This is a genomic window from Rothia sp. BD8 (assembly GCF_044878465.1).
GTDB classification, from domain to species: Bacteria; Actinomycetota; Actinomycetes; order Actinomycetales; family Micrococcaceae; genus Rothia; species Rothia kristinae.
This window is the reverse complement of the sequence record NZ_JANJES010000007.1, coordinates 1-57,671: the sequence shown is the minus strand read 5'-3', so window position 1 is coordinate 57,671 and position 57,671 is coordinate 1. Positions and strand designations below refer to the sequence as shown.

The window sequence follows — 57,671 nt, the reverse complement described above, 5'->3', positions numbered from 1 at the left end:
CGTATCCGGGTGGTAGGCGTAGGTGCGGCCGGCGGCGACGTCGTAGGCGGCGAGGCTCAGCCGCGCGCCGTCGTACTTCCCGCTGACCTCGTCCAGCACGGCGGTCACGGCGTCCGAGGCCTCATCCCGCGGGGCCTGGGCGGCATCGGACACGGTGCTCTCGGCGGCCTGCCGCTCTGCCGTGGACGCCCCGCAGGCGCTCAGGGCGAGACCAAGCACGGCGGCCGAGCCCATTCCCAGGGCCCGACGCCGCGTGATCGGCCGGGTGCCCGCCGCCGGGGACGTCGCGGAGCGGGTTCTCTTCCCTCGGTTCGGGTCTGAGGTGTACTCCATCCGCTCAGCCTAGGAAAGTCGGTCGGGGTGGGTCCATGCCCCGGGGCGCCGGAATCCCCTCGACGCCGAGACCGCACTGTCTCGCCGAAACCGTACATAGGTGCCGAGACCGCACCCGTCGGGTACGGCTTCGGCACCTTCGTACGGTCTCGGCAGCGATGTACGGTCTCGACGCCGGAGGGCGGCGTCCTCAGCGCAGAGCGGACGCCCGTTCCCCGAGCCCCTGGTCAGGGCCTAGTTTGGAAGCGGAACAGGCGGCGCCGCCCCGCCCGCGGGCCCAGCGAGTCCGGGAGCCGGCGAGCGCCGCACCTCACCGACCACGAGAGGACGTCATGGCTGACCTCACCGGAAAGAAGATCGCCTTCCTGCTCACCGACGGCGTCGAGCAGGTGGAGCTGACCGAGCCCCGCAAGGCCCTGGATGAGGCGGGGGCGCAGACCGTCATCGTCTCCCCCGCCGAAGGCACCCTCACCGCGATGAAGGGGGACTGGGACCACGCGGACACCTTCCCCGTGGACCAGCCGCTGGCCGAGGCGAAGGCCGAGGACTACGACGCCCTCGTGCTGCCCGGCGGCACCATCAACGCGGATACCCTGCGCATCCAGGACGGCGCCACGGACTTCCTCACCGCCTTCCTGGATGCGGATAAGCCCGTGGCCGCGATCTGCCACGCCCCGTGGCTGCTGGCCCAGGCCGACGTCGCCCGCGGCCACCGGCTGACCTCCTTCGAGTCCATCGCCGCGGATCTGAAGAACGCCGGGGCGCAGTGGGAGGACTCCCAGGTGGTCGTGGACGGCAACCTCATCACCAGCCGCAACCCCGGCGACCTCGAGGCCTTCTCCGCCGCGATCATCGACGCCCTCTCCTGATCCGAGGCTGATCCGACGGGACTGAGCGAGGGCAGGGCTGACCGAGGTCGGCCCTGCCCGACTCGCGTCCCGGCCGCCATCCCCGCAGGGCCGACCGAGCCATCCTCGCGGGATCGGCCGAGTCGCCCCGGCGGCCCGGATAGACTGCACGGGTGGCCCTGACCCGTGAGCGCATCCTCGAGACCGCCCGAGATCTGCTGCGCTCCTACGGCCTGGGGGACCTGTCCATGCGTCGGCTCGCGACCGAGCTGGGCGTGGCCCCCGGGGCCCTCTACTACCACGTGCGCAGCAAGCAGGAGCTGCTGAGCCTGCTGGCCACCCGGCTGCTGGCCGACACGACCCGGCCCGAGGAGATCCCGCAGGACCTCCGGGAGATCGCCGAGGAGCTCACCGCCACCGCCCTGAGCGTGCTCGCGGCCCTGACCGAGGTCACCGACGCCCCCGAGGTGGTCTCCGTGGCCCTGGCCCTGCATCCCGACTCCGTACCCCAGCGCGAGCGCGTCCGCCGTCTCCTGCTGGCCGCGGGCCTGACCCCGCGCCGCGCGCAGTGGGGTGCGCACCTGCTGCTGGCGAGCGTGCTGGGGCTGGCCCAGCAGGCCCAGGATCGCGCCCTGATGCTCGACGCCGGCCCCGATGAGTCCTCCCCCGCGGCCCGGGAGGACCGGGCGGCCGAGGAATTCGGGGTGCGCGCCGTCGTGCGCGGGCTGCTGCCGCACCCACCCGGCGGCCCCATGCCGCCGAGCACCTAGAATCGTCGGGGACCGCGGCGTCCCGACGCCGCATCTCCTCGCCCCCACGATCCAGAAATGAGTCCGCTTCGATGCCCCAGTCCCCCCAGCACGTCCTCGCCCGGTGGGCGCAGCTGCCGGACCACGAGCAGCACGTGCGCACGGTGACCCGGGCCTTCCGGGAGCGCTACGGCAAGGACCCGGACGGCGTGTGGTCCGCCCCCGGGCGGCTGAACCTGCTGGGCGAGTATGTGGACTTCAACGGCGGCTGCGCCCTGCCCACCCCCCTGCCGTATCGCACGCTGATCGCCGCCCGGCTGCGCACCGACGGCGTGCTGCACGCCGAGTCCCTGCAGCTGCCCGGGGCCCCGGAATCCCGGGTCGCGGACATCGCCCCGGGCACGGTCTCCGGGTGGTTCACCTACGTCGGCGGCGTCGCCTGGGCCCTGAACCGGGAGGGCGGGGCGGATCTGGCTCTGCCCCCGGACTTCGGGGCGGACCTGCTCATCGACTCCACCGTGCCCGTGGGCGGGGGGCTGTCCTCCTCCGCGGCCCTGCTGGCGGCCACCGCGCTGACCCTGCTGGAGCTGTCCTGCCCGCTGCGGGCCCCCGCCGGCCTGCCGAGTCTGCCGGTGGGCGGGTGCTCCCCGGACGACGACGCCCTGCGCGCCCGCCTGGCCCAGGTCTGCATCACCGCGGAGAACCGGGTGGCCGGGGCCCGCACCGGCGGGCTGGACCAGACCGCCGCCCTGCGCTCGCTGCCCGGTCAGGCCGTGGCCATCGACTTCCGGGACTTCTCCCTCCAGCCGGTGCCGGTGGACGCCGCCGCGGCAGGCCTGGCCTTCCTGGTGATCGACACCAACGCCCCGCATGATCTGGCCGATGGCCAGTACTCGGCGCGCCGGCAGGCCTGCGAGACGGTGGCGCGCGCCGTCGGGGTGGAGCACCTGCGGGATCTGCTGCCGGAGGATCTGGGCTTCCCCGAGCTGGCCGCACCGGAGGCTCACCGGGCCCGGGAGGCCGCGGTGGAGGCGGCCCTGAACCGGTTGCGGGAGATGCCGGGGCTGCGGGATCAGGTGGAGCCGGTGGTGCTCACCGGGTGGATCCGGCACGTGTTCACGGACATGGCGCTGGTGGAGCGGGCCCGGGCCCTGTTCACCCGGCGCTTCCCCGCCGATCCGCAGCGCCATCCCGAGCGGGTCCGGGAGGTCTGGGAGGAGTTCGGGAAGCTGTTCACCACCTCCCACGCCTCGATGCGCGATGATCTGCAGGCCTCCCGGCGGGAGCTGGACGTCGCGGTGGACACCTGCCTGGAGCACGGCGCCCTGGGGGCTCGGCTGGTGGGCGGCGGCTTCGGCGGGGCGGTGCTGGCCCTGGTGGAGGCCGATCGGGTGCAGGCCACGGCGCAGGCCGTCGCACAGGCCTTCGCGGCGCGGGACTTCGCCGCCCCGGTGTTCCTGCCGTTGGCCCCGGGTCGCCCGGCGCATCGGGACCGCTGAACACCGGCCCGACGTCGGAACCGCTCGGATGTGTGTCTGCCGGTCGTGAACACGGGCCCGCTGAGCGCCGCTGAGGTTCACAGCACACCCGCGGTGGCTTAGGGTGAGGAGTCAGCAGGTGGTCCGCACCGCATACCGAGCGGGCCATCGCCTCACGAAAGGAGCCACCATGGGTATCGAGGACAAGGCCGAGAACAAGGGCCAGGACTTCGCCGGCAACGCCAAGGAGAAGGTCGGCGAGGCCGTGGGCAACGACGATCTGAAGAACGAGGGCAAGGCCGACCAGCTCTCCGCCGCCGTCAAGGACGGTGCGGAGAAGGTCAAGGACGCCGCCCGCAACATCGGCGACAAGTTCAAGAAGTGAGCTGACTCCCCGCGTTCGGGAGCGCCGCCGCGGCATCCGCGTCTGCAGACGCCGGGACCGCGACGGTTCCCGCCGAGAAGGCCCGCGATCGAGACCACCGCCGGGTGGTTCCGCTCGCGGGCCTTTCGTCGTCTCCGGGGATCGGGGGCTGTCGCCCACCGCGCGGCGAAGACCCGACGCGGGTCCGGGGCCTGCCGGCGGGAATCACAAGAATCCCGGCTCGGGCCGTCCACCGCTCTCCCCACCCGTGCAGAAAAGTTATCCACAGGGGTGGACAAGTCTGTGGGTTTCCGGCCGGCAGGCGTCCATCCGGCCCGATCTGCCGCGGATCTCGGACATCCACAGGGGTGACTCCGACGGCGGAGTGACACCCGTGTAGTTATTAACAGCTGTGGACAGACCCTGTGGAGAACCCTCCACGCACCCGGGATTCGTGTAATCACAAGAATCCCTGGACGGGCGCGGGGCGGCTACCGCAGCCGACGCCGGGCCCGCAGCCGCGGGGAGGCGACGTCGAACAGCAGGGCCGTCAGCGCCCCCACGACCAGACCGCCCACGTGGGCCTGCCAGGAGATCCCGGGCACCACGAACCCGAAGACCAGGTTCACCGCGATCAGCACCACCAGGCCCCCGCTCTCCCCGCCGCGGAAGCGGGTCCAGGCGAAGAAGGCGCCGAACAGCCCGAAGATCCCCCCGGAGGCGCCCACGACCCAGGTCCCCGGGGAGAGCAGGTACACCGCCGCGGATCCGCCGAGCACGGACAGGGCGAACACGACGGCGTAGCGCCAGGACCCGAGACGCGGCTCGAGTGCCTGCCCCACGATGTAGAGGCTGTACATGTTCAGCAGCAGGTGGGTGAGGGAACCGTGCACGAAGGCGCTGGTGAGCATCCGCCACGGCTGCACCGCGGTCAGTGCGGGGTGGTAGGCCAGCTGCGCGGTGATCCGATCCCCCGTGAGCACCTGGAGCAGATACACCACCACGCAGACCCCGATGATCCCCCACGTCACCGGCAGCACCCCGGCCCGCGGGAACAGTCCTGCCCCGCTCCCGCGCCGGGTGCCCCCGGCGGCCTGCTGAGCCTGGTGCACGCAGTCCACGCACTGCACGCCCACCGGCGCCTGCACCTGGCAGGAGGAGCAGACGGGGCGCCCGCAGCGGGAGCAGCGCACGTAGGCGGGCCGGTCGGGGTGGCGGGGGCAGACGGGCACCTCGCCGGGCTGATCCTCGATGCGCTGCCCGTACCGGGGCGGGTCCTGGTCCATGGGGTCTCCTCGTGGGTCGATGGGTCCCCGCCGGGAAGCGGGGGGGGAGCGTGCGGATACGGCTCAGGCCCACCCGCTAGCACGGATGGGCCTGGAAGCGTGGGGGACGCCGAGCCCCGATGCTCGCGCGGCGCGGCTCCCGGAAAGCGGGAGACGGCGCGCGGCCTCCGGGCGGCGTCGTGCGGGTGCGGGGACCCGGTCTCGGCTAGAGCTGCTGGATGTCGATGGATTCGATGACCACGTCCTCCACCGGCCGGTCCATCATGCCGGTGGCCACGCCCTCGATCTCGTCGACGACCTTCTTGGAGTCCTCGTCCGCGACCTGCCCGAAGATGGTGTGCTTGCCCTGCAGCCAGGTGGTGGGCACGGTGGTGATGAAGAACTGGGAGCCGTTGGTGCCCTTGCCGCCGCGCGTACCGGCGTTGGCCATGGCCAGCATGTACGGCTCGTTGAAGCTCAGCTCCGGGCTGATCTCGTCGTCGAACTGGTACCCGGGACCGCCGATGCCCTGGCCCAGCGGGTCCCCGCCCTGGATCATGAAGTCCGGGATGATGCGGTGGAAGATCACCCCGTCGTACAGCGGAGTGCTCTTCTTCTCCCCGGTCTTGGGATCGGTCCACTCCTGCGAGCCGTCCGAGAGGCCGATGAAGTTCTTGACGGTCTTCGGCGCGTGGTTCCCGAACAGGTCCACCACGATGTCCCCGTGGTTGGTGTGGATGGTCGCTTGCGCGGTGGGGTTAGCAGTCATGCTCGTCATCCTCCCACGCGCGCGCGAGGCCTCCCAAGGCCTTTCCGCCTTGAGTGAAAAGAACGACGGGTCGGTGCCGCGTCCGCGCGACACCGCGGCGTCCCAGCCCATAAGCTGGTGACGGACGACAAGTGACGCGGTGCCGTCCCGCCGGTGTTTCCCGGCGGATACGCGCGACACGTCCGGGGAGAGGCCCCGGTCGCACCGCGTCCGCAAGGAGGGATGACTCGTGGCGTGCCACCAGAAGAAGGCTGAGAAGAAGGCCCAGGAAGCCCGGAAGCAGGCGGCCAAGAAGGCGAAGAAGGCTCAGAAGGTCGTCGGCTCCCGCTTCCAGGATCAGGCGGAGAAGGCCCAGGATCTCGCCCAGGGCCTCGGCGCCAAGCTGCAGGACCAGGCCGGCAAGGCCAACCACTGGGTGCAGAAGGAGGTGACTCCGCGCGTGCAGGATGGTCTGGACAAGGCCTCCCCGGCGGTGGAGAACGCCGTCGCCAAGGGTCGGCTGCAGGCCGGTGCCGCCGCCGCGGCCCTGGCCCAGAAGCTGGACTCCGTGGACGCCGGCGATGACCGCGTGGAGGCCCTGGCCCAGAAGCTCACCGGGGACAAGAAGGCCGTGAAGAAGTACCAGAAGCAGGCCGTGAAGTCCGCGAAGAGCTTCGCCAAGGAGCAGAAGAAGGCGCAGCGCAAGTCCCACAAGGGCTGGCTGGTCTTCGGGCTCCTGGCCGCCGGCACCGCCGCGGCCGTGGCCGCCTGGCGCGCCTCCCGCCCCGTGGAGGATCCATGGAAGACCCCGGCCGACGCCGCCCAGCCGGCCAAGGACCAGTCCTCCCGCCCGGCCGCCCCGGCCAAGCCCGCCGAGGAGACCGCCGCGGACTCCGAGGCCGGCTCGGCCGGGAAGTCCACGCTGAAGGATCAGCAGGTGACCAAGCCGGCCTCCGCGAAGGCGCCCTCCAACCAGGAGGTCTCCGAGCACGTGGATGCCAAGGACACCAGCCACCCCGGTCCGGGCGCGCCCCTGAACAAGGCGGCCACCCCGGACCCCAAGAAGGCGGACGCCACCAAGCCCGCCGAGGTGAAGGACTCGCAGAAGTCCGGCGCGAAGGGCCGCGAGAACGTGGAGGGCAAGGAGGCCTGAGCCTTCTGCCCTGATCCCACGGCCCGCCGGCCGCACCGGAACGCCGCCGCCCCCTCATCTGGACGATGAGGGGGCGGCGGCGTTTCCCCTGGTGCTGGAGCCGCGGCGGCGGAGGGCAGCTGTGTGCTTGCCGCGTCCGGGCGGGGTTCCGCGGCGGTGTACGACGCTCAGGCGCCGTCGTCATCCCCCGGGGAATCCGCCGGGGCGCTCGGGCCCGAGTCCTCCCCCGGCTCCTCCGTCTCCTGATCTTCTGCCCGGCCGAGGGAGCGCAGGTTGTCCTCCACGCGGCGCACGTCGGTGGGGGACGGCATCTCGTCGGTGACCTTGGTGATCTCCACCCCGATGTCCACGGAGTCGGCGGGCACCAGCCCGGCCGCGGCCAGCTGGCGGGTGACGTCCTGGATCTCCTCCTCGCCCAGGCGGCGGCGCAGCACCGCCATGAGCGGGATGTAGTCCTGGGATGGCATCCCGTGCGGGTAGCCGGCACGCAGCCACTGGATCAGCGAGCTCACGAAGTTGGGCACTGGTGTCCCCCGTCCTCCCGCGTGTGGCGGCGGGTTCCGATGTCGACGGCGGGAGCGTCTCCTGATCCCGCGGGCCGCGTCACTTCTTGGCGGCGCCCAGCAGGTCGAACCCGGTGGTGTGGTAGATGAAGTCCTTGGCGATCCACAGGATGCCGAGGAGGATGATCGCCGCGATCAGGACGAAGATCGCCGCGGAGACCGCCCGCAGCACGGGGCTGGCGGGCGCGGTCTGCACCACGGTCCCGTCCGGCCGGGTCTCGGTGCTCCCAGCGGAGATCCGCATCGCGAGGGCGAACAGGGCTGGCATCCCCGCGCCGAGCACGAGTCCGGCGATGGTCACGGGGAGGAGGTTGGCGATGAGGGAGAGCATCTCCATGGGTCAGGCTCCGTGCTTCTGCTGGCGGCGGGACGCGGTGGCGCCCACGGGGGTGAGGTGGTCCTGGTCGAGGATCTCCCCGGCGGCGGCCGAGACCATGGGGCGATCCGGACCATTGTCCACGGACAGGGCGGCCTCGGCCTCCCAATCCGCGTTGACGTTGCCGGAGTCCACCGGGTTCTTCCGGGAGTGGCGCCACATGTACCCGGCCAGGGCGGCCATGATCAGGAAGACGACGCCGGTGCCGACCAGCTGGTTGCTGACCAGGGACACCCCGTGGGCGATCAGCCAGCACACCGCGCCGACCGCGGCGGCCGCGGGCAGCGTGATGACCCAGGCCACCACCATCCGCCCGGCCACGCCCCAGCGCACATCCGCGCCCTTGCGGCCCAGACCGGTGCCGAGGATGGAGCCGGTGGCCACGTGGGTGGTGGACAGGGCCATCCCGAAGTGGGAGGAGGTCAGGATGATCGCGGCCGAGGCGCCCTCGGCGGCCATGCCCTGCGGGGAGTCGATCTCCACCAGGCCCTTGCCCAGGGTGCGGATGATCCGCCAGCCGCCCAGGTAGGTGCCCAGGGCGATGGCCCCGGCGCAGGAGAGCTTGACCCAGAACGGGATGTCGGCGGAGGGATCGATCGCGGAGGAGGCCACCAGGGCCAGGAAGATCACGCCCATGGTCTTCTGGGCGTCGTTGGTGCCGTGGGCCAGGGAGACCAGGGAGGCGGTGCCCACCTGGCCCCAGCGGAAGCCGCGCTCCTTCTGCTGCTCCCCGACCCGGCGGGTGAAGCCGTAGATGAGGGAGGTGCCCACGGTGGAGATGAGGCAGGCGATGACGGGTGCGGCCAGGGCCGGGATGATGACCTTGGCGACGATGCCGGACCACAGCACCCCGGAGACCCCGAGACCGGCGATGGTCGCGCCGATCAGCCCGCCGAACAGGGCGTGGGAGGAGCTGGAGGGCAGCCCCAGCAGCCAGGTGAGCAGGTTCCACACGATGCCGCCGACCAGGCCGGTGAACACGATGAGGATCAGCCCGTCCCCTTCGGCCATCTTGAGGTTCACGACCTCCTTGCCGACGGTCTTGGCGACCTCCACGGACAGGAAGGCGCCCACGAGGTTGAGCACCGCGGACAGGGCGACGGCGACCTTGGGCTTGAGCGCCCCCGTGGCGATGGAGGTGGCCATCGCGTTGCCCGTGTCGTGGAAGCCGTTGGTGAAGTCGAAGACCAGCGCCGTGATGATCACGATCGCGAGGATGATGAGTTCTGGGGTCACGGATCGATTATGCCGCCGCGCGGACCGGACGCGAGGCCCGCCAGGGTGAACTTCAGATGAACTTCGCGGCGCGAAGCTGGACACCGCAGCGAGTCACATGGTCGGCGTCACAGCTGCGGTCACGGGTGCTGCGCGGAGGGGACCGGAGACGCCGCGCGGGCGAAAACACGGGGCGGATGCGGCGAAGCCGCGGCCCCGATGCGGGAGCCGCGGCTTCGTTCCGATGTCCGTGGTGGAGACGAGGGGACTCGAACCCCTAACCCTCTGCTTGCAAAGCAGATGCGCTACCAATTGCGCCACGTCCCCGGGTGGTTCAGTCGACCCGATCCGTGGACGCCTGCCACGTGGACTTGGTCTCCTGGGAATCCCGGTACCTCTTGGCCACGGCGAGTGCCGCGGCACCGGCGGCCAGCGCCGCCAGGATCTTCCGCATGAGCGGACCTCCTCGAGTGAGGGATTCGGTGGGCGTACCAGGAATTGAACCTGGGACCTCTACATTATCAGTGTAGCGCTCTAACCGTCTGAGCTATACGCCCTCACGCGGCCCGTGGGCCACGATGAAACACTACCGGCTGCCCGCGGCGGCGGCCAAATCCGCCCCCGGTGACCTCGCGCACAGGCGGGGCCGCCGGGCGGCGGACCACCGGGTCAGTCGTCCGTCAGGGTCACCCCGATGCCGCCCACCAGCTTGGCCGCGATGTTGTACAGGAACCCGGCGATGATGCCCAGCAGGGTCAGCAGCACCACGTTCAGCACGGACAGGATCGTGGCGTACACGGCCACCTGCCCCAGGGAGAGGTAGTCCGTGAGCTGCACGGCGTTGCCCTGGCTGGAGAGCATGGACAGGATCGAGTTGATGCCGTCGAAGATGCCGGTGACCTCGAAGACCAGCCACAGGATCACGGTGGCCACCACGGTCACGATGCCCACGGCCACGGACAGCAGGAACACCAGCTTGGCGATGGACCACAGGTCGATCTTCGCGACCGTCAGGTGGGCACGACGCACCTTGGAGCGCGGGGCGGGGCGCACCAGCGGGCGGTTGGCCGAGCCGGCGGGCCGCTTGACCCCACCCGCCGAGGAGGTGCGCCCCGAGCCTGCGCGTCCCGCGGAGGAGGCGGAGGACTTGGTGGCCGTGACGGAATCCCGGCCCCGGCTCGGGGCGGGCCGCCGGGCGGAGGTGCCCGACGCCGAGGAGGGCTTGCGCGCCTCGGATCCCGAATTCTTCGTGCTCACTCGTTACCTCCGTGGGACTGCGGACCGGCTGCTGCCGGTGCGTCGGTGCGATCAGTGTCTGCGTCCAACGGTACTTCATGATCCGCCCCCGGGACCCCCACGGCCCCGCCCTCGGCCACGGGCTCCCCGTCGTCCACGCCCTTGTCCTGGTTGCGGGCGATGGACAGGATGCGGTCCTTCTTGCCCGGCTTCGCGAAGATCACGCCCATCGTGTCCCGGCCCTTCGCGGGCACCTCGGCCACGTGGGAGCGCGCCACCTTGCCGGACTCCATGACCACCAGCACCTCGTCGTCCGCGCCGACGATCAGCCCGCCCACCAGGTCCCCGCGGTCCTCCGCGAGCTTGGCGACCTTGATGCCCAGGCCCCCGCGGCCCTGCACCCGGTACTCATCCACCCGGGTGCGCTTGGCCCAGCCGCCCTCGGTGACCACGAAGACGTACGCGTCGTCGGTGACCACGGAGGCGGCCAGCAGCTCGTCGCCGTCGCGGAACTTCATCCCGGTCACCCCGGAGGTGGCCCGGCCCATCGGGCGCAGCGCCTCGTCCGTGGCGGTGAAGCGCAGGGACTGGCCCTTGCGGGAGATGAGCATCAGGTCATCCTCCGCCCCGGCCAGCTGCGCGGAGATCAGCTCGTCCTCCTCGCGCAGGTTGATCGCGATGACCCCGGAGGTGCGGTTGGTGTCGTAGTCGGACAGGCGCGACTTCTTCACCAGCCCGTGCTTGGTCGCCAGGATCAGGTACGGCGCGTCCTCGTAGGAGCGCAGGGCCATGACCCGCGCGATCGTCTCCCCCGGCTGGAAGGCCAGGACGTTGGCCACGTGCTGGCCCTTGGCGTCCCGGCCGGCCTCGATCAGCTCGTACGCCTTGGTCCGGTAGACCCGGCCGAGGTTGGTGAAGAACAGGATCCAGTGGTGCGTGGTGGTGACCACCAGGTGCTCGACGACGTCGTCCCCGCGCAGCTGCGCGCCCCGGATGCCCTTGCCGCCGCGGTGCTGGGAGCGGTACTGGTCGATGCGGGTGCGCTTGACGTAGCCGCCGCGGGTGATCGTGACGACCATGTCCTCCTCGGGGATGAGGTCCTCCACGGACATGTCCCCGTCGTAGCCCATGAGGATCTGGGTGCGCCGCTCGTCCCCGTACCGGCCGACGATCTCCGCCAGCTCCTCGGAGATCAGCTCCCGCTGGCGCTGCTCGGAGGCGATGATCCCCCGGTACTCCTCGATCTGGCGCATCAGCTCGGCATGGCGATCCTGGATCTTCTGCCGCTCCAGGGCCGCCAGGCGGCGCAGCTGCATGTTCAGGATCGCCTGGGCCTGGGCCTCGTCGATGTCCAGCAGCTGCATCAGCCCGGTGCGCGCCTCCTCCACGGTGGGGGAGCTGCGGATCAGCCGGATGACCTCGTCCAGGGCGTCCAGGGCCTTGAGCAGGCCGCGCAGGATGTGCGCCTCCTCCTCGGCCTGGCGCAGCCGGAACCGGGTCCGGCGCACGATGACGTCCATCTGGTGGGTGACCCAGTGGCGGATGAACGCGTCCAGGGAGAGGGTGCGCGGCACGCCGTCGACGATCGCCAGCATGTTCGCGGAGAAGTTCTCCTGCAGCTGGGTGTGCTTGTAGAGGTTGTTCAGCACCACCTTGGCCACGGCGTCGCGCTTGAGCACGATGACCAGGCGCTGCCCGGTGCGCCCGGAGGTCTCGTCGCGGATGTCCGCGACCCCGGAGATCTTCCCGTCCTTGATCAGCTCGGCGATCTTGATGGCCAGGTTGTCCGGGTTGGCCTGGTACGGCAGCTCGGTGACCACCAGGCAGGTGCGCCCGTGGATCTCCTCCACGTTGACCACCGCGCGCATCGTGATGGACCCGCGCCCGGTGCGGTAGGCGTCCTCGATGCCCTTGTGCCCGAGGATCTGCGCGCCGGTCGGGAAGTCCGGGCCCTTGATCCGCTGGATCAGGGCCTCCAGCAGCTGCTCGTCGGAGGCCTCGGGGTTGTCCAGGAACCACTGCACGCCGTCGGCGACCTCGCGCAGGTTGTGCGGCGGGATGTTGGTGGCCATGCCGACGGCGATGCCGGAGGAGCCGTTGACCAGCAGGTTCGGGAAGCGGGCGGGCAGGACCGTGGGCTCCTGGTTCTTCCCGTCGTAGTTGTCCTGGAAGTCCACGGTGTCTTCCTGGATATCCCGGACCATCTCCATGGCCAGCGGCGCCATCTTGCACTCGGTGTACCGGGGTGCGGCCGCGCCGTCGTTGCCCGGGGAGCCGAAGTTCCCCTGGCCCAGGGCCAACGGGTAGCGCATGATCCAGTCCTGGATCAGGCGCACCAGGGTGTCGTAGATCGCGGAGTCGCCGTGCGGGTGGTACTGGCCCATGACGTCGCCGACGACGCGCGCGCACTTGTTGAAGGAGCGGTCCGGGCGGTACCCGCCGTCGTACATCGCGTAGATGACGCGCCGGTGCACGGGCTTCAGGCCGTCGCGCACATCCGGCAGCGCGCGGCCGATGATCACGGCCATCGCGTAGTCCAGGTAGGAGCGCTGCATCTCGGTCTGCAGGTCCACGGCCTCGACCCGATCGGTCAGACGGATCTCCGGACCGGGCACGGCCGGGTCCACGACCTCGCCCTCGTGGACCTCGCGCTCCTCGTTCTCTGCGCCGTTCTCCGGCGTGGCGTTCTCGTCGCTCATGGCTGTGTGCTTTCCGTTCTGGGGTGTGCTCTGCGCTGTCTCGCCGCATCGCCGCCCGGCTCATTCCGCGTGGGGAATATGATCCGGGCGGCATGCGATCAGATGTCGAGGAAGCGGATGTCCTTCGCGTTCTTCTGGATGAACTCGCGGCGGGACTCCACGTCCTCGCCCATCAGCACCGAGAACACCTGGTCCGCCGCGGCGGCGTCATCCATCGTGACCTGCAGCAGGGTGCGGTGCTCGGGGTCCATGGTGGTCTCCCACAGCTCGGTGTAGGACATCTCCCCCAGGCCCTTGTACCGCTGGATCCCGTTCTCCTTGGGCAGGCGCTGGTTGTTGGCCAGGCCCCGGGCCACCACCTCGTCCCGCTCAGCATCCGAGTAGACGTAGTCGTCCGCAGCGTTGGACCACTTGATCCGGTACAGCGGCGGCTGCGCCAGGTACACGTACCCGGCCTCGATCAGCGGGCGCATGAACCGGAACAGCAGGGTCAGCAGCAGGGTGGTGATGTGCTGGCCGTCCACATCGGCGTCGGCCATCAGCACGATCTTGTGGTACCGGGCCTTCTCCACCTTGAACTCCTCGCCGATGCCGGCGCCGAAGGCGGTGATCATGGACTGGACCTCGGCGTTGGACAGCGCCCGATCTAGGCGGGCCCGCTCCACGTTGAGGATCTTCCCCCGCAGCGGCAGGATCGCCTGGCGCTCCGGATCCCGGCCCTGCACGGCCGAGCCGCCCGCGGAGTCGCCCTCCACGATGTAGATCTCCGAGATCGTCGGATCCTTGGAGGAGCAGTCCTTCAGCTTGCCCGGCATCCCGCCGGACTCCAGCAGGCCCTTGCGCCGGGTGGTCTCCCGGGCCTTGCGCGCGGCCACCCGCGCCTGCGCGGCCGTGATGGCCCGGCGCACGATGGCCTTGGCCTCGTTGGGGTTGCGCTCGAACCAGTCGCCCAGCTGATCCGAGACCTCCCGCTGCACGAAGGCCTTGACCTCGGAGTTGCCCAGCTTGGTCTTGGTCTGGCCCTCGAACTGCGGCTCGGCGATCTTCACCGAGATCACCGCGGTCAGGCCCTCGCGGATGTCATCGCCGGTGAGGTTGTCGTCCTTGTCCCGCAGCAGCCGGTTGTCCCGGGCGTAGCGGTTGACCAGCGTGGTCAGGGCCGCGCGGAAGCCCTCCTCGTGGGTGCCGCCCTCGTGGGTGTTGATGGTGTTGGCGTAGGTGTGCACGGACTCCCGGTAGGCCTCCGTCCACTGCATCGCCAGCTCCAGGGAGAGCATCCGCTCGGTGTCCTCGACGTCGAAGGCGATGACGTCCTCGTGGATCACCGGGGACTTCTGGCTGGCGTTGAGGAACTGCACGTAGTCCAGCAGCCCGCGGTCGTACTGGTAGACCACGGTGCGGTGGCCCTCCGCGGTGGTGGTCTCCGTGTTGAGCTTGAGCTCCTTGGGCTTCTTCTCCTCCGCCACATGGTCCTCGAAGTCCACCGCGGTGCGCTCATCCGTGAGCGTGATGCGCAGTCCCTTGTTCAGGAAGGCCATCTGCTGGAAGCGGGCGCGCAGGGTCTCGTAGTCGAACTCCACCGTCTCGAAGATCTCCGGGTCCGGGTGGAAGACCTGGGTGGTGCCGGTCGCGGTGGTCTCCCGGCCCCGGACCAGCTCCCCCTGGGGCACCCCGCCGTCGGCGAAGGCCATGGTCCACTCGTAGCCCTGGCGGCGCACGGTGGTCTCCACGCGGGTGGACAGGGCGTTGACCACGGAGATGCCGACGCCGTGCAGACCGCCGGAGACCGCGTACCCGCCGCCGCCGAACTTGCCGCCGGCGTGCAGCACGGTCATGACCACCTCGACGGTGGGCCGGCCCTCGGTGGGGTGGATGTCCACCGGGATGCCGCGGCCGTTGTCCACGACCTTCACCCCGCCGTCGGCGAGGATCGTGATCTCGATGTGGTCCGCGTACCCGGCCAGGGCCTCGTCCACGGAGTTGTCCACGACCTCGTAGACCAGGTGGTGCAGGCCGCGCTCACCGGTGGAGCCGATGTACATGCCCGGGCGCTTGCGGACCGCCTCCAGCCCTTCCAGGACCGTGATCTCGTTCGCGCCGTATTCGTGCTGCTCTGCGGATGCCACTGGGGGAATCAAGCTCCTTGGGTCCGGGCGTCGCGGGTGCGGACGCCCATCATTCAGTCTTCCCTCGATTCTAGCGGACCGAGCCCCGGGCGCACCGCCGATTCCGCCCACTGAGGAGCTTCCCGAGGTGGCATCTGCCCCGTCATCGGGCACAGAAGGCGGCTGAGTCGTCCTGACCCCGTCTGGCTGGGGGATCCCCCGTGACCGGGGGTTCGGGACGGCAGCGGGCGCTCAGCCGTAGGTGTCCCGCGGGCCCCGACCACCCGGGGCCACTCGACGGCCCTTCCGCCAGGAGGGCGCGGCGGGCCCCCGCACGGTGACCCGGGTGACGATGCCCGGGCCCAGCTCCCGTTCGAAGGTGCTCAGCAGCTGCCCCTGCATGGTGCGCAGGTAGGTCGCGTAGTTGGTGGAGTCGCAGCGGATCGTGACCTCGCTGTTCTCATAGCTCTCCGGGCTGGCGTGCGCGGCGATCGAAGGACCCACCAGCTCCTCCCAGCGGGAGAGCACGCTGCCCACCGCCACCGGCTCCTTCCACCCGCGCGCGGCGATCATGTGCGCCATCACGGGGCCGACCCCCTGCGGGTCCCGCGAGGACTTCCCCGGCCCGGTGTACCCGCCGAGCACGCGCGGATCCCAGCCCTCCTCGCGCCAGCGCCGCCTGCGGGACTGCCCCGGCGCCGCGGAGACGACGGCGCCGAAGTCCTTGATGATCCGGCGCGCGGCACCCCCGGTGACCCTCCCCTCGCCCCGGGCCACGGCCGCCTCGCGCAGGCGCTGCAGCAGGGAGGCCGGGGCGTCGATCTCGTTCCGCTCCAGCTCCCGGCGCACCTCCTCGCCCCGCTCAGGCACCCGGCGCCCCCGGGCCCTCCGGCTCCTCCGGCGCGGCGTCAGGGGCGCCGGCGTCGGAGTCCACCGGGTGCACCTCGCCGGGGCTGACCTGCAGCACCCGACGCCGCCCGGGCAGCTCCCGCGGCAGATCCTCCTCGACCGCACAGGTCACCAGCACCTGCTCCGCCGCGGAGACGATCCGCGCCAGCCGGGAACGGCGCACCGCGTCCAGCTCCGCGAAGACGTCGTCCAGGATGAGGATCGGGGAGGCGCCGGGGGCGTCGTCGTCGGCCCGGTGCACGTACCAGGAGCCCAGGCGCAGGGCCAGGGCGTAGGACCACGTCTCCCCGTGGGAGGCGTAGCCGCGCGCCGGGATCCCGCCGAGCATCAGCTGCACCTCGTCCCGGTGCGGCCCCACCAGGCTCATCCCCCGCTCGATCTCATCCTGGGCCTTCTCCTCCAGCGCGCTGGCCAGCATCTGCCCGAGCCGGGCCGGGCTCAGCGCGGCCAGGGCGGCGACGTCCTCCCGCGGCCGGGCGCCCAGGGTGAGGGACTCGTAGCGGAAGGCCAGCTCCTTGCCGCCGTCGGTCAGCTGCCCGTACGCCCGGTCGGCCTCCGGCAGCAGGGCCGCCAGGACCTGGAAGCGGGCGTGCAGGATCCGGGCGCCGAGGTTGACCAGCTGCCCGTTCCACACCTCCAGCGTGGCCCGCTCCTCCGGTCCGGTGCGTCCCGAGCGGCGCAGGGACTTCAGCAGGGCGTTGCGCTGGCGCAGCACCTTCTCATAGTCCGCCCAGTATCCGGCGACCACCGGGCGCAGGGAGACCGCCAGATCGTCCAGGAAGCGACGACGCAGCGCGGGTTCGCCCTTGATCAGGGCCAGGTCCTCCGGGGAGAACAGGACGGTGCGGCAGATCCCCAGGGCCTCGCGCACCCGCACGGGCGCGGCGCGGTTCAGCCGTACCCGGTTGGCCTTGCCGGGGGTGATTTCCAGCTCCATGACGGTCTGCTGGCCGCCGCGCACCACCCGGGCCCGGATGTAGGCGCGCTCGGCACCCACCCGCACCAGCGGGGCATCGGCGCTGACCCGGTGGGAGGCCAGCTCGGCGCAGTAGTCCACGGCCTCGACGATGTTGGTCTTCCCGACGCCGTTGCGCCCCACCAGCACGGTCAGCCCCGGCGTCAGGGCCAGATCCAGGAACCGGTAGGTGCGGAAGTCCATCAGCGAGAGGTGGTCGATGTGCACCGGGCCGGCTCCTCCTTTCCTGCTCTGATCCGCTGCGCGCGGGCGCTACTGCTGCGGCAGGCGCACCGGCATCAGCAGGTACCGGTAGCGCCGATCCTCCTCCGCCTCCGGGCTCTCCTGCGGGGAGAGCACCGCCGGCTTGGGCGGGGTGGTGAAGGAGAAGCGGACGTAGTCCCCGCCGATCGCGCCCAGCCCCTCGGACAGGTACACGGGGTTGAAGGCCACGGTGATGTCCTCGCCCTCCAGCTGGGCCTCGATGACCTCGTTGGCCTGGGCGTCCTCCCCGGTCCCGGCGTCCAGGGTCAGCTGGCCCTGCACGAACGCCAGGCGCACAGGGGTGTTGCGCTCGGCCACCAGGGAGACGCGCCGCACGGCCTCCACCAGCTCCCCGGTGCGTACGACGGCGTGGATGGGGGTCTGATCAGGGAAGAGCGAACGGATCTTGGGGTACTCCCCGTCCACCAGGAGGCTGGTGGTGCGCCGCCCGCCGGATTCGAAGCCGATGAGCTCGTGGGATCCGGACAGGGCGATGGACAGCTGCCCGGCCCCACCCAGGGTCTTGGCGACCTCGTTGAGGGTGCGGGCCTTGATCAGGGCGGCGGTCTGCAGCCCCTGGTCCGCGGGCTCCCAGATCAGCTCGCGCATGGCCAGCCGGTAGCGGTCCGTGGCCAGCAGCGTCATGTTCGGTCCGTCGATCTCCATGCGGACCCCGGTGAGGATGGGCAGGGTGTCGTCCTTGCTGGCGGCGATGATCACCTGGGAGACCGCGTGGGCGAAGGCCGCGCCGTCCACGGTGCCGGAGACCTCCGGCAGCCCGGGCAGCTCGGGGTAGTCCGAGACGGGCATGGACGCGAGGTTGAACTTCGCGGAGCGGCAGGTCAGGTACACCTTGGAATCCCGCGTCTCGACGGCGACCGGGGCGGAGGGCAGGGAGCGGCAGATGTCCGCCAGCAGCCGCCCGGAGACGAGGGTCTGACCCTCCTCGATGACCTCGGCGGCGATGGACAGCTTGGCGGAGGTCTCGTAGTCGAAGCTCGCGATGGAGACCTCCCCGCCCTGGGCGGTGATCAGCAGCCCGGAGAGCACCGGCACCGGGGGGCGGGGGGACAGGGAGCGGGCCGTCCAGGTGACGGCCTCGGCCAGTACGTCGCGGTCGACTGAGAATCTCACGGTGGCGCTGTCCTTCTTCCGCGCGCAGCGCGCGGGGTACGAGGGGATCGGATCTGGGGCCAGCTTACCGGAGCCGGACCTCGGGGATTCTTGGAATTCCACAGGCCGGGCGGCCGGTCACGGCCGGATCCCGGCCCTGCCGGCAGGCTCGAGGGTCCGGGAGGTTCGTTGTCGGGGATGATCTCTTAAAGGATCGGGAGTATTAACAACCCGTGTGGATTCTGTGGAAAAACGCCCGGATCCCTGCCGGCTCGCGGATCGCGGGTGTGGGCAACCTGTGGTCGTCGTCGGGGACGGATCCTGCCGGCATGTGGAGCCGCGAGACCGGCCTGATGCGGGATCCACAGCCTGCGGGCGGTGCATCCCCTTAAGCTCCACAGTCCGAGCGGGGTTGTCCACAGCTCTGTCCACAGCTGTTAATAACAGGGCCCGGATCACCCTGTGGAAACGGTGGATGAGCTCGGGCGGGCCCCGGACCGGGCCTCAGCCCTCGCGGTGCTGCTGCTTGATGCGGTTGGTCAGCTCGGTGACCTGGTTGAAGATGTTGCGCCGCTCGGCCATGAGCTTGCGGATCTTCCGCTCCGCGTGCATCACGGTGGTGTGGTCCCGGCCCCCCAGCTCCTGGCCGATCTTGGGCAGGGACATGTCCGTGAGCTCGCGCAGCAGGTACATGGCGATCTGCCGCGCGGTGACCAGTGTGCGATTGCGGGACTTGCTGCGCAGCTCCTCCAGCGACACCTCGAAGTACGCCGCGGTCTGCCCGAGGATCGTGGAGGCGGTGATCTCGGAGACGCCTTCATCCGTGATGAGGTCCTTGAGCACCAGCTCCGCCAGCGGCAGGTCCACGGCCTGTTTGTTCAGGGAGGCGTAGGCCGTCACCCGGATCAGCGCGCCCTCCAGCTCCCGGATGTTGGTGGTGATGTTGGAGGCGATGTACTCCATGACCTCGTCCGGGGCGTCCAGGTTCTCGCTCTGAGACTTCTTGCGCAGGATCGCGATCCGCGTCTCCAACTCCGGCGGCTGCACATCCGTGATCAGGCCCCACTCGAACCGGGAGCGCATCCGCTCGGCGAAGCCGGTCAGCTGCTTGGGCGGCAGATCCGAGGTGATGACCACCTGCTTCTGGTGGTTGTGCAGGGCGTTGAAGGTGTGGAAGAACTCCTCCTGCGTGTGCTCCTTGCCCGCGAGGAACTGGATGTCGTCGATCAGCAGCAGGTCCACGTTGCGGTAGATCTGCTTGAAGCTGGAGCCCTCGTCGTCGCGGATGGAGTTGATGAAGTCGTTGGTGAACTCCTCCGAGTTCACATACCGCACCCGCATGTGCGGGAACATCCGCTTGGTGTAGTGCCCGATGGCGTGCAGCAGGTGGGTCTTGCCCAGCCCGGAATCCCCGTAGATGAACAGCGGGTTATATGACTTAGCCGGCATCTCGGAGACGGCCAGGGCCGCGGCGTGGGCGAAGCGGTTGGACTGCCCGATGACGAAGGTGTCGAAGACGTACTTGCTGTTCAGCCGGGCGCTGGACTCCCACTCCGCGTCGTTCGGCGCGGTGTTGGATGCCATCTGGGGAATGTCCTGGCCGGGGGTGACCACCTCGGGGCGCGGGGCCTCGGACTCCGGGGAGCCGGCCGGGGCCGACGTCGGGCGGGACCCGGTCAGGGAGGCCGGCTCCTGCCCGGCCCCGGGCACGTGCAGCGGGGAGGGGACGGTGCCCACGTGGCCGCGCTCGGCCTCCAGCTCGCTGATGGGCGGCAGGCCGGGCCCCTGCTCCGAGCTCGCGTGCCGGGTGTGATCCGCCTGGGGGTGATCGGCGGGAGGCTCGCCCCCGGCGGTGGGCCGCCCGGTCCCGCCGGCTCTGCGCGTCGGGGCGGCGTCGGTGCGGGGTGTGCGCCGCTGCTGGGGTGAGGCGGTGGCCTGGGCCCGGCCGGGCACCGGCGTCTCCAGCTCCGGGTCGATGACGAAGGCCTCGGTGATGCCCATGTCCTCGGGGAAGGCGCGGTTCAGCGCCTCCTTGAAGGCGACGTTCAGCTCCCGCTGGAAGACGTCGCGGGTGTACTCGTTGGGCACCGCGATGATCAGGGTGGTGCCGAACAGCCCCTGCGGCTGCGCCTTGTCCAGGGAGCCCTTGACCCGGCGGGTCAGGTCGGGGTTGTTCTGCAGGTCCGCGATGCACGCCTCCCAGCGCGTCTGGATCTGCTCGTTGCCCTGAACGCTCACGGTGCTCCTCGAAGTCGGCGACGGGACGGATCGAGGGCGCTGGAGGCGTTCGCGCCGGCGGGTCGGGCGCGGTCCTCCACCGGTTCTCCCCGGTCTGTCCACAAGGTTGTACACACCCGCCTGCTCTGTGGATAACGAGAGGCGGCTCCTGCCAGCCTAGAGCATCCCGACCGCGGGAATCCGCCGCAGTCGGCCGCTTCCGGTAATCACAGGACTGTAGTTCCGCGTCTTCTCGGGGCTGGGGATGGTGGGAACTTCTCTGGGGTTTATCCACAGACTGGGATGGTCGGTGGATGCACACCCTGGGGAAGCGGGATGCACCTCGTCTGACGACATCGGTGCGCCGCGCAGGGCTTGACCGCCCCACCGCCTCCCTCTTATACTCGATCAGTCGTCCGTGTGCCGTCAGTGTGCCCACCGACCCTCCAACCCGGGCTGCCCCGCAGCCCATCGGCGGTTCGAGGAGACCCGGTGCGCGGCCCTGCACGCCGCGCGGATCGCATCGCCCCACGCGTCGCCCCTGCGGATCCCCGTCGGATCCACCAGCGCGGGCAGCGCCCGAATCGACGTCAATGGAGTACCCACCGTGAGCAAGCGGACTTTTCAGCCGAATAACCGCCGTCGTGCCAAGAAGCACGGCTTCCGTCTGCGGATGCGCACCCGCGCCGGCCGCGCCATCCTGGCCCACCGCCGGTCCAAGGGCCGCGCGAACCTCTCCGCCTGAGCCGCACCCCCGTCGTCGGGGACTGAGGCGCTGTCCCGCCGCGCCCGGGAGATGATCCCGCGCGGAGGCACCCGCACCCCGGCACGTCTTCGAAGGAGCCGCTCAGTGCTGGCCCAGCAGCACCGGATGCGGACGTCGGTCCAATTCTCAGCAGCCACGCGTTCCGGCGCCCGTAGCGGGCGCCGGAACGTCGTCGTCTACGCCCACCCCTGCGCACCGCAGGAGCCGACCCTCGTCGGCTTCATCGTGTCCAAGGCGGTGGGCAACGCCGTCGTGCGCAACCGGGTCAAGCGGCGGCTGCGCGAGCTCGCCGCCGAGTCGATCGCCGAGACCCCTCGCGGACTGCACCTGGTGGTCCGCGCCCTGCCGGCCTCGGCCGAGGCGGATTGGAGCCGCCTCGGCGCGGACTACCGGGCGGCCCTGATCGCCGCCCGGCGGAAGCTCGCCGCATGAGCCCCGACCAGGACGCCGGAAGAACCCTCGAGGCCGCGATGGAGCCCCAGCAACTGCTGGAGCGGGCGCCGACGGAGTACGTGCGCGTCCGCGGCGTCGGGCAGGCGCTGTGGACGCTGCCGCAGAACCTCGCCATCGGCCTGCTGCGCCTGTACCGCAGGATCATCTCGCCCCTGTACGGGGAGGTGTGCCGGTACTTCCCGACGTGCTCGGCGTACGCGCTGGAGGCCTTCACTGTGCACGGCGCGGTGCGGGGACTGGGCCTGACCGTGAGACGATTGCTGCGGTGCCATCCCTGGGCCTCCGGCGGCCTGGACCCGGTGCCCGTCGGCCCCCGGACCTTCGCGCCGGGACGCGCCCCCCAGATCCTGCTGCTGAACCATCCGCGCTGCGCGCACGCACATGACACCCCCGTGGAACCGCGGGGCTAGGAGTCAATCCCCGATGAACCTCTTCGACCTCATCCTGTGGCCCTTCAAGTGGATCGTCTCCGCGATCCTGTGGTTCTTCCACACGGTGTTCACCGCGATCGGCATGGACGCCGCCTCCGGGTGGACGTGGGTGCTCGCCATCGTCTTCATGACCCTGGTGATGCGGACCCTGACCATCCCGCTGTTCGTCAAGCAGATCAAGTCCATGCGCGGCATGCAGGAGCTGCAGCCGGAGATGGCCAAGATCCAGGCCAAGTACAAGGGCAAGAAGGATCAGCTCTCCCGCCAGGCGATGGCGCAGGAGCAGATGGCGCTGTACAAGAAGACCGGCTCCAACCCGCTGTCCTCCTGTCTGCCGATCCTCGTGCAGATGCCGATCTTCTTCGGCCTCCTGCAGGTGCTGCGCGGGGTGCCGGCGGCGGCGTCGTCGGGATCCAATCTGCTGGTGCTGCCCGCGGATATGGTGCACCAGTTCAACGACGCCACGATCCTCGGGGCGCCGCTGTTCTCCACGCTCATGCAGCCCGGCCATGGCAACCACACGGCCACCGTCGTGCTCGCGATCCTCATGATCGTGCTGATGAGCGCGACCCAGTTCTTCACCCAGCGTCAGCTGACCTCCCGGAACATGAGCGACCAGGCCAAGGAATCGCCCATGTATCGGCAGCAGCAGATGATGCTGTACCTGTTCCCGATCATCTTCGCCGTCGGCGGCATCAACTTCCCTCTCGGTGTGCTCGTGTACTGGACCGTCTCCAACTTCTGGTCCATGGGCCAGCAGTGGTGGGTCATCCGCAACAACCCGACGCCGGGCTCTCAGGCCGAGCGCGAGCTCAACGAGCGCCGGGCCGCCAAGGGCCTTCCCCCCGTGGGCAAGACCAAGGAGGAGCACGAAGCCGAGCTGGAGGCCCAGCGGGTGAAGGCCCAGGCCGGGCAGCGCCGTCAGCCCGTGAGCAAGCAGCGCCAGAAGAAGAAGCGGAAGTGATCCGCGGCGGGATGGGCGCGACCACGGGTTCGGAGCGCCCTCCCGCGGCCCTCGAGCGCACCGACCGCACGGATGGAGCAAGGAGCATCTGATGTCAGCACAGCAGCCCACCGACCAGCGCCGCGACGACGACGCCGCGGAAACCGCACACGCCAGCGCCGCGGAGGCCGCGGCCTCAGAATCCAGCACTGAGGAGGCGGCGCTGCGCGAGGAGGAGAGCGAGATCGCCGCCGACTACCTCGAGGAGCTGCTGGACATCGCGGACCTGGACGGCGACATCGAGATCGAGGTGCACCAGAACCGCACTTTCCTCTCGGTGGTGGCCGAGGGCGAGCAGGCCGAGGACCTGAAGATGCTGGTGGGCAAGCACGGCGAGGTGCTGGACGCCCTGCAGGAGCTGGTGCGGCTGTCGGTGCTGGCGGCCACCGGCAACCGGTCTCGGCTGATCCTGGACATCGCGGGGCATCGGGAGCGGCGCAAGGGCGAGCTGCGCCGCCTCGCCGAGGAGGCCGTGGCTTCGGTGCGCGAGTCCGGGAAGGACCGCCACCTGCAGCCCCTGAGCCCCTATGAGCGCAAACTGGTGCACGACTTCGTCGCCGAGCTGGGCTTCCTCTCTGCCTCGGAGGGCGAGGGGCCGAAGCGCCACATCGTGGTGACCGGCCCCCGGGAGGCCGCCGAGGATGCGGCGTCGGTCGCCGGTGCTGATGCCGCCGACGCCGCTGGCGGTGCGACTGGCGGTGTGCCTGGTGCGCCGGGGGCTGTGCCCCAGCACCCGGATCCGGCGGAGGTGACCGTGGACTTCACGGCACCGGGTGAGGAGCCGGCATGAGCCGCCCGCACACCGGATCCGCCGCGCGTGATGCTGCCTCGGATTCCCGGGGCGCTGACGTCGCGCCTCAGGGTGGCGGCGCTGGGACGCGGGGTTCCCACGCCGACGCCGGCTCTCGGGGTGCCGGGACCGCCGCGTCGCCGGCGCAGGCTCCGGAGCCTGTGGGCGAGGAGCTGCGGGCGGCCGAGGAGGTCTTCGGTGAACGCCTGGATCTCGCCCGCCGCTACGTGGGTCATCTGTCGGACAGCGGGATCGAGCGAGGCCTGATCGGCCCCCGGGAGGTTCCGCGGCTGTGGGTCCGTCACGTTCTGAACTGCGCGGTGGTCCAGGAGCTGATCCCCCAGGGCGTCTCCGTGGTGGATGTGGGCTCCGGAGCGGGCCTCCCGGGGCTGTGCCTGGCTCTGGCCCGACCGGATCTGTCCCTGACTCTCGTGGAGCCGCTGGAGCGGCGCGTGATCTGGTTGGACGAGGTGGTGCGGGACCTGGAGCTGGGGGATTCGGTGCGCATCCTGCGCGGCCGGGGCGAGCAGATCGTCGGCGAGGTCGAGGCGGACATCGTCACCGCGCGCGCCGTCTCGGCCTTGGGTGGTCTCCTGGACATCACCCTGCCGATCCTGCGGGGCACGGGGCAGCTGCTGGCCCTGAAGGGCCGCTCCGCCGAGGAAGAGGTGCGCAAGGCGCGCAAGAAGCTCTCCAAGTACGGCGCCCGCGAGACCGAGATCCTCACCGTCGGGGATCGGCTGCTCAGCGAGCCGACGACGGTGGTGCGCGTCAGCCTCTGAGGCTCCGTGTCTCCCGGGCTGTGGGTCTCCGGGGTGGTGAGGCTGGGGCGCTGTGATGCGCCTCTGGCATTGTGCTGTGCTGAGTCGCTGAGGCTTGTGGGTTCGCGAGGCTGTGAGGCTGTGGCTCTGTGAGGCTGCGCGGTGCGGGCGTCTGCGCCTCGCCTCACGCCGTCTCGCACATCCGCGACAGGTTGTGTTCGGTCTTCCCCGACGCAGCGTCTGCCAGTGTCTGCGGTGTCCGCAGGCGGTGGTGGAGGCTGTGTGTGGGTTCAGTCGGCGTGGGTACTCCGCGTGGGTGTAGTCCGTGTGGAGCGGGGTCGCCAGGGGCGGCGGTGCCGGAGACTGCGTATGCCTGTGGACTCCGCCGCCGGGGCATCCATTAGCCGGGTACGCTGGGACGAGACGTGATCACCCGGAACGGCCGCGGTGCGACTCTGGACGAGGAGGAGGTCTGCGGACGCCATGACCTCTCCCCCACCTTCCCACCGTCTGAAGGGTGTCTTCGGGGATGCACTGCCGCCGCAACCCCGGGACCTCCCGACCCCGATCCACCCCGACGTCGGCCGTCGTGTTTCACGTGAAACATCGTCCGTGGAGTCCGCCGCGATGGCGGAGGCCGTACAGTCGCCTGTAGCGAGAGAGCTCATGAACGAGAAGAAGCGCTGGAAGAAGCTCAACCAACAGCAGGTGCAGCCCCCTGCGGAGACGCGGATCTTCACGATCAGCAACCAGAAGGGCGGGGTCGGGAAGACCAGCACGGCCGTGAACCTCGCGGCCGCCCTGGCTGAGCGCGGCCTGCAGACGCTGGTGATCGACATCGATCCGCAGGGCAATGCCTCCACAGCGCTGAATATCGAGCACGGGACGGACATCGTCTCCACCTACGATGTGCTCATCGAGGACACCCCGATGCAGGAGGCCGTGCGCCCCTGCCCGGATGTGGAGAATCTGTACTGCTTGCCCTCGAACATCGACCTGGCCGGGGCCGAGATCGAACTGGTCTCTCTGGTGGCTCGGGAGCAGCGGCTGAGCCGGGCTCTCGGCGATTACGCCAAGTATCTTGCCGTCAACGACCTCCCGCGGTTGGATTACGTGTTCATCGATTGCCCGCCGTCCCTCGGGCTGCTGACCATCAACGCCTTCGTGGCCGCGCGTGAGGTCCTGATCCCCATCCAGTGCGAGTACTACGCCTTGGAGGGGCTGAGCCAGCTGCTCAAGAACATCGACATGGTGAAGAAGCACCTCAACCCCGGACTCGAGGTCAGCACGATCCTGCTGACCATGTACGACGGCCGCACCAATCTGTCCTCTCAGGTGGCCCAGGAGGTGCGAGACCACTTCCCGCAGCAGACCCTGGAAGCGATGATCCCGCGGTCGGTGCGGATCTCCGAGGCGCCGAGCTATCAGCAGACCGTCCTCACCTATGATCCCCATTCGACCGGCGCCCTGTCCTACCTGGAGGCGGCCGTCGAGATCGCGCAGCGGGCCGACGTGGATGCTGCCCCCGGGCAGCATCGCGCCCGCCACCTCTAGGAGACGACGGAGGGCGAGGCGGCGGCCCGCTGCTCCATGTGTTTCACGTGAAACATGCTTGGTCCGTGCGGAGGTCCGGGCGGTGGATGGAGGGCATTACCGGTCCGGGAGCGGCAGCACCTTCGAACGTTCAGGTTCAGCTGTCCCCTTGATAGATCCGAAACGATTGATCTCCGTTATTGTTTGCCAACGGCCAATGCGGAAGGCAGTCCTCGTGGGGTTGCGCGAGCCGGATGGTCGCAGAGTCTGACCTTCCAAATCCCGTCCAGGGGGAGGAGGGCCTGATGCGCCCGGATCGGGCACACCGGCGGTGCTGAGAGAGTCACCAGACCCCCGGGGGACTACCCAAGGCGACGGCATCCTGTCCGAGTCGAGGGCGGAGCGTCCAGCAAGTTCACGTCATGTTTCACGTGAAACACGCGCGCACAGACGATCATCATGACCGGGAAGCCGGGAAGCCGGGAAGCCGGGAAGCCGGGAAGCCGGGAAGCCGAGCGTCTGGATCCCCGAAACCTTGGGTCTGGACCACATCTCCCGGTAGTCCGCGACTGACCCAACACCTAACGCCATCGTGATCGGGGACGCAAGAATTCGGCACACGACCCGAGGGATAGACCTCTATCGTGGGCTCGCTCGGTACATCCTCAGGGATGTGAGAAGCACTCTCCGTGGAGAGGCGCGGACGTCCCTGCGTACCGGACCCATAGATCAGTCGCGCCCTGCCGGAGTTGGAGCGTAGGCGCTTTCGCCCAATCCAGCGCCCGTTTCACGTGAAACGGAGGAGTACGTGGCACCTTCGACGTTCGCCATGGGAACGCGTGGGGCTCGGCTGTGCTGCGCAGGTGTCGTCCGCCCCTAGGGCTGGTCAGATCGAAGGGCGCAGGAGACCTCTGCCGTGAGTCGTTATGTTCGGGTGTCCATCTGCTGCTCTCCACGCGGACTTGAGGGGATCCGCTCCGAAGGGGGACAGCTTGGCACAAGAGCTTTCACGTGTCTGGCCCCCCATCCCGACCCATCTGTCGCTGTCTACTGCCTTCACGATGAGCGTCCAGGAGGTGGTCTTCACCCGTCCGGCCAATATTGCCCTGTCGACCGGCAGCAGCCCGGATTGTCTGCCCCTGTCCGTGTGCTCCCGTTGAAGGGAACCCGGCGTCCTCCGGGCAGATGGTCTCGGCGCCCCAGTGGGGAGGGTGGAGTCAACACGCCGGTTTGGGAATCGGTGGCACTGAGGATGGGCGGTTCTGACCCATGCGATGAAGGTGAGCCTGCAGTGGATGCCGTACATTCACACGATCCGGCCCCGGTTCGAGCGAATGGCCCGCGGTGGGAGGTCGATTCCTGTGGAGGAGGACGGTTCGATGACACCGAGGCCCAGTAGAATCGGAGCGACGAGTGTCGAGTGGGAAGGTCGAGGGACATGGCAGAGAGACGACGTGGATTGGGGCGCGGACTGGGGGCTCTCATACCGAGCTCACCCGAAGAGGAACCGACGACATCCGTCGATTCATCGGCTGCTGCCGGTCATACCGGTGATGCTGGGGCGGAGACGAAGGTCCAGGCGGGACGTCGGCGTACCCCGGCCGGAAGGTCGACGTCAGGCTCGTCGGGCCGATCGAGTGCGAACGGCCCGACCGTTTCACGTGAAACATCGAGGGCTGAGGCGTCGAGCGGTGGAGGCTCTTCCGTGGCCGACAACCAGGCTGCATCGCCGAGCGGACAGGGAACGGCCTCGACCTCCGCTGGAGCGAGCGGAAAGGTCGGCGCGAAGAGTGGCGGTCGAGGGACGAGCGGGCGGTCGGCCGCCAAGAAGGCTTCCGCTGCGACCTCGGCGAGCGGGGCGAAGAACGGCGAACAGACCGACAACGCTCCGGAGAAGCCCCAGAAGAAAGCCTCTACAAGTCGTTCTGCGAAGAAGAGCGGGCGATCCGCTGGGCGCGCCGATATGGGCGCCGCCCTTCGCAAGAGCGGTGCGGGCCGGCGACCGGTTGATTTCTTCTTCGAGCCGAGCGCCGCCGCCCAGGAAACGAAGAGCGAGGATCCGCGAACCGCCGAGGCGGGGACCGGTGAACGGGGGAGCTCCTCGTCGAGCAACGCGACTGTTTCACGTGAAACGGCGGAATCCAGCGCTGGCACCTCCTCGACCAACCGTCGCCCGGACGATCGATCCTCCATGCCCGTCTCCGCCTCCGCATCGACACATGACTCTGCCCAGGCCTCAAAGTCTGACCGCTCCGGCACAGAGGAGGGCGAGCAGCGGACCACGAGGACTCGGACCGGTTCTGCGGACGCACCCGTGTCCGAGACGGATCAGGACCTGGTGCCCGTCCCCGGGGCGCTGTTCGGAGAGATCCCCGTCCGGGACATCCACCCGAACCGGAAGCAGCCGCGCCAGGAGTTCGACCCCGATGACATGGCCGAGTTGGTGCACTCGATTCGGGAGATCGGGGTGCTCCAGCCGATCGTGATCCGCCCCAGCCAGGAGGACGGCCCGGAGAAGTACGAGCTGGTCATGGGTGAGCGGCGCTGGCGAGCCAGCCAGGAGGCCGGGCTGGACCGGATCCCGGCGATTATCCGCGAGACGCAGGACATCGACCTGCTTCGTGATGCTCTTCTGGAGAATCTCCACCGCAGCCAGTTGAATCCGTTGGAGGAGGCGGCGGCGTACCAGCAGCTGCTCCACGAATTCGGGACCACCCAGGAGGAGCTGGCACGCCGGATCGGCCGGTCGCGCCCGCAGATCAGCAACACCATTCGCCTGCTGCGTCTGCCCGCCCTGGTACAGCGTCGGGTTGCGGCGGGAGTGCTCTCGTCCGGGCACGCCCGCGCCCTGCTGGCGCTGTCGGACCCCGCCGCCATGGAGAGGCTCGCACAGCGCATCGTGGCGGAGGGACTATCAGTGCGCTCCGTCGAGGAGATCATCCAGTCCGGGGCGGCCGCCGGTCCGGAGAAGAAGAAGCGCCGGCCGTCGGCCCCTCGGCATCATGAGAGGTTCGACTACATCGCCGACGCGTTTGCGGACAAGCTCGACACCAGCGTCAAGATCGCCCTGGGGGCCCGCAAGGGGAAGATGACCATCGAGTTCGCCTCGGTGGACGATCTCAACCGCATCATCAGCGTGCTGGATCCGGAGATCGAGCGCGGCTGACGACACAGCACGAGGCCCGCATGTTTCACGTGAAACATGCGGGCCTCGTCGTCGGATGGGAGGCGCGTCAGGCGGGGGAGATCAGCCGAGGAACTCGGCGAACTCCTTCTCCAGGACGGCCTTGGGCTTGGCACCCACGCTCGTCTTGGCCACCTCGCCGCCCTTGAACACGTAGATCGCGGGGATGGAGGTGATGCCGTACTTCGCGGCGGTCTCGCTGTTCTCATCCACGTTGAGCTTCACGACGTCGACCTTCTCCGCGTGCTCCTCGGCGATCTGATCGAGGACGGGGCCGACCATCCGGCACGGGCCGCACCACTCGGCCCAAAAATCCACGATGACCGGGCGATCGCTGTTCAGAACGTCTTCCTGGAAGGACGCATCGGTGACTGCTCTGGCGCTGCTCATGACAGCTCCTTTCGGTGGGAAGGGTGTTACAGGGTTTCCAGGTAATGCTGGACGTCGATGGCGGCCACACAGCCGGAGCCGGCCGCGGTGATCGCCTGGCGGTAGGTGGGGTCGATGACGTCCCCGGCGGCGAACACCCCGGGGAGGCTGGTCTTGGAGGAGCGGCCCTGCACGGCGATCGTGCCCTCGGCGGTCAGCTCCAGCTGGTCCTTGACCAGCTCCGTGCGGGGGTCCGAGCCGATGGCCACGAACAGGCCGCTGACCTCCAGGCGCTGCGTCAGCCCGGACTTCACGTTGCGCACCTGCAGGGCCTCCGTCTGCGCGGCACCCTCGATGCCCACCACCTCGGAGTCCCACACGAAGGTGATCTTCGGGTGCTCCAGGGCCCGGCGCTGCATGATCTCCGAGGCCCGCATGGAATCGCGCCGATGGATGATGGTCACCGAGGAGGCGAAGGTGGTCAGGAACAGCGCCTCCTCCAGGGCGGAATCCCCGCCCCCGACGACGGCGATCGGCTTCTCCTTGAAGAAGAACCCGTCACAGGTTGCGCACCAGCTGACGCCGTGCCCGGACAGGCGCGCCTCATCCTCGAGGCCGAGCTTCCGGTACTCCGACCCGGTGGAGACGATCACGGCCTTGGCCCAGTGCACGGACCCGTCCGCGACCGTGATCCTCTTCAGCTCGCCGGCCAGCTCCACGGACTCCACATCCTCGTAGCGGATATCCGCCCCGAAGCGCTCCGCCTGCTGCTGCATCGTGGACATCAGCTCGGGCCCCTGGATGCCATCCACGAAGCCGGGGAAGTTCTCGACCTCCGTGGTGGTCATCAGGTCCCCGCCGGCCGCCACCGAGCTGGCGAACACGATGGGCTTGAGGTTGGCGCGGGCCGTGTAGATCGCGGCCGTGTACCCGGCCGGCCCGGAGCCGATGATGGCGACGTCGTGCACTGAGTCCTCCGCGGACGGCGCGATGGCCTCCGCGGCCGACGACGGCACGGCGTCGTCACGGCCCTCGGCGGCGGGCTGCTGGTTCAGAGAGATCACGGGGGAACCCGCGGCGAAGACGTTCTCGTTCACGTGCTGGGGGACCTTTCCTGCGGCCCGCGGGATGCCAGGCCGACGCGCTCGGGCGGGAGGAGGCGCCTCGCAAGACGCCCCGGTGCTTCTACAGGGTGGAACCGGGGACCGGGGAGGGATATTCCGCGCGACGGGCCCGGGGCCACAGCGCCTCACCGGGCCACCTGGCCAGCCGTGCCTCACCGGACCGCCGGGCGCACAGCGCCTCACCGGACCGAGATCTCCCCCAGACGCAGCCCGTAGGGGTACCCGCCGATCGGCTGGGACAGCCGCGGAGCGGAATCCACGAAGACGATCACGTACCGGGCGGTCTTCGAAGAGGCCTGTTCGTTCAGGCGCACCGTGGTCTGCGCGGCGTCGAAGGTGCCCTTCCCGGCCTCCGTGGCGCCGTCCAGGGACGGGGAATCGCTGGTGTAGACGGTGAAGGACCCGCCGGTCCCGCCCTGCTGATCCACCGTCACCTGGCTGACCTTCGCCGGATCCTGCAGCTGGACGGCGATGCCGAAGCCGGAGATCAGGGAGCCGAACTGCGCCGAGGAGAAGCCGTAGCTGGTCCACACGGTGGACGGGTTCCCATCCACCACCTGGGACAGGGTTCCGTCCTGATCCGCCATGAACGAGACGTTGCCCGGCACGATCCGCTGCGCGGAGACGGCGCGCGGCTCGGCGCCGTCGTCCTCGGTGGGCGAGGCGGAGGCCGACGCGGAGGAGCTGCCGGTCCCGGAGGCCTCGGAGCCCCCGGAGGAAGCTGAAGACGCAGGAGCAGAGGAGGAGCCGCCGCCGATCGAGGAGACCATCGCTCCCAGCCGGGTGAAGCCGAAGAAGACCAGTCCGGCCAGCAGCAGGATCACCACCAGCGTCGTGATCCACAGGCCCCCGCCGGGGCCGCGGCGGCGCGGTTCGTCGTCGTACTCCTCCTCATCGTCCGGGTAGAGATCCTCGTCCTCGGGGTCCTCATCGGCGACGGTCTCGGCCCCGGGATAGGTTCCGGTGGCGGGATCCGGGGAGGTCGGCCCGGCGTAGGCGGGCTCCGCCTCGTCGTACCGGTAGTCGTAGGCCCGGTCATCGTCGGCGTCCCCGACGCCGCTGCCGTCGTAGCCGGCGTCCGCGGCGCGCCGAGAGGCGGCCGACGCCGCGGCGCCGCCGGCCGCATCGGAGGCGGCGCGATCGAACAGGGTGCCTCCGGAGCGGCTGGAGCGCCCGGAGCGCTGGGCGGGCGGCTCCTCGCCGAAGGACTCGTAATCCGCGTCGGTCCAGCGGGTCACGGCCGGACCGTCCTGCTCCCGCTCCTCGGCTCGAGACTCGTCGACCGGGCCGGTGACGGCCTCGTAGCCGTCCTCCGCGCCCGCCGGGGCATCTTCGGTGCCGAAGATCTCGGAGCCGAGGGCCTCTCCGCCGTCATCCGGGTCCGCGCCTCCGGGCAGCAGGAGGTCCAGCAGCTCCTCCGAGTCGGTGTGGGAGGTGATGAGGTAGGTGGTGTCCTCGGACTGGCCGAGGTCCAGGATCTGCAGGGACCTGGAGCGCGGCCCCGAGGCCAGGGAGCGGGCGTTGTCGATGAGCAGCTCGGCGTGCTGGGGGCCCGCGGCTAGGATGGACACCTGCCGGCCCAGCACCTGATCCCGGCCCTCCAGGACCTGGTCGCGCGCGGCCGTGGTCAGCACCTGCGCCGTCACCTTGTAGCGACCGCCCAGCACGGTGCCCAGCTCGATAGCCTGCGTCACGAGTCCTCCAGCTCTCCTTGCGAGGGTTCTTCCGGGCCCGGTGCGGACCGCTGCCCACGATCCTACCGGGGTGTGGCGGGGATTACCGGCCCAGTCGGGTGCGCACCATGCGGACCATGCCGTCCAGCTCCCGCACGTGCAGCAGCTTCAGCGCCCCCAGGTACAGCACCCCCATGAGGGTCCCTCCCGCGGCGATCGTGATCAGGGAGGTGATCTGGTTGCTCCAGGCGAACCCGGAGAAGTCCGAGCCGCCCAGCAGCGTGAGCACCGCGAAGCCGCCGATCCCGGCCAGCAGGGCAGCCACGGTGACCCGCAGGTGGGTGGTCATGATGTTCGCGACGTCGTAGTCCCCCAGCCAGTGGCGCAGGCTGCGGTGGTACAGCAGGGTCGCGAGGATGTTCTGACCGGCATACAGACCGGCCAAGCCGAAGACGATGTGATCCGGCTGAATATGCTTGATGAGGAATCCTCCGATGATCAGGTACGCCGCGCAGATCGCCTGGTTGATCAGCGGGGTCTTGGCGTCCTCGTGGGCGTAGAACATCCGCCCCATCATGAAGGACGTGGTCAGGAACGGACCCCCCAGGGCGATCACCGTGATGACCTGCCCGACCACCGCCCCGGCCACCGGGCCGCCGCCGCCGAACAGCACGCCGATGGGCCCAGCGAAGACCACCAGGGCCACGGCGCAGAAGATCGTGGCCACGCACGTGATCCGCAGGCCGCGGGAGAGGGTCGCGATGAGGGTGTCCCGGTCCTCCTCCGCGGCGGAGCGGGACATCTGGTTGAACAGCACCGTGGCCACGGACAGCCCGATCACCCCGTGCGGCAGCTGGTAGAGCATGGTCGAGTTGTCCAGGGCGTTGTTCCCGGCGATCGGCACGTCGTAGTCCGCGCGGAACCCGGCGGGGGTGGTGGCCAGGTGGGCGACGTAGAGGAACGCGAGGTTGGCGATGACGCCGGTGGCCAGCGTCCAGCTGGCCAGGCGCCCGGCGGTGCGCAGCCCGATCCCGCGCCAGCCCAGCTTGATCCCCAGGCCGATCTTCAATGCCTTGAGCGGAATGAACAGGATGAGGGCCTGCAGCGCGACGCCCACGGTGGCCATCCCGGCCAGCCAGAAGGTCTGCTGGGAGGTCCAGCTCTCCGGGGTGTGCTGGGCGGACTGCTGCGTGCCGAACAGCCACACGAACACCAGCAGCGCCCCGATCGCGACGACGTTGTTCAGGGCCGGCGCCCACATATACGCCCCGAAGGCGCCGCGGGCGTTGAGGATCTGGCCGACCACCGTGTAGAGCCCGTAGAAGAAGATCTGCGGGAAGCACCAGAGGGCGAAGGTCACCCCGAGGTCGATCTGCTGCTCGGACCACCCGGAGGCCATCACGGAGATGATGGGTCGGGCCAGCAGGACCACGAGTCCGGTGACCGCGAACAGGCCGATCACCGCGAGGGAGAGCAGCCGGGAGATGTAGTCCGCGCCGCCGTCGGGATGCTTGGAGGCCTTGATGACCTGGGGGACCAGCACGGCGTTGAACACGCCCGCGGCCACCAGCACGTAGATCTGGTTGGGCAGGGTGTTGGCCAGGGCGAAGACGTCTCCGACGTTGGTCGCACCGCCGATGGCGACGGCCAGCAGCATGGTCTTGAGGAAGCCGAGGATGCGCGAGACCAGCGTCCCGGCGGCCATGATGGCGCTCGAGCGCGCACCGGTGGTTGCCATAGGAGGTATTCCCTGTCCGTGATATTCCGTGTCGACGCGGCGGCCGGGCCCGTCAGAGCTGGTGGATGAGGTACTCCCGGGCGATGTCCGCGATGCGGCGCTCGTTCGGGAAGGAGAGCTTGCGCCCGAGGTCGTCGATGCCCACCCAGGCGACGTCGATCGCCTCGTGGTCCGGATCCTTCTCCGTGGTCAGGTACCCGCCGGTGGCCTGCAGGAGGAAGTGGTGCACGGTCTTGTGCACCCGGTGCCCGGAGACGGAGAACCAGTAGTCGATGGAGCCCAAGCCCGCCAGGATCTCCCCGGCCACCCCGGTCTCCTCCTCGATCTCCCGGCGCGCGGCCTGGGCGTTGGTCTCCTGGCCCTCCGGGTGGCCCTTGGGCAGACACCATTCGACGCGCCCGCCGCGGTTGAGGCGGGCGATGATCGCCACGGGCTGGCCCGGCGTCTCCAGATCCACGACGAGGCCCCCGGCGGAGACCTCCTCCACCGTGGGCGTGGCCGAGACGGGCAGGAGCACCCGTCTCTTCGGCGCCCGCGGTACTGGAAAGCTCATGTGTCCACCTTACAGAGTCACCCGCGACCGGCTCCCGGGTCCGGCCCCCCGTCTCGGGAGCCGCGGCGGGCGTCTCCGGGGCGGGCGCGGCGTCGTCGTCGGCGCGGATCTGGCACGATCGAAGGACTATGGCACACCTCTTCGACACCTCTGCGATCCACCCGGCGGCCCTGGAGCTGGGGCGGATCTTCGCCGAGCGCGGCTACGAGCTCTCGCTGGTCGGCGGGCCCGTCCGGGACCTGTTCCTGGGTGCTGAGGCCCTGGACCTGGACTTCACCACCGACGCCACCCCGGACCAGATCCTGCAGACCGCCGGGGACTGGGCGGATGCGCACTGGGAGATCGGCCGGGAGTACGGCACCATCGGGCTGCGCAAGGGCGAGGCGATGATCGAGGTGACCACCTACCGCGCGGAGGCCTACGACGCCGACTCCCGCAAGCCCACGGTGGCCTTCGGGCGGCGGCTGGAGGATGACCTGTTCCGCCGGGACTTCACCATCAACTCCATGGCTCTGCGCCTGCCGGGACTGGAGCTGGTGGATCCCTACGGCGGCATACGCGATCTGCACGCCGGGATCCTGCGCACCCCGGGCGCCCCGGAGGACTCCTTCTCGGACGATCCGCTGCGGATGATGCGCGCGGCGCGCTTCGCCTCCCGCCTGGACGTGGCACCGGCCCCGGAGGTGGTCGCGGCGATGACGGACATGGCCGAGCGGATCGGCATCGTCTCCGCGGAGCGGGTGCGCGATGAGCTGGTCAAGCTGATGGTGGGGCGCAACCCCCGCCGCGGCGTGGACCTGCTGGTGAGCACGGGCCTGGCCGATCACGTGCTGCCGGAGGTGCCCGCGCTGCGGATGCAGCGGGATGAGGCGCACCAGCACAAGGACGTGTACGAGCACTCCCTGACCGTGCTCATGCAGGCCGTGGACCTGGAGACGGGTCCGGAGGGTCCCGTGCCGGCCCCGGACTTCACCCTGCGCTTCGCCGCCCTGATGCACGACGTCGGCAAGCCCGCCACCCGGTGCCTGGAGGAGGACGGCGCGGTGAGCTTCCGGCACCACGACGTCGTCGGGGCCAAGCTGGTGAAGAAGCGGATGCGGGCCCTGCGCTTCGACAACGAGACGATCCGGAACGTGGCGCGGCTGGTGGAGCTGCATATGCGATTCTACGGATATGGCGATGCGGGGTGGACGGATTCGGCGGTGCGCCGGTACGTGCGCGACGCCGGGGATCAGCTGCAGCGCCTGCACCGGCTGACCCGCTCGGATGTGACCACCCGGAACCAGCGCAAGGCGGGGCGGCTGCGCCGGGCCTACGACGACCTGGAGCGGCGCATCGAGCAGCTGGCGGCCCAGGAGGAGATGGACGCGATGCGCCCGGACCTGGACGGGGAGCAGATCATGGCGATCCTGGGGATCGCCCCGGGGCCCACGGTGGGGAAGGCGTACCGCTTCCTGCTGGAGCTGCGCCTGGACGAGGGCAGTCTGGGCGAGGAGGAGGCCCGGGACCGCCTGCTGGCGTGGTGGGCGCAGCAGCCGGAGGGCGGGGCCTGATCCCACGCCGGCACGCGGCGTGCCGGTGAGGTGCATCGCCGTGCGATCCGATAGTTTGGTGGGCATCATCACCCGCAACCATCACCTCTGAGGATGCATCATGACTGATTCCCCCGGTCAGCCCACCCCCTCCGAGTCCTCGGGCGCTGCCCGCGAGCCGGAGAGGAACGAGAACCCGCGGGCCGCCGGCATCACCTACGGGGCGATGCTCCTGGCCGCCGTCGTCTTCTCCGTGCTGATCGTGGTGGCCATCCGCTCCGAGACCGCGGGCTCCCTGAGTGGGGCAGGTCTGCTGGACGCCGATGACGTGGTGGGACTGCTCCGCAACGGCACCGGGGTGTACTTCGTCGTCGCGCTGACCGTGCAACTGGTCTCCATGGCCCTGGGCGGACGGATGCACCTGAGCGTGACCGCCGTGGACTCCAGGTCGGATCTCCTGCACCTGTCCATCGGCTTCCTGCCGGTGATGATCACCGTGGTGGGAGCGGTGGCGCTGTTCATCTGCTCCCGGCTGGTGGCGGCCCGCCAGGTCCGCCGCCAGGAGCGGGTGGCTCCCGACCAGGTGTGGCTCTCCTCCCTGGTCACCGCCGGGCTGCTGACGGTCTTCGCGATGGTGCTGACCATGGTGCTGGCCGGGCGAGCCACGGAGGACGGCGACTACACCGTGCGTCTGCACTTCTGGGCGATAAGTCCTGGCCTGGTGATCTGCCCGCTGGTCTTCCGGCACGCTGCTGGGCGTCTGGGCTCGGCGCACCGCCCTGGGGCCTGAGCCCACCCGGGTCTCCGATCTGGTGCACCAGTGGGTGCCGGGCCTCGCGCCGGCGGCGCGGCTGAGCGCGCTGTACCTGGGTGCGCTGTCCGTGCTCGGTCTGATCCTGCTGTCCATCGGCTCCGGTGTGGAGGAGGGCTCCTTCGCCGCCTTCCTGGCGGTGCTGCTGATCGGGACCTTCGCCGGCGTCGACCTCGTCTCCATGACCCACCTCGGGGCCGTCACGGCCGTGGCCCGCGGCGACGGCGGCAACGCTCGGGAGACGCTGTTCCTGTGGTCCGGCGGCACCCGGGATGTCGCCACCGCCTGGCCGATGCTGATGTGGCTGTTCCTGGTGGTGGGGATCCTGGTTCTGGCCTGCGCGTGGGCCGGGCGCCGCCCCGGCCTCGGACGGTGGACCTCCTGGGTGGCCATGCCGCTGGTGTTCTTCCTCGCCGGGCTGGTCACGCTGATGCTCGGCCGGATCAGCGCGGAGATATCCGTGCAGGCCTACAGCGGCTACTCCGCGCGCCTGTCCATGGGCTCGGCGTGGTGGACGCCGGTGGTGTTCGCCCTGTGGGGTGGGGTCGTGGAGGTGCTGGCCCGGTATGCGGTGCCGCACCTGGCCCGGGCCGTGCCGCAGGGTCGCGCGCGCCGTGCTGTTCGGAGCCCCGGCTCCGGTGCTGTTCACCCAGCGCGCCGGGAACGGAGGTGCCGATGCCGGGGCCGCCGGTTCCGGAGCCGGCGCGCCGGTCGCCGCCGAGAACGGTGCCGAGACCGCCGTTCAGGCCGATGCCCAGGCGGACGCCCGGTCCGGCGCTGAGGCCGCACCGATCGTCGGGGAGGGTGCGAAGCAGACCCGTCCCTTCACCGCCCCGCAACCCGGGCAGCCGGCTTCCTCGTCCCCGTCCGAGCAGACCGCCCAGACGGCGGCCGTGCGCGAGGCCGCGCCGCTGTCCCCGAGGGCGAAGAAGCGGCTGAAGATCTCCGGGATCATCGCCGGGGCGCTGGTGCTGGTGCTGATCCTGGCGTTCGCCGGGGTGCGCATCGCCAACGCCACCGTGTACAGCCCCGAGCACGTGGTGGAGGAGTGCTTCGACGCCGTCGTGGACGGGGACGCCGAGACCGCGACGAACCTGATCGATCCGAACGTCCCCTCCGCGCAGCGCGTGCTGCTGACCGGGGACGTGTACAAGGACGCCGGGCAGCGGATCTCCGGGTACGACGTGAAGGACGTGGAGGTGGCCGATGACGGCCAGTCCGCCACGGCCACCGTCTCCGTGACCCAGGATCAGCGCTCCACGGACACCACGCTGCAGCTCACGCGTGCCGGCGGGGTGCTGGGGCTGCGGCAGTGGGAGATCGCCCCGGACCAGTCCGGGCTGTACAAGACGGTGCGGGTCTCGGTGCCGGCCGGTCAGGACACGCTGACGGTCAACGGCCATGAGGTGAGCGTGCCGGCGTCGTCGGCCTCGCCGTCGCCCACCTCCGGGTACCACCGCCGCTCCGTGTTCGAGGAGGACCCGGACGCGCTGAGCCTGACGGTGCTGCCCGGGGAGTACACCTTCGCCGCGCCGAAGGGCGGGAAGTACCTGACCTACGGCGATGACCAGAAGGTCACGGTCACCGCGGACGAGGACACCTCCTCGGAGCTGTCCGGCTCCACGGTGGAGTTCCGGCAGAGGCTCACCGAGCAGGCGGTGACGGATGCCGCGGCGAAGGCCAAGGAGAAGATCGACGCGTGCGTGGCGAAGAAGGAGTTCAAGGTCGCCGAGTGCAGGCTGAACAGCTACTACGAGGCCGATGACGAGCACCGCAACCCCAGCTGGTCCGTGGAGGAGTACCCGACGTTCATGCTCACGGACGGCCTGAACAGCACGGACTCGGACCCGGTGGACGAGCTGGAGACCGGCAGCAGCTGTACGTGCGGACCTCGGAGAGTGGGAAGGTGAAGTTCTCCTACCAGTACCGCTTCGACGATGACGAGCCGTGGGAGGACAAGAGCACCACCTCGCCCCTCTCCGGGGCCTTCATGATCACGGTGACCCCGGAGGAGATCACGGTGCAGGACTCGCACTCGAGCAACGGGTACTGACCCGCGCCGGCCCTGACCGGGCCCTGACCGGGCTCGGCTCGGGGCCGGAAGGGGGTCCGGCTCGGCGCCGGGGTGGAGCCAGCTCCACCCCGGCCTCCGCCCTGAGGATGAGATCCCGGCCGTTTCCGCGCTGTGCTGCGGGAGCGGCCGGGATCTCCTTATACAGTGGGTCACACACGCCGGAGAAGACCAGAAGACCACCAAGACCCCTGCAGAACGGGAGCGATTCCATGATCGAGGTCAGCGGCCTCACCAAGACGTACGGCCCCAAACGGGCCGTGGATGATGTGTCCTTCACGGTGCAACCCGGGAAGGTGACCGGCTTCCTCGGGCCCAACGGCGCCGGGAAGTCCACGACGATGAGGATGATCCTCGGGTTGGAGCACCCCACCCGCGGGCAGGCGCTGGTGGACGGGCAGCGGTATGCGGCCCTGCGCTCGCCGCTGACGTCGGTGGGCTCCCTGCTGGAGGCGCGCGCGGTGCACCCCCGGCGTTCGGGGGTCAACCACCTGCGGGCGATGGCCGTGACCCACGGGATCCCGAAGTCCCGGGTGGATGAGGTCATCGAGATCACCGGCCTGGCCTCGGCCGCGAAGCGGAAGGTGGGCGGGTACTCCCTGGGGATGGGTCAGCGCCTGGGCATCGCGACGGCGATCCTGGGGGACCCCTCCACGGTGATCCTGGATGAGCCGGTGAACGGCCTGGACCCGGAGGGTGTGATCTGGGTGCGGCAGATGGCCCGGCACCTGGCCTCGGAGGGCAAGACGGTGTTCCTGTCCTCGCACCTGATGTCGGAGATGGCGCAGACCGCGGATCACCTGATCGTGATCGGGCAGGGCAGGATCCTCGCGGATGAGCCCCTGCAGAGCTTCCTGGACGCCAACGGGGAGCACCGGGTGCTGGTGCGCACGGACGACGCCGCGGCCTTCGCGGATCGGCTGCGCGCCGACGGCGTGGAGTCCACCCCGCATGAGCAGGACGGTCTGCTGGTGGCGGCCGAGGCCCGCGAGGTGGCCGAGCGGGCGCAGTCGGCCGGCATCCTGCTGTATGAGATCACCCCGCAGCGGGATTCCCTGGAGCAGGTGTACATGCGGATGACCCAGGATTCCGTGGAGTACCGCTCCGCGGACCCGAACGCACCCCAGGCCCAGCAGGCCCCGCAGGCCCAGCACGTCGCGAAGGAGAGCCGAGCATGAGCACCGCCGTTTCCGAGACCCCCCGCACCGACCGCGCCGCGCACACCTCCCAGTACCGGCTGAGCTTCCTGGGGATCCTGCGCGCGGAGGTGCTGAAGTTCCGCACCCTCGTGTCCTCGTGGGTGCTGATGATCGTGACGATCGCGCTGATGGCGGGCATGGCAGCCATGGCCGCGTGGAGCGTGAACTTCATGACCTCCGCGAGCCAGTCCGTGTCGCAGGATCCCGCGGCCGCGGAGGGCGGCGCGGAGATGCAGGCTTCGCTGTCCGGGAACGTGCATGACCTGGCGGTGATGACGCCGACGGCGGGCGCGACCCTGGGGTTCATCGTGGTGGGTGCGATGGCGGTGATGATCCTGTCCACGGAGTTCGGCACCAAGTCCATCATCTCCACGTTCACCGCGGCCCCGCGCCGGTGGGCGGTGTACGTGGCGAAGGCGCTGGTGATCTCCGTGTTCTCCGCGCTGGTGGCGCTGATCTCCGCGGTGGTCTCCTACCCGCTGACGCAGCTGATCCTGTCCGATGATGACGCGCACTTCGACTTCACGGATTCCGGGTACTGGACCTGTGTGCTGGGTCTGCTGGTGGTCTTCGTGCTGACCTCCTGGATGGGCCTGGGGCTGGCGGCGCTGCTGCGCAACAGCGCGGGGGCGATCGTGGTCGTGGTGGTGGTGCTGTTCGTGCTGCCGCTGGTGTGGTCCTTCCTGACCAACCTGGATTGGGCCAATGACTTCATGCCGTATCTGCCGATGAACCTGGCGAACACCCTGACCACCGCCTCGGACCCGGTGGGTGATCCGCAGCGGGTCCCGGCCGGCTGGTGGTACGCCCTGTGGTGCGCGGTACCGCTGGTGGCGGGGTTCTTCTCCTTCACTCGCCGGGACCCGAAGTAGGAAACCCTTCGGATCACCGGGTGGTCATCGTCGTAGGGTCTGCGCCGGCAGGCCCCACGACGATGACCACTTGAGGTTCAGCCCTTCGTCGCAGCCCGGGTGTAGTGTGGGTCACATCATTCGCCGCCCGATCGGAAGGGACCTCGCACCATGAGCCAGCAGCCTGAAGAGCACCCCGCCGAGACGACCTCTGCTCCCACCGGCTCCTCTCCCGCCCAGCGTCCTGAGGGCTCCGGGCAAGAGGCGCGCTACGGTGCTGCATCCGACACCGCCGGAGAGCTCCAGCGCCATCCCGGCCAGCAGTTCCCGGCGACCTCCGATGCCTACGATCACCCCGGCGTCGGCCCCACCGGCGGATTCGACCGGAACCCGTCGCAGCCCCAGTACGGTCAGCCGCAGTACGGTCAGCCCGGTTACCCCACGGTGGTGCATCAGACCGTCATCACCCCCAAGAGCATGGGCCTGGCTTACGTCCTCTGGTTCTTCCTCGGCGGCTTCGGGGCGCACTCCTTCTACCTCGGCAAGACCGGAAACGCCGTCGGACACATCATCCTCACGATCCTGATCATCCTGTTCTCCTGGACCCTGGTGATCCCGGCTCTGATCGGCACCGCCCAGTTCATCTGGCTGATCGTCGACGCCTGCCTCATCCCCGGGTGGACCGCCCGCAGCAACCACCCCCAGCCTCAGGCCTACGGTCTGCGCTGACCGGCATCGAGCCGTCGTCGTGCGTCTGCCCAGGTCAGCGGGGTTCCGGCGGCCGCTGCCGCGCAGTAGCGTGGAATGAGGAACGACGCTCGGTCCGCGCCACCCCGCCCACCGGGGTGCCGCCCGCGGACCGGAAGGGAGCAGCACCCATGGACGCATCACACACCCAGCAGGAGACCCGCGCAGCGCGGGAATCGGGCACGGAGCGGTTCGACTACCTCATCACCGGCGCCGGCATGGCCGCGGACACCGCCGCCCGCGGCATCCGGGAGATCGACGCGACCGGCAGCATCGGCATCCTCGGGGCCGAAGACGACGAGCCCTACGCCCGCCCGCCCCTGTCCAAGCTGCTCTGGCTCAACCCGGACGCGAAGCTCGACGACTTCTTCACCGGCACCGCCGAAGCCACCGGGGCGCAGGTGCGCACCGGCACCACCGTGACCGGCATCGACCGGGAGAACCGCCGGGTGAGCACCGCGGACGGCCAGCAGATCGGCTACGGCAAGCTCCTGCTCGCCACCGGCGCGGAGCCGAACCGCTTCGACGCCCCACAGCACCCGCACATCCTCACCTACCGCACCGCCGAGGACTACCGGCGCCTGCGCGAGCTCACTCGCACCCACCGCGAGTTCGTGCTCCTCGGCGGCGGGTACATCGGCGCGGAGCTCGCCGCCGTCCTCAGCCAGGAGGACGTCTCCGTGCACCTGATCATCCCGGAGACCACCCTCGGGGACGCCAAATTCCCCGCGGACCTCGCCGTGCAGTACCAGGCACTGCTCACCGACGCCGGGGTGCAGGTCAGCGGCGGGCACCGGGCCGAGCGCGCCGACGTCGACGGCGATCGCATCCGGGTGCGCCTGGACGACGGCACCGACGTCGAGGGCGACGTGCTCATCCTCGGCCTCGGCGCCACCCCCCGCACCGAGCTCGCCGAAGCCGCCGGACTGGAGCTGGCCGACGGCGGGGTGCGCGTGGACGAGCAGCTGCGCACCTCCGACCCCCACATCTGGGCCGCCGGGGACATCGCCTCCTACCCGGACGTGATCCTCGGGCGCACCCGCGTGGAGCACAAGGACAACGCCCTGCAGATGGGCACCACCGCCGGACGCTCCATGGCCTCCGGCGGGGAGCGGTACGCCCACACCCCGTACTTCTACTCCCTCGTCAACGGCACCCGCTGGGAGGCCGTCGGCACCCTGGACTCCACCCTGGAGATCCTCGAGGACGACCTCGGCGACGGCCGCCGCGTCGTCTACTACCTCGACGCCGACCGCCGCCCCGTCGGCGTCCTGCTGTGGAAGGTGGAAGACGCCGTCGACGCCGCCCGGGAGGTCCTCGCCGCCCCGCCGGCCGACCCCGAGCAGCTGCGCGGACGCATCGGCTGACCCCGCGTGACCCGGCCCCTGGGTGCCGCGGCGCGGATGGGGTAGACTCGGGCAGGTTGTGCCGAGACCGGGACCGTTCCCGGACCCCTCGCGCACCGCACCCGCGCAAGCGAACCTCCTGCTGCGGAGAGACCGCAGCCGCCGAGACCGAAGGAGGTGGGTTCCCACATGCGTGAATACGAACTCATGGCACTGATCAGCCCCGAGGTTGACGACCGCGCCGTCGAGCCGACCCTGCAGAAGTTCCTCGACGTCGTCCGCAAGGGCAACGGCACCATCGAGAACATCGACATCTGGGGCCGCCGCCGCCTGGCCTACGAGATCCAGAAGAAGAGCGAGGCCATCTACGCCGTCGTGAACTTCACCTCGGAGCCGGACGTCGCCAAGGAGCTGGACCGCGTCCTGAACCTCAACGAGAACATCATGCGGACCAAGATCATCCGCCCGGAAGAGCAGAAGATCTCCTCCAAGTAGCTTCCACAGGGGCCCCGGGACATTGGATCTGTCAGTCCCCCGTGGTCCACTGGTAGGAGCACCACTCGCTACGACTGCAAGGAGGTCATGATGGCCGGAGAGACCATCATCACCGTCGTCGGCAACCTCACCGCCGACCCCGAACTGCGCTTCACCCCCTCCGGGGCGGCGGTCGCAAACTTCACGATCGCCTCCACCCCCCGCACCTTCGACCGCCAGACCAACGAATGGAAGGACCAGGAAGCCCTCTTCCTGCGCTGCTCCATCTGGCGCGAAGCCGCGGAGAACGTCGCCGAGTCCCTCACCAAGGGCCAGCGCGTCATCGCCCAGGGGCGGCTGAAGGCACGGTCGTACGAGACCAAGGAGGGCGAGCGCCGCACCTCGATGGAGCTGGACGTCGACGAGATCGGCCCCAGCCTGCGCTTCGCCACCGCATCCGTGAACCGCAACCAGCGCTCCGGCGGAGGGAACTTCGGCGGAAACCAGGGCGGTCAGGGCTTCGGCGGCGGACAGCAGAACTTCAACCAGGGCGGCGGCCAGCAGCAGGGCTTCGGCGGGGGCAACCCCAGCCAGGGGCCCGGCAACGGCTACGGCGGTAGCGGCTACAACCAGGGAGGCAACCGCGGAGGCCAGCAGGCCCCGGCGGCGGACCCCTGGGGGCAGAGCTCCGGCGGCAGCTACGACTGGGGTGCCGGCCAGGACGACGAACCGCCGTTCTAGACTGCACCCGCCCTCCCCTGACACCCACCCATCCCGCGGGGCACGAACCCGCGGGCTCCAACTGAGAGAACAAGGAGCACCACGATGGCCAAGGCTGAACTCCGCAAGCCGAAACCCAAGCAGAACCCGCTCAAGGCTGCTGACATCACCGAGATCGACTACAAGGACGTCGCGCTGCTGCGCAAGTTCATCTCCGATCGCGGCAAGATCCGCGCCCGTCGCGTCACCGGTGTGACCGTGCAGGAGCAGCGCAAGATCGCGCAGGCCGTGAAGAACGCCCGCGAGGTCGCCCTGCTGCCCTACTCCGGCGCCGGCCGCTGATCGAGAAGGAGACCAGAACACATGGCTAAGATCATTCTTTCCCAGGAAGTCACCGGCCTCGGCGCCGCTGGCGACGTCGTCGAGGTCAAGGACGGCTACGCCCGCAACTACCTGTTCCCCCGCGGTCTGGCGACCGTGTGGACCAAGGGCGGGGAGCGCCAGGTCGAGTCGATCCGCGCCGCCCGCGCGGCCCGTGCCCAGCACAACCTCGAGGACGCCCAGGCCCAGGCCGAGCGTCTGACCGGTGAGACCGTCTCCTTGCCGGTCAAGGCCGGGGCCGAGGGCCGCCTGTTCGGCACCGTCAAGCCCGCCCAGATCGCCGAGGCGATCGAGGCCGCCGGCCTCGGTGCCGTGGACAAGCGGACCATCACCATCGAGAAGAGCATCAAGCGCACCGGCCGCCACGTGGTCGCCGTCCGCCTGCACGAGGACGTCGTCGCCTCCGTGGAGCTGGACGTCGTCGCCGCGTAGCACCCGCGCCTGACGCCTGCCGATCCAGGGCCCGCCCCCGCACCCACCGTGGTGCGGACGGCGGGCCCTGGCGCATCCACCCCGCGGATGCTCCCAGCCGCCGATGCGAAGATGGAGCCCATGACCCCCAGCCACACCACCGCCGACGACGCCCGCCCCGGCCGTCCTGGATCCCGCCGTCGCTGGCTGCCCAGCACCCGCCTGTTCGCGATGGGTCTGGGGTTCTGGCTGGCCGCGATGCTGCTGATCATCCTCGGGTTCTTCGGTGGGAACTGGGGGAGCAACCAGGTGATCCTCGCGATCTTCCTGATCTGCCTCGTCGTCTCCTCGATCGCGGCGGCCTTCGCCTCCTTCTTCGCGGTCTTCGGCTTCTTCAAGTACCGACGCCGCCGCGTTCTGAACCTGCTGCTGCTCGTGGTCTCCGTGCTCACCAACCCGGTGCTGGTGTTCATGGTCGCCGCCGCCAACAGCTGACCCCGGCTCGTCCCGGCTCCGGCCCCCGCCCCCACCGGAATCGCGTTCGGGACGGGTTCGTCTCTTCGGGACGGGATATTCCGGTCCCGAAGAGACGAACCCGTCCCGAAATCTGGCTTCGGGGCCGGGGCCGGGTCCGAGGGGGCGGGAGCGGGTAGGGTTATCCACAGGATGCGCGCGGCGTCGTCCGCCCCCATCCCCACCGCTGTCCACAGTTTCTGTGGAAGAACGCGGCGAACCTGTGGATGAACCGCCCCGAACGGTGCACATCCGGTACACATCGGCCCACCGCGGGCCTAACCTGTGGATAACTACGACGAGGAGAGCACGTGTCTGAGGTTGTCTCCGAACGCGACGGCGGGGGCCGCACCCCGCCCCAGGACAACGTCGCCGAGCAGTCCGTGCTCGGCGGGATGATGCTGTCCAAGGACGCGATCGCCGACGTCGTCGAGGTCCTGCGCGGCGTCGACTTCTACAAGCCCGCCCACGAATCCATCTACGAAGCGATCATCGACCTCTACGGCAAGGGCGAACCCGCCGACGCCATCACCGTCGCCGACGAGCTCACCAAGCGCGGGGAGCTCGGGCGCGTGGGCGGTGCCGCGTACCTGCACTCCCTGATCTCCTCCGTGCCCACCGCGGCCAACGCCGGGTTCTACGCCGAGATCGTGCGGGAACGGGCCGTGCTGCGGCGGCTGGTCGGGGCCGGAACCAAGATCGTGCAGCTCGGGTACTCCCAGGACGGCGAGGTGGACGACCTCGTCAACCAGGCGCAGACCGAGATCTACCAGGTGGCCGAGCGGCGCACCGCCGAGGACTACGTGATCCTCAAGGAGGTCATCGGGGAGACCGTCGAGGAGATCGAAGCCAACGGGGACAAGGCCGACGGCATGCAGGGCGTGCCCACCGGGTTCTACGAGCTGGACGACCTCACCCACGGGCTGCTCGGCGGGCAGATGATCGTCGTCGCCGCCCGCCCCGCCGTCGGCAAATCCACCCTCGCCCTGGACATCGCCCGCTCCGCCGCCATCCACCACGACATGGCCACCGTGATCTTCTCCTTGGAGATGTCCCGCAACGAGATCGCGATGCGCCTGCTCTCCGCGGAGGCCTCCCTGAACCTCTCCGACCTGCGCCGCGGCTCCCTCGAGGACGCCCAGTGGTCCAAGATCGCCGAGGTCATGGGGCGGATGGACAAGTCCCCGCTGTTCATCGACGACTCCCCGAACATGTCCATGATGGAGATCCGCGCCAAGTGCCGCCGGCTCAAGCAGAAGAACAACCTGCGCCTGGTGGTCCTGGACTACCTGCAGCTGATGAGCTCCGGCAAGAAGGTGGAGTCCCGCCAGCAGGAGGTCTCCGAGTTCTCCCGCTCCCTGAAGCTGCTGGCCAAGGAGCTGGACGTGCCCGTCATCGCCCTGTCCCAGCTCAACCGCGGCTCCGAGCAGCGCACGGACAAGAAGCCCATGGTCTCCGACCTTCGCGAATCGGGCTGCCTCACGGCCGACACCCGGATCCTGCGCTCGGACACCGGGGCCGAGACGAGCATGGGCGAGCTGTACGCCTCCGGCGCCCGGGACGTTCCCGTCTGGTCCCTGGACGAGAACATGCGCTACGTGGAACGGCACCTGACTCACGTGTTCCCCACCGGCAGGAAGCCCGTGTTCCGGCTCAGCCTCGCCTCCGGCAAGACCATCACCGCCACCGCGAACCACCCCTTCTTCACCTACCGCGGCTGGAAGCCCCTCGGTGAGCTGGCCGTCGGGGATCGCCTCGGCGTGCCCCGGCACACCGACGGCCCCACCCAGCGCACCCGGTGGAGCGACGACGAGGTGATCCTGCTGGCCCACCTGCTGGGGGACGGGTCCTTCGTCAAGCGCCAGCCCATCAGGTACGCCTCCGTCGACGAGGAGAACCTCGAGGCGGTCCGTGCGGCGGCGGAGCACTTCGGCGTCACCGCCGTCCTAGACGACCGTCCGGCCGCGCGCGTGACCTCGCTGCGTCTGCCGGCTCCGCATCATCTGACCCACGGCCGCCGCAACCCCATCGCGGCATGGCTGGACGGCCTGGGTCTGTTCGGCCTGCGGTCCTGGGAGAAGTTCATCCCGGCGCCGGTGTTCTCCCTTCCGAAGCGCCAGATCGCCCTGTTCATCAAGCATCTGTGGGCTACGGACGGCTCCGTCACGCTGACGAGGAGCCGACGCTCCGGTAGGATCTACTACGCCTCCACCTCCCGCCGGATGCTGGATGAGCTCAGCCTCCTGCTGCTGAGGTTCGGCATCTCCACGCGCCTGCACCTGACGGCCCTGAAGGGCGAGTACCGGCAGGGATACACCCTGGATGTCTCCGGGCGGGACGACCAGCTGCGCTTCCTCCGGGAGATCGGCGTGCACGGTGAGAGGGCGGGCAACTGCGCGGCGCTGCTGCGCGCACTGGAGGTCTCCACCTCCAACACCAACGTGGACACGGTGCCGGTGGACGTGTGGCAGGACGTGAAGAGGGTGCTGGAGGACCGGGGCATGACCCACCGTCAGTTCCAGTCCGCCATGGGCTCCGCCTACTGCGGCAGCACGTACTACAAGCACGCCCCGTCCCGGCAGAGGATCGGCGCCGTCGCCGCGCTGCTGGAATCCGCGGAGCTGGAGATGCTGGCCGTCAACGACCTCCTCTGGGACCGGATCACGGCGATCCAGCCGATGGGGGAGCAGGAGGTCTTCGACGCGACCGTCCTGGGAACCCACAACTTCGTGGCCAACGGCATCACGGTGCACAATTCGATCGAGCAGGACGCGGACATGGTGATGCTGCTGCACCGCGAGGACATCTACGACAAGGAGTCCCCGCGCGCCGGGGAGGCCGACGTCATCGTCGCCAAGCACCGCAACGGTCCCACCAAGACGATCACGGTCGCCTTCCAGGGCCACTACTCCCGCTTCGCCAACATGGCCGCCGACGCCGGCGGCTTCTGACCCGCGGGGGCGGGGATCCTGCCGGTTTGGGAGCGGTTTCGGTGTTTGGGAGTGTCCTCGAGGCTCCCAAACCACGAAACCGCTCCCAAACGCGGGTGGAGGCGGGCGGAGGGGCACGGGAGCGCGCAGGGGCGCGGGTCACCGGGTCCATCTCACGGCGACATGCTGTTGAACAGCAGGTGACCCCTCATTAGACTTCGATGGGTTCGGCGCGTCCCCGCCATGAATCCGCATGGCCCATCCCGAGGTGTCCCCCGGTGGAGCGCGCACGCGAGGAGGAGAGCACACGATGGCAGGACGCATCGGCACGGCCACCCGCGCCGTCGGGCGGGTGCTCGGCCGGATCCTCGCCTACCTGCTGCTGTGGCTGGGCCTCACCTGCCTCATCGCCGCCCTCGGCATCCGCCACTACTGGGGCCCCATCACCTTCGACCAGCTGCGCACCAACCTCTTCTCCGTGCAGACCGACGGCGGCGGCGGGGCCATCGTCTGGAAGGGCATCCTCGGCGTCGGCGTGCTGCCCGTGGTGGTGACCCTCGCCGTCGCCGGGATCATCGCCTGGCGCCGCCGGGTGGTGCGCCGGCGCATGGCCGACGGCGCCCCCCGCCCGCCGCGCAGCTGGCGCTGGCCCCGCAACATCCTCGCCACGCTCTCGGTTCTGGCCCTGGGCATCGGCGGAACGAGCGCCTTCGCCAGCACCGTCGGCATCCGCGACTACCTGCGCGCCGCCAACTCCCCGTACACCCTGGACGACTACTACGCGGCCCCGACCGTCACCTCCGACGCCGGCAAGCGCAACCTCGTGGTCATCTACCTGGAATCCGGGGAGCAGACCCTGGCCGATGACCAGCTGTTCGAGAAGGACGCCTTCCAGGGCCTGGAGGAGGCCACCTCCGAAGCTGAGGGCTGGCAGTCCATCCCGGACTACCTGCAGTACGACGGCGGGGGGTGGACCATGGCCGGGATCGTCTCCACCCAGTGCGGTGTGCCGCTGAAGGGCGGCTCCGGCTCCAGCTCCATCGCCGACTCCGCGGAGCAGGACGAGAACGCGGCGTACCTGGGCGGGCTGACCTGCATGGGCGACGTCCTCAAGGAGCACGGGTACAAGAACGTGTTCCTCGGCGGGGCCAACGGCGACTTCGCCGCCAAGAGCAAGTTCCTCGGCGGGCACGGCTACGACGAGCAGAAGGACCTCCACGACTGGCGCGCCGCCGGGGAGCCCGAGCAGAACTTCCGCAGCGACTGGGGCCTGAGCGACCAGCGGCTGATGGCCCACGCCAAGGACGAGATCGACCAGCTGCACGCCGAAGCCCAGCACACCGGGCAGCCCTTCAACCTCTCCATGCTGACCCTGGACACCCACGAGCCGGTGCACGTGTTCGACTACTGCTCCGTGGACACCCAGAGCGAGGTCACCTCCGTGTACGCCTGCTCGATGAACCAGGTCGCCGACTACGTGCAGTACATGAAGCAGAAGGGGTACCTGGAGGACACGGCCGTCGTCATCATGGGCGACCACCTCAAGCACATGAGCGCCGGGGACGCCTTCCACGAGGAGCTGGACGACCACCCGAACCGCACCATCTTCAACCGCATCTGGGTGCCGGAAGCCGACCGGAAGAAGGGCGCCCTGCGCTCCGGGGCGGATCAGCTGAACATGTACCCGACCATGCTCGAGGCCGCGGGCCTGGAGCTGAAGGACCACGAGGCAGGGCTGGGCGTCTCCGCGTTCACCGAGAAGATCCCGGAGGGCTCCGCCCAGTCGCTGAGCCCCGAGGACTACCGGCTGCTGCTGGAGGCCCGCTCCCAGGAGTTCTACGACCGCGCCTGGCAGGGCGCCGGACGGAACTGACCATGGGGGACGTGCTGGGGTCCGAGGCCCTGGATCCGGCGGAGCTGAGCCGGCACCGCAGGACGGTGGAGCGGTTCCTCCTGGAGTACGAGTGCGCCATCGACGAGGTGGAGACCAAGGTGCGCGTGCTGCGCCGCGAGCTGTCCGCCATCCACTCCTACAACCCGATCGAGAGCTTCTCCTCCCGCCTGAAGTCCCTGGACAGCCTGGCCCGCAAGGCCCAGAAGCGCGGTCTGGGCTCCCTGCCGCAGATCCGGGAGTCCATCACGGACATCGCGGGGGTGCGGGTGATCTGCTCCTTCACCGCGGACGTGTACCGGGTGCGGGATATGCTGTGCCGCCAGGATGACGTGCGCCTGGTGGTGGAGAAGGACTACATCGCCCACCCCAAGCCCAACGGGTACCGCAGCCTGCACCTGATCCTGGAGATCCCCGTGTTCCTCTCCACCGGGCCGGTGACCGTGCCGGTGGAGGTGCAGCTGCGCACCATCGCCATGGACTTCTGGGCCAGCCTGGAGCACAAGATCTTCTACAAGTACGACGGCGACGTCCCCTCCGGGCTGCTGGCCGACCTCACCCGCACCGCGGACTCCGCTGCGTCCATGGACGGGGAGATGGAGCGGCTGCACCGGGAGATGCAGTCCTTCCGCGCCCCCGACGACGAGGCCGAGGTCACCGAGGCCGTGCTGCGCACCCTCACCCGCCTGGCCCGCGGCCTGGGGGACTGAGGGAGCGCTCCGCCCGTTCCGCACACTGACTCGTTCCGCACCGTGAGACGACCGCGGCGGGGAAAACCGCCGGAAACCTCTCCGGGGGTAGCCTGGATCACCGTGGGCCACCACCCCATATGCTGAGGGAAGCATTCGACCGGTCGGCGTGCGGCGTCGGCCCCCACGGAAGGCCCAGCCATGACCGAATCCCCCGCGAGCACCCCCGACGCCGCGGCGTCCTCCGGGCGCGTCCCGGCCGACGTCGCCAGCGGCGAGAACGAAGGCGGGCTGGCCCGCGGGCTGCACAACCGCCACCTGCAGCTGATCGCGATCGGCGGGGCCATCGGCACCGGCCTGTTCTTCGGCTCCGGGCAGACCATCCACCTGGTGGGGCCCGCGATCCTCCTGGTCTACGGGCTGATCGGCTTCATCCTGTTCCTGGTGATGCGCCAGCTCGGGGAGCTGCTGCTGTCCAACCTGCACTACAAGACCTTCGGGGACATCGCCAAGGACCAGATCGGGCCGTGGGCCGGGTTCATGGTGGCGTGGAACTACTGGCTGTCCTGGGTCATCGGGTGCGTGGCGGACCTCGTGGCGATCACCGCGTACGTCCAGTACTTCTGGCCCGAGGTGCCCGTGTGGCTGCCGGCCGTGGCGACCGCGCTGGGCCTGATCCTGCTGAACCTGCAGCCGGTGCGCGCCTTCGGGGAGACGGAGTTCTGGTTCGCGATCATCAAGATCGTCACGATCCTCGCGCTGATCGTCGTCGGCATCATCCTGGTGGCCACCGGCTTCCGCAACCCGGCCGGGCAGGAGGCGCAGGTCGCGCACCTGTGGAACCACGGCGGCTTCTTCCCCACCGGCTTCCACGGCTTCCTGATGGGCTTCCAGCTGGCGATCTTCTCCTTCATCGGGGTGGAGCTGGTGGGCACCACCGCCGCGGAGACGGAGAACCCGCACCGGAACCTGCCGCGCGCGGTCAACTCCATCGTGCTGCGCATCGCGATCTTCTACATCGGCTCCCTCGCGGTGATCATGATGGTCACCCCGTGGGACTCCATCGACCCCGCCCAGAGCCCGTTCATCACGATGTTCGGCAACGTCGGCTTCGCCGGGGCGGCCTTCGTGGTGAACCTCGTGGTGCTGACCTCCGCGGCCTCCAGCGCCAACTCCGGGGTGTACTCCGCGACCCGCATGGCCTACGGTCTGGCCAAGGACGGGCACGCCCCGCGCTGGCTGCGCTTCGCCTCCTCCCGCGGGGTGCCGCGCAACGCGGTCTTCTTCACCACCGTGTTCCTGTTCGCCTCCGTGCCGGTGCTGCTGTCCGGGGACGCCCTCACCCAGGCGTTCACGATGGTCAGCTCCCTGTGCTCGGCGTACATCCTGTTCACGTGGGGCACCATCGTCGTCAGCTACATCCTGTATCACCGGCGTCACCCCACCCACCATGAGGCCTCCCGCTTCCGGGTGCCCTTCCCCAAGGTCACCCCGTGGATCTCGCTGGCGTTCTTCGCGTTCATCGCCTGCTGCCTGGCGCTGTCCCCGGACACCCGCGTGGCGCTGTACGTCAGCCCCGTCTGGTTCGGGTTCCTGGCGATCATGTGGCAGGTGGTCAAGCGCCGCCTCATCTCCCAGGAGCGCCCCCTGACCGCCGAGATCCCGACGGTCACCGCGGAGCAGATCCGCAAGCAGTTCTCCGAGCACCTCGACTGACGCGCATCCCTCTTCCCTTCTCTGCGCAAAACGGGAGATGCTTCCCATATCTGGGCGCTACACGTCCCGATATGGGAAGCATCTCCAGTTTTGCGGAAGAGGAGGTGGGGTGCCCTGTCAGGGTCTCCCTCCAGGCGCCCGGTGCGGCTTAGCCTCGAAGACATGGACCAGTCCGCTGAGATCCGCGAGTTCCTCTCCTCGCGGCGCGCCAAGATCACCCCGGAGCGGGTGGGCCTGCCCGCCGGGCCCGGTCCCCGCCGGGTGCCGGGGCTGCGTCGCTCCGAGGTGGCGCAGCTGGCCGGGATCAGCGTCGAGTACTACACCCGGCTGGAGCGCGGTGCCCTGGCCAGCGCCTCCCCGGCGGTGCTGGACGGCCTGGCCGCCGCCCTCCAGCTCGACGACGCCGAGCGCGCCCACCTGCTGGACCTCGCCCGCGCCGCCGAGCGCACCCGCTCCCCGCTCTCCCGGGATCCCGGCCGGGGCGGCGTCGGGCCCGCGCCCGTGCGCCCGGCCCTGCAGCAGATGGTGGATGCGATCACCGGCGCCGTCGCCTTCGTGCGCGACGAGGCCCAGAATATGCTCGCCGTCAACGCCCTGGGTCGGGCCTTCTACGCCCCGGCCATCGGCTCCGACGGCGTCCTGCCCAACCTGGCCCGCTTCCAGTTCCTGGACCCTGCCAGCCGGGCGATCTACCCGGAGTGGGAGACCATGGCCCGCATGTGCGTGGGCATCCTCCGCGCCGACGCCGGCCGGAACCCGCACCACCGCGGCATCCAGGAGCTGGTCGGGGAGCTGTCCACCCGCAGCGACCTGTTCCGCACCCTGTGGGCCGCCCACGACGTGCGGGTGCACGGGCACGGCCTCAAGCGCTTCGACCACCCCGAGGTCGGGCGGCTGGAGCTGGCCTACGAGGAGCTGGCCGTGACCGCCGATCCGGGGCAGGTGCTCTACGTCTACTCCGCCCCGGCCGGCTCGGAGGCGGATCAGAAGCTGCGGCTGCTGGCCTCGCTCGCCGCGACCGGGGCGGCGGAGCAGACTGCCGCGCAGCAGGCCGCCGAGCGGCGGGGTGCGGCGAAGCATCAGGGCACCGGGCAGGTCGCCGGGAATCAGACCAACGGGAACCAGACCATCGAGAACCAGAGGAAGGCATGACCATGGCACACCGCGTCATCGAGCACGGGGCGACGACCAAGAACCCGCCGGAGAACTTCACGGGGGACGTGTGGGTGGACCCCATCGCCGTCCCCCAGGAGGAGGGCCAGCGGATGGTCGTCGCGAAGGTGCGCTTCGCCCCCGGCGCGCGCACCGCCTGGCACTCCCACGCCCACGGGCAGACCCTGCACGTCACCGATGGCGTCGCCCTGTTCGGCACCCGCGACGGCGAGGTGCTGCGCGCCCTGCCCGGGCAGACCGTGTACTGCCCCGCCGGGGAGGAGCACTGGCACGGGGCGGACCCGGAGCACTTCATGGAGCACCTGGCGATGCTGGAGAACGCCGAGGACCCGTCGACCACCACCACCTGGCTGGAGCACGTCAGCGACGAGGACTACGCCCGCCGCCCCTGACCCCAGACGGGGCACCACAGAAGTGCGGCTTACGGCCGCGATCATCCACAGCTGAAGGAGAGCCATCATGCGAGGAGTCGTCCTGCACGGCGCCGGAGACGTCCGGGTGCAGCAGCGCCCGGACCCGAGGATCGAGGACCCCAAGGACGCCGTCATCCGGATCGAAGCCGCCTGTGTGTGCGGTTCGGACCTGTGGCCCTACCGCGGGGACGACCCCGGTGAGGACCTGCCCATGGGCCACGAGTACGTGGGCGTCGTGGAGCAGGTCGGCGATGAGGTGAGCACCCTGAACCCGGGGGACTGGGTGGTCGGCTCCTTCGTCATCTCGGACAACACGTGTGAGATCTGCCGGGCCGGGTACCAGTCCCGGTGCGTGCATGCCGTGTTCGTGCACGGGGAGATCGGCACCCAGGCGGAGAGGGCCCGCATCCCCTGGGCCGACGGCACCCTCGTGCGTCTGCCCGGGGAGCCCGACGAGGACCTCATCCCGTCGCTGCTGGCGGCCTCCGACGTGCTGGGCACCGGGTGGTTCGCCGCCGACGCCGCCCAGGCCGGGCCGGGGAAGACGGTGGCCGTGGTCGGCGACGGCGCCGTCGGCCTGATGGGCGTGCTCGCGGCCCGTCAGCTCGGGGCCGAGCGGATCATCGCCATGTCCCGGCACGAGGACCGCCAGGCCCTGGCCCGCCGGTTCGGTGCCACGGACGTCGTCGTCGAGCGCGGGGACGAGGGCGTGGCGCGGATCAAGGAGCTGACCGACGGGCTCGGCGCGCACAGCGTGATCGAGGCCGTGGGCACCCAGGGTTCGATGATGCAGGCCATCCGCAGCACCCGTCCCGGTGGACACGTGGGGTACGTGGGGGTCTCCCACGACGTCCAGCTGCCGGGGGATGAGCTGTTCTTCGGTCTGATCCACCTGCACGGCGGGCCCGCCCCCGTGCGTCGGTTCCTGCCGGACCTGATCCGGCGGATCTGGGACCGGGAGATCGACCCGGGGAAGGTCTTCGACCGCGTCCTGCCGCTGGAGGAGGCCGCCGAGGCGTATCGGCTGATGGATCAGCGGGAGGCCGTGAAGGTCATGCTCCGCCCCTAGCCTTCTCCCCCTCTCCCACCCTCTCCCCTCCGCAAAACGGGACATGCTTCCCATATCTGGGCGCTACACGTCCCGATGTGGGAAGCAGGTCCCGTTTTGCGCCGGGAGGGGAGAGGAGGGCGCACAGCGGACTGATAGCGTTTTCCCATGGGAGACGCATCACATCCGTACCTGGAGATCCTCGAGCGACGCACCGCACGGCGTCGGGAGACCGCCCAGCACCACCTCGCCCCGCACGACGGCGCCCCCGCGGCCGTCGTCGACGCCCTGGAGCGCGCCGTCGATGCCCAGGAGGGCGAGCTGACCGCCATCCTGCACAACCTGCACGAGCACCCGGAGACCGCCTTCCGGGAGCACCACGCCGCCGACGTCGTCGTGGGCCACCTGGCATCCCACGGGATCGCGGCGCAGCGTCCCGCCCACGGGCTGGACACCGCCGTGCGCGCCGAGGTGCGCTCGCAGGACTTCGACCCGACGCGGGACCGCACCGTCGGCATCCTCGCGGAGTACGACGCGCTGCCGGAGATCGGGCACGGGTGCGGGCACAACGTCATCGCCGTGGCCGGGCTGGGGGCGTTCACCGCGCTCGCGGACCTGCTGCGCGCCGAGCCCCGCGCCTTCCGCGGGCGGGTCGTCTTCCTCGGCACCCCCGCGGAGGAGGGGCAGGCGGGCAAGGAGCTCATGGCCCGGGACGGCGCCTTCGACGATCTCGACGCCGCCGTGATGGTCCACTCCTACTTCACGGACACCGCGGACCAGGCGTGGCTGGGGCGCCGGGACTGCCGGGTGCGCTTCACCGGGCGGGCCGCCCACGCCTCCTCCCACCCGTTCCTGGGCCGCAACGCGCTGGATGCGGCGAGCCTGGCCTACCAGGGGATCGGGCTGCTGCGTCAGCAGACCCCGCCCACCGACCGCATCCACGCGGTGATCACCGAGGGCGGCAGCCAGCCGAACATCATCACGGAGTCCGCGCAGATGCTGCTGTATGTGCGCTCCCAGGACCCGGAGACCCTGGCGGAGCTGTCCGCGCGGGTGGAGCAGGTGCTGCGCGGGGCCGCGATGATGGCCGGCGTCGAGGCGCAGGTGCGGTGGGATGAGGCGCCGGCGACCCTGCCGGTGCGCTCCAACGGGCCGCTCACGGATCGGTGGGTGCTGGCCCAGCGGCGTCGGGGGCGGGACCCGTACCCGGGCGGGACGGTCTCCGAGGTGCTGGCGGCCTCCACGGACTTCGGCAACGTCAGCCACCGGGTGCCGGGCATCCACCCGCTGATCCGGGTCTCGGCCGACGGGGTGGGGCTGCACACCCGGGAGTTCGCCGCCGCCGCGGGCACCCCCGACGCCGAGCGGGCCGGGATGGACGGGGCCTTCGGCCTGGCCTGCGCCGCCCTGGACTTCCTGCACGACGACGCCCTGGCCGCCGCGGTGCGCGAGGACTTCGAGCGGGCCGGCGGCTTCGCGACGGCGCAGGACTACTTCCGGTCGTGAGCGCCCCCGCCCGTCGCCCATCACCTCGTCTCGGGGGGGGGGGGGGGGGGGGGGGGGGGGGGGGGGGGGGGGGGGGGGGGGGGGGGGGGGGCGGGGGGGGGGGGGGGGGGGGGGGGGGGGGGGGGGGGGGGGGGGGGGGGGGGGCCCGGCGCCGTCGCGCACGGGGGCCAGCAGGTCCCGCAGCTCGTGCAGGGGCAGCGCGGAGATCTCGGTGATGTCCAGGCCCTCGAAGGTCACGCTCAGCGCCTCGGCCTTGATGCGCCGGCCGCGGCACGCGGGGC

52 protein-coding genes, 2 tRNA genes and 1 pseudogene (1 of these 55 running past the window's edge) are annotated in these 57,671 nt (G+C 70.0%); 34 read left to right on the top strand and 21 right to left on the bottom strand.

Annotated features, from left to right (window positions below; genetic code table 11):
• Positions 1–333, bottom strand: partial view of a serine hydrolase gene (locus NQ707_RS07065; protein WP_058731397.1) — the beginning only. The gene continues 690 nt to the left of window position 1, outside the view; the window shows 333 of its 1,023 coding nt (coding positions 1–333); it begins with the start codon at positions 331–333; its stop codon lies off the left edge, out of view.
• A 332-nt stretch (positions 334–665) separates the two neighbouring features.
• Between NQ707_RS07065 and NQ707_RS07060 the strand changes: the two genes are divergently transcribed.
• The 4 genes from NQ707_RS07060 to NQ707_RS07045 all read left to right on the top strand — a co-directional run bounded on the left by NQ707_RS07060 (position 666) and on the right by NQ707_RS07045 (position 3,793).
• A complete protein-coding gene (locus NQ707_RS07060; protein ID WP_058731396.1) occupies positions 666–1,202 on the top strand; it encodes a type 1 glutamine amidotransferase domain-containing protein in 537 nt (178 codons plus the stop codon).
• Between the two features lie 152 nt (positions 1,203–1,354).
• The gene (locus NQ707_RS07055; protein ID WP_064725052.1) at positions 1,355–1,951 is read left to right on the top strand and encodes a TetR/AcrR family transcriptional regulator; all 597 of its coding nucleotides are present in this window, start codon (positions 1,355–1,357) and stop codon (positions 1,949–1,951) included.
• Positions 1,952–2,022: 71 nt separating this feature from the next.
• The gene (locus NQ707_RS07050; protein ID WP_404435229.1) at positions 2,023–3,429 is read left to right on the top strand and encodes a galactokinase; all 1,407 of its coding nucleotides are present in this window, start codon (positions 2,023–2,025) and stop codon (positions 3,427–3,429) included.
• A 169-nt stretch (positions 3,430–3,598) separates the two neighbouring features.
• Positions 3,599–3,793, top strand: coding sequence for a CsbD family protein (locus tag NQ707_RS07045; RefSeq protein ID WP_064725054.1), 195 nt, complete (start codon positions 3,599–3,601; stop codon positions 3,791–3,793).
• Positions 3,794–4,263: 470 nt separating this feature from the next.
• Here NQ707_RS07045 and NQ707_RS07040 read toward each other — a convergent pair whose 3' ends face one another.
• Entirely contained in the window at positions 4,264–5,058 is a 795-nt protein-coding gene (locus NQ707_RS07040) for a rhomboid family intramembrane serine protease (RefSeq protein WP_144937356.1), read from the bottom strand.
• A gap of 205 nt (positions 5,059–5,263) precedes the next feature.
• Positions 5,264–5,806, bottom strand: a complete 543-nt coding sequence (locus NQ707_RS07035) for a peptidylprolyl isomerase (protein ID WP_075514654.1) — start codon at positions 5,804–5,806, stop codon at positions 5,264–5,266.
• Positions 5,807–6,035: 229 nt separating this feature from the next.
• On the opposite strand from NQ707_RS07035, the gene NQ707_RS07030 reads away from it, so the two are divergent.
• Positions 6,036–6,938: a hypothetical protein gene (locus NQ707_RS07030; RefSeq protein WP_404435226.1), complete on the top strand. Its 903-nt coding sequence runs from the start codon at positions 6,036–6,038 to the stop codon at positions 6,936–6,938.
• 167 nt (positions 6,939–7,105) lie between these two features.
• Here the strand turns inward: NQ707_RS07030 and NQ707_RS07025 are convergent, their stop codons facing one another.
• The 13 genes from NQ707_RS07025 to dnaA all read right to left on the bottom strand — a co-directional run bounded on the left by NQ707_RS07025 (position 7,106) and on the right by dnaA (position 20,611).
• Entirely contained in the window at positions 7,106–7,462 is a 357-nt protein-coding gene (locus NQ707_RS07025; RefSeq protein WP_082264740.1) for a DUF3349 domain-containing protein, read from the bottom strand.
• 79 nt (positions 7,463–7,541) lie between these two features.
• Positions 7,542–7,838, bottom strand: coding sequence for a hypothetical protein (locus tag NQ707_RS07020; protein ID WP_100463477.1), 297 nt, complete (start codon positions 7,836–7,838; stop codon positions 7,542–7,544).
• Between the two features lie 3 nt (positions 7,839–7,841).
• Positions 7,842–9,113, bottom strand: a complete 1,272-nt coding sequence (locus tag NQ707_RS07015) for an anion permease (protein WP_404435223.1) — start codon at positions 9,111–9,113, stop codon at positions 7,842–7,844.
• A 230-nt stretch (positions 9,114–9,343) separates the two neighbouring features.
• A tRNA-Ala gene (locus tag NQ707_RS07010) sits at positions 9,344–9,419 on the bottom strand.
• A 7-nt stretch (positions 9,420–9,426) separates the two neighbouring features.
• A complete protein-coding gene (locus tag NQ707_RS07005) occupies positions 9,427–9,546 on the bottom strand; it encodes a DLW-39 family protein (RefSeq protein ID WP_217265758.1) in 120 nt (39 codons plus the stop codon).
• Positions 9,547–9,575: 29 nt separating this feature from the next.
• Positions 9,576–9,649: transfer RNA gene (locus NQ707_RS07000), tRNA-Ile, on the bottom strand.
• Between the two features lie 112 nt (positions 9,650–9,761).
• Positions 9,762–10,349 carry a DUF3566 domain-containing protein gene (locus NQ707_RS06995; protein ID WP_064725056.1) on the bottom strand — a complete coding sequence of 196 codons (588 nt, stop codon included), beginning with the start codon at positions 10,347–10,349 and terminating at the stop codon, positions 9,762–9,764.
• Positions 10,346–13,027 (bottom strand): DNA gyrase subunit A, encoded by a 2,682-nt coding sequence (gyrA, locus tag NQ707_RS06990; RefSeq protein ID WP_058748372.1) that lies wholly within the window; start codon positions 13,025–13,027, stop codon positions 10,346–10,348. The genes NQ707_RS06995 and gyrA overlap by 4 nt, the downstream gene beginning before the upstream one ends.
• Before the next feature lie 98 nt (positions 13,028–13,125).
• Positions 13,126–15,153 (bottom strand): DNA topoisomerase (ATP-hydrolyzing) subunit B, encoded by a 2,028-nt coding sequence (gene gyrB / locus NQ707_RS06985; RefSeq protein ID WP_061225136.1) that lies wholly within the window; start codon positions 15,151–15,153, stop codon positions 13,126–13,128.
• Positions 15,154–15,384: 231 nt separating this feature from the next.
• Positions 15,385–16,002, bottom strand: a complete 618-nt coding sequence (locus NQ707_RS06980) for a DUF721 domain-containing protein (RefSeq protein WP_404435220.1) — start codon at positions 16,000–16,002, stop codon at positions 15,385–15,387.
• Positions 15,995–17,224, bottom strand: coding sequence for a DNA replication/repair protein RecF (gene recF / locus NQ707_RS06975; RefSeq protein WP_404435218.1), 1,230 nt, complete (start codon positions 17,222–17,224; stop codon positions 15,995–15,997). The genes NQ707_RS06980 and recF overlap by 8 nt, the downstream gene beginning before the upstream one ends.
• 45 nt (positions 17,225–17,269) lie before the next feature.
• Positions 17,270–18,394: a DNA polymerase III subunit beta gene (dnaN, locus tag NQ707_RS06970; protein ID WP_058730474.1), complete on the bottom strand. Its 1,125-nt coding sequence runs from the start codon at positions 18,392–18,394 to the stop codon at positions 17,270–17,272.
• 483 nt (positions 18,395–18,877) lie between these two features.
• Entirely contained in the window at positions 18,878–20,611 is a 1,734-nt protein-coding gene (gene dnaA / locus NQ707_RS06965; RefSeq protein WP_058730475.1) for a chromosomal replication initiator protein DnaA, read from the bottom strand.
• Between the two features lie 586 nt (positions 20,612–21,197).
• Here dnaA and rpmH point away from each other — a divergent pair.
• The 8 genes and pseudogenes from rpmH to NQ707_RS06925 all read left to right on the top strand — a co-directional run bounded on the left by rpmH (position 21,198) and on the right by NQ707_RS06925 (position 29,493).
• Entirely contained in the window at positions 21,198–21,335 is a 138-nt protein-coding gene (gene rpmH / locus NQ707_RS06960; protein WP_081046273.1) for a 50S ribosomal protein L34, read from the top strand.
• 105 nt (positions 21,336–21,440) lie between these two features.
• On the top strand, positions 21,441–21,788 hold the full coding sequence (gene rnpA / locus NQ707_RS06955; protein WP_058730476.1) for a ribonuclease P protein component: 348 nt from the start codon (positions 21,441–21,443) through the stop codon (positions 21,786–21,788).
• On the top strand, positions 21,785–22,219 hold the full coding sequence (gene yidD / locus NQ707_RS06950; protein WP_224799966.1) for a membrane protein insertion efficiency factor YidD: 435 nt from the start codon (positions 21,785–21,787) through the stop codon (positions 22,217–22,219). The genes rnpA and yidD overlap by 4 nt, the downstream gene beginning before the upstream one ends.
• Positions 22,220–22,232: 13 nt before the next feature.
• The gene (yidC, locus tag NQ707_RS06945; RefSeq protein ID WP_058730477.1) at positions 22,233–23,204 is read left to right on the top strand and encodes a membrane protein insertase YidC; all 972 of its coding nucleotides are present in this window, start codon (positions 22,233–22,235) and stop codon (positions 23,202–23,204) included.
• A gap of 91 nt (positions 23,205–23,295) precedes the next feature.
• A pseudogene (locus NQ707_RS06940) lies at positions 23,296–23,862 on the top strand (protein jag); the annotation flags it as partial.
• A gap of 332 nt (positions 23,863–24,194) precedes the next feature.
• Entirely contained in the window at positions 24,195–24,815 is a 621-nt protein-coding gene (gene rsmG / locus NQ707_RS06935; protein ID WP_232238537.1) for a 16S rRNA (guanine(527)-N(7))-methyltransferase RsmG, read from the top strand.
• Between the two features lie 606 nt (positions 24,816–25,421).
• Entirely contained in the window at positions 25,422–26,348 is a 927-nt protein-coding gene (locus NQ707_RS06930; protein WP_081046270.1) for a ParA family protein, read from the top strand.
• A 1,684-nt stretch (positions 26,349–28,032) separates the two neighbouring features.
• Positions 28,033–29,493: a ParB/RepB/Spo0J family partition protein gene (locus NQ707_RS06925; RefSeq protein WP_331279299.1), complete on the top strand. Its 1,461-nt coding sequence runs from the start codon at positions 28,033–28,035 to the stop codon at positions 29,491–29,493.
• Between the two features lie 81 nt (positions 29,494–29,574).
• On the opposite strand, the gene trxA is transcribed toward NQ707_RS06925, so the two are convergent.
• The 5 genes from trxA to NQ707_RS06900 all read right to left on the bottom strand — a co-directional run bounded on the left by trxA (position 29,575) and on the right by NQ707_RS06900 (position 34,968).
• Positions 29,575–29,901: a thioredoxin gene (gene trxA / locus NQ707_RS06920; protein ID WP_058730481.1), complete on the bottom strand. Its 327-nt coding sequence runs from the start codon at positions 29,899–29,901 to the stop codon at positions 29,575–29,577.
• A gap of 26 nt (positions 29,902–29,927) precedes the next feature.
• Positions 29,928–30,896: a thioredoxin-disulfide reductase gene (gene trxB / locus NQ707_RS06915; RefSeq protein WP_058730496.1), complete on the bottom strand. Its 969-nt coding sequence runs from the start codon at positions 30,894–30,896 to the stop codon at positions 29,928–29,930.
• Between the two features lie 287 nt (positions 30,897–31,183).
• Positions 31,184–32,698, bottom strand: coding sequence for a hypothetical protein (locus tag NQ707_RS06910; protein WP_404435215.1), 1,515 nt, complete (start codon positions 32,696–32,698; stop codon positions 31,184–31,186).
• Positions 32,699–32,780: 82 nt separating this feature from the next.
• Entirely contained in the window at positions 32,781–34,415 is a 1,635-nt protein-coding gene (gene murJ, locus NQ707_RS06905; RefSeq protein WP_404435214.1) for a murein biosynthesis integral membrane protein MurJ, read from the bottom strand.
• A 52-nt stretch (positions 34,416–34,467) separates the two neighbouring features.
• Positions 34,468–34,968, bottom strand: a complete 501-nt coding sequence (locus tag NQ707_RS06900) for an NUDIX hydrolase (protein WP_058730484.1) — start codon at positions 34,966–34,968, stop codon at positions 34,468–34,470.
• 128 nt (positions 34,969–35,096) lie between these two features.
• Between NQ707_RS06900 and NQ707_RS06895 the strand changes: the two genes are divergently transcribed.
• The 21 genes from NQ707_RS06895 to NQ707_RS06795 all read left to right on the top strand — a co-directional run bounded on the left by NQ707_RS06895 (position 35,097) and on the right by NQ707_RS06795 (position 57,390).
• Entirely contained in the window at positions 35,097–36,521 is a 1,425-nt protein-coding gene (locus NQ707_RS06895; protein ID WP_404435211.1) for a CCA tRNA nucleotidyltransferase, read from the top strand.
• 100 nt (positions 36,522–36,621) lie between these two features.
• Positions 36,622–37,290, top strand: a complete 669-nt coding sequence (locus NQ707_RS06890; RefSeq protein ID WP_404435210.1) for a hypothetical protein — start codon at positions 36,622–36,624, stop codon at positions 37,288–37,290.
• Between the two features lie 635 nt (positions 37,291–37,925).
• On the top strand, positions 37,926–39,221 hold the full coding sequence (locus NQ707_RS06885) for a hypothetical protein (RefSeq protein WP_404435208.1): 1,296 nt from the start codon (positions 37,926–37,928) through the stop codon (positions 39,219–39,221).
• Positions 39,218–39,364, top strand: a complete 147-nt coding sequence (locus NQ707_RS06880) for a hypothetical protein (RefSeq protein WP_165590104.1) — start codon at positions 39,218–39,220, stop codon at positions 39,362–39,364. The genes NQ707_RS06885 and NQ707_RS06880 overlap by 4 nt, the downstream gene beginning before the upstream one ends.
• Before the next feature lie 230 nt (positions 39,365–39,594).
• On the top strand, positions 39,595–40,560 hold the full coding sequence (locus NQ707_RS06875; RefSeq protein WP_058730487.1) for an ABC transporter ATP-binding protein: 966 nt from the start codon (positions 39,595–39,597) through the stop codon (positions 40,558–40,560).
• Positions 40,557–41,453, top strand: coding sequence for an ABC transporter permease subunit (locus NQ707_RS06870; protein ID WP_058730488.1), 897 nt, complete (start codon positions 40,557–40,559; stop codon positions 41,451–41,453). Before NQ707_RS06875 ends, NQ707_RS06870 begins: the two co-directional genes overlap by 4 nt.
• A gap of 150 nt (positions 41,454–41,603) precedes the next feature.
• Positions 41,604–42,161, top strand: coding sequence for a TM2 domain-containing protein (locus NQ707_RS06865; RefSeq protein ID WP_196825865.1), 558 nt, complete (start codon positions 41,604–41,606; stop codon positions 42,159–42,161).
• Between the two features lie 149 nt (positions 42,162–42,310).
• Entirely contained in the window at positions 42,311–43,546 is a 1,236-nt protein-coding gene (locus NQ707_RS06860; RefSeq protein WP_363834169.1) for an NAD(P)/FAD-dependent oxidoreductase, read from the top strand.
• A gap of 168 nt (positions 43,547–43,714) precedes the next feature.
• Positions 43,715–44,020, top strand: coding sequence for a 30S ribosomal protein S6 (rpsF, locus tag NQ707_RS06855; RefSeq protein WP_058730490.1), 306 nt, complete (start codon positions 43,715–43,717; stop codon positions 44,018–44,020).
• A gap of 90 nt (positions 44,021–44,110) precedes the next feature.
• Complete coding sequence (locus NQ707_RS06850) at positions 44,111–44,740, top strand: single-stranded DNA-binding protein (protein WP_058730498.1); 630 nt, start codon at positions 44,111–44,113, stop codon at positions 44,738–44,740.
• An 84-nt stretch (positions 44,741–44,824) separates the two neighbouring features.
• Complete coding sequence (rpsR, locus tag NQ707_RS06845) at positions 44,825–45,061, top strand: 30S ribosomal protein S18 (protein ID WP_058730491.1); 237 nt, start codon at positions 44,825–44,827, stop codon at positions 45,059–45,061.
• Between the two features lie 21 nt (positions 45,062–45,082).
• Positions 45,083–45,532, top strand: a complete 450-nt coding sequence (gene rplI / locus NQ707_RS06840) for a 50S ribosomal protein L9 (RefSeq protein ID WP_404435204.1) — start codon at positions 45,083–45,085, stop codon at positions 45,530–45,532.
• Between the two features lie 120 nt (positions 45,533–45,652).
• Positions 45,653–46,006, top strand: a complete 354-nt coding sequence (locus NQ707_RS06835; RefSeq protein ID WP_058730493.1) for a hypothetical protein — start codon at positions 45,653–45,655, stop codon at positions 46,004–46,006.
• Between the two features lie 329 nt (positions 46,007–46,335).
• Positions 46,336–48,975, top strand: a complete 2,640-nt coding sequence (locus NQ707_RS06830; protein ID WP_061225147.1) for a replicative DNA helicase — start codon at positions 46,336–46,338, stop codon at positions 48,973–48,975.
• Positions 48,976–49,264: 289 nt separating this feature from the next.
• The gene (locus NQ707_RS06825) at positions 49,265–50,827 is read left to right on the top strand and encodes an LTA synthase family protein (protein WP_404435202.1); all 1,563 of its coding nucleotides are present in this window, start codon (positions 49,265–49,267) and stop codon (positions 50,825–50,827) included.
• Between the two features lie 2 nt (positions 50,828–50,829).
• A complete protein-coding gene (locus tag NQ707_RS06820; RefSeq protein WP_404435200.1) occupies positions 50,830–51,555 on the top strand; it encodes a GTP pyrophosphokinase family protein in 726 nt (241 codons plus the stop codon).
• 180 nt (positions 51,556–51,735) lie between these two features.
• Positions 51,736–53,250: an amino acid permease gene (locus NQ707_RS06815; RefSeq protein ID WP_404435198.1), complete on the top strand. Its 1,515-nt coding sequence runs from the start codon at positions 51,736–51,738 to the stop codon at positions 53,248–53,250.
• A 162-nt stretch (positions 53,251–53,412) separates the two neighbouring features.
• Positions 53,413–54,402: a helix-turn-helix transcriptional regulator gene (locus NQ707_RS06810; protein ID WP_404435196.1), complete on the top strand. Its 990-nt coding sequence runs from the start codon at positions 53,413–53,415 to the stop codon at positions 54,400–54,402.
• Entirely contained in the window at positions 54,399–54,815 is a 417-nt protein-coding gene (locus tag NQ707_RS06805) for a cupin domain-containing protein (RefSeq protein WP_254301497.1), read from the top strand. Before NQ707_RS06810 ends, NQ707_RS06805 begins: the two co-directional genes overlap by 4 nt.
• 67 nt (positions 54,816–54,882) lie before the next feature.
• On the top strand, positions 54,883–55,905 hold the full coding sequence (locus NQ707_RS06800) for a zinc-dependent alcohol dehydrogenase family protein (RefSeq protein ID WP_404435194.1): 1,023 nt from the start codon (positions 54,883–54,885) through the stop codon (positions 55,903–55,905).
• A gap of 147 nt (positions 55,906–56,052) precedes the next feature.
• Entirely contained in the window at positions 56,053–57,390 is a 1,338-nt protein-coding gene (locus tag NQ707_RS06795) for a M20 family metallopeptidase (RefSeq protein WP_404435192.1), read from the top strand.
• The last annotated feature ends 281 nt before the right edge of the window (positions 57,391–57,671 follow it).

What these genes read in the sequence shown, in the direction of transcription:
- NQ707_RS06900 (WP_058730484.1), bottom strand. Translation starts at nt 34,968, where the DNA reads ATGAGCTTTCCAGTACCGCGGGCGCCGAAGAGACGGGTGCTCCTGCCC.
- gyrA (WP_058748372.1), bottom strand. Translation starts at nt 13,027, where the DNA reads ATGAGCGACGAGAACGCCACGCCGGAGAACGGCGCAGAGAACGAGGAG.
- NQ707_RS06815 (WP_404435198.1), top strand. Translation starts at nt 51,736, where the DNA reads ATGACCGAATCCCCCGCGAGCACCCCCGACGCCGCGGCGTCCTCCGGG.
- NQ707_RS06860 (WP_363834169.1), top strand. Translation starts at nt 42,311, where the DNA reads ATGGACGCATCACACACCCAGCAGGAGACCCGCGCAGCGCGGGAATCG.
- rplI (WP_404435204.1), top strand. Translation starts at nt 45,083, where the DNA reads ATGGCTAAGATCATTCTTTCCCAGGAAGTCACCGGCCTCGGCGCCGCT.
- NQ707_RS06805 (WP_254301497.1), top strand. Translation starts at nt 54,399, where the DNA reads ATGACCATGGCACACCGCGTCATCGAGCACGGGGCGACGACCAAGAAC.
- NQ707_RS07040 (WP_144937356.1), bottom strand. Translation starts at nt 5,058, where the DNA reads ATGGACCAGGACCCGCCCCGGTACGGGCAGCGCATCGAGGATCAGCCC.
- NQ707_RS06835 (WP_058730493.1), top strand. Translation starts at nt 45,653, where the DNA reads ATGACCCCCAGCCACACCACCGCCGACGACGCCCGCCCCGGCCGTCCT.
- NQ707_RS06865 (WP_196825865.1), top strand. Translation starts at nt 41,604, where the DNA reads ATGAGCCAGCAGCCTGAAGAGCACCCCGCCGAGACGACCTCTGCTCCC.
- NQ707_RS06800 (WP_404435194.1), top strand. Translation starts at nt 54,883, where the DNA reads ATGCGAGGAGTCGTCCTGCACGGCGCCGGAGACGTCCGGGTGCAGCAG.
- rpsR (WP_058730491.1), top strand. Translation starts at nt 44,825, where the DNA reads ATGGCCAAGGCTGAACTCCGCAAGCCGAAACCCAAGCAGAACCCGCTC.
- trxA (WP_058730481.1), bottom strand. Translation starts at nt 29,901, where the DNA reads ATGAGCAGCGCCAGAGCAGTCACCGATGCGTCCTTCCAGGAAGACGTT.
- NQ707_RS06870 (WP_058730488.1), top strand. Translation starts at nt 40,557, where the DNA reads ATGAGCACCGCCGTTTCCGAGACCCCCCGCACCGACCGCGCCGCGCAC.
- NQ707_RS06930 (WP_081046270.1), top strand. Translation starts at nt 25,422, where the DNA reads ATGGCGGAGGCCGTACAGTCGCCTGTAGCGAGAGAGCTCATGAACGAG.
- NQ707_RS07005 (WP_217265758.1), bottom strand. Translation starts at nt 9,546, where the DNA reads ATGCGGAAGATCCTGGCGGCGCTGGCCGCCGGTGCCGCGGCACTCGCC.
- NQ707_RS07060 (WP_058731396.1), top strand. Translation starts at nt 666, where the DNA reads ATGGCTGACCTCACCGGAAAGAAGATCGCCTTCCTGCTCACCGACGGC.
- murJ (WP_404435214.1), bottom strand. Translation starts at nt 34,415, where the DNA reads ATGGCAACCACCGGTGCGCGCTCGAGCGCCATCATGGCCGCCGGGACG.
- NQ707_RS06875 (WP_058730487.1), top strand. Translation starts at nt 39,595, where the DNA reads ATGATCGAGGTCAGCGGCCTCACCAAGACGTACGGCCCCAAACGGGCC.
- NQ707_RS06825 (WP_404435202.1), top strand. Translation starts at nt 49,265, where the DNA reads ATGGCAGGACGCATCGGCACGGCCACCCGCGCCGTCGGGCGGGTGCTC.
- NQ707_RS06895 (WP_404435211.1), top strand. Translation starts at nt 35,097, where the DNA reads ATGGCACACCTCTTCGACACCTCTGCGATCCACCCGGCGGCCCTGGAG.
- NQ707_RS07020 (WP_100463477.1), bottom strand. Translation starts at nt 7,838, where the DNA reads ATGGAGATGCTCTCCCTCATCGCCAACCTCCTCCCCGTGACCATCGCC.
- NQ707_RS07050 (WP_404435229.1), top strand. Translation starts at nt 2,023, where the DNA reads ATGCCCCAGTCCCCCCAGCACGTCCTCGCCCGGTGGGCGCAGCTGCCG.
- yidD (WP_224799966.1), top strand. Translation starts at nt 21,785, where the DNA reads ATGAGCCCCGACCAGGACGCCGGAAGAACCCTCGAGGCCGCGATGGAG.
- NQ707_RS07035 (WP_075514654.1), bottom strand. Translation starts at nt 5,806, where the DNA reads ATGACTGCTAACCCCACCGCGCAAGCGACCATCCACACCAACCACGGG.
- NQ707_RS07045 (WP_064725054.1), top strand. Translation starts at nt 3,599, where the DNA reads ATGGGTATCGAGGACAAGGCCGAGAACAAGGGCCAGGACTTCGCCGGC.
- NQ707_RS06850 (WP_058730498.1), top strand. Translation starts at nt 44,111, where the DNA reads ATGGCCGGAGAGACCATCATCACCGTCGTCGGCAACCTCACCGCCGAC.
- NQ707_RS06795 (WP_404435192.1), top strand. Translation starts at nt 56,053, where the DNA reads ATGGGAGACGCATCACATCCGTACCTGGAGATCCTCGAGCGACGCACC.
- NQ707_RS06810 (WP_404435196.1), top strand. Translation starts at nt 53,413, where the DNA reads ATGGACCAGTCCGCTGAGATCCGCGAGTTCCTCTCCTCGCGGCGCGCC.
- yidC (WP_058730477.1), top strand. Translation starts at nt 22,233, where the DNA reads ATGAACCTCTTCGACCTCATCCTGTGGCCCTTCAAGTGGATCGTCTCC.
- rpsF (WP_058730490.1), top strand. Translation starts at nt 43,715, where the DNA reads ATGCGTGAATACGAACTCATGGCACTGATCAGCCCCGAGGTTGACGAC.
- NQ707_RS06890 (WP_404435210.1), top strand. Translation starts at nt 36,622, where the DNA reads ATGACTGATTCCCCCGGTCAGCCCACCCCCTCCGAGTCCTCGGGCGCT.
- NQ707_RS06820 (WP_404435200.1), top strand. Translation starts at nt 50,830, where the DNA reads ATGGGGGACGTGCTGGGGTCCGAGGCCCTGGATCCGGCGGAGCTGAGC.